Genomic DNA, 57,671 nt, shown 5'->3' on the forward strand with positions numbered 1-57,671 from the left:
TTTGCTGTGAGGCGGGTTCTAGGCCCACTCCCTCAATATGTCAAAGGGGTTTTTGAAAACTAAATCATTTTTTTAGTAACATATTGATAAATAAGAGAAATAGCGACAATAAAATCAGGCGGTATCGTTCGCCGCGGCGTTCTAGCCGTGAAATTCGGACATCTGACGGGCAAAACTCCACCAATAGATGTCTTTTCATGGACAGGAGAGCATCCCCTCCCTAAAGTAGCATGGTATCGGTTCTGCAAGTGTCAAAAACGCGCGCGGATGAAAAGGGAATACGGTGAGGACGACCCAAGTAAGGGCCGAAACCGTGGCTGCCCCCGCAACTGTGAACGGCGAGCGATGTCCATCATGCCATTGGCCCCAAGGCCGATAAGGCGGACAAAGCCCAGACCCGTGAGCCAGGAGACCTGCCGATACTCATGCCGCGAAAGCGGTTCTCACCATCCCCGCGCGGAGGGCGCGGAAGAAAGGACTTGATCACATGCATATAGAAGTCGGGATTATTGATCCGGTCAGGATAGCGCTTGCCAATGCCGCTGCGCTGTCACTGGTTGCCTCGCAACTGCCTGCACTTTGGCGTCATCCCCTGATGCTCCCTAAGACGGCGCTTGCCGCCGTTGCTTTCTCAATCATGATGCAGGTCTGGCATCTGCCAGTAGGGCCATCGGAATTGCACCTGATCGGTGCGACCACAATTTATCTTCTCTTCGGCTTTACGCCCGCCATGCTGGGCTTTGCGCTTGGCCTCATATTACAGGCATTTCTATTTGAGCCGGGGGATATTCCTCATCTCGGCGTCAATGCCCTGTCGCTGATGCTGCCGATGATGGTGGTCCATTATACCTTTGGGAAACGTCTTTTCTCCGGCGAAATCGGCAAGCGCTTCAATCTCGCCAGGGTATTGGGACTGGATGCCACCTATTATGCCGGGGTGTCAGCCATGGTCGGTTTCTGGCTGGCTATTTCTAACGACGGGCTTGCGTTTGCCGATTGGGGACGCTGGGTCATTGCTTATGCACCGGTATTTGCCATTGAGGCATGCATCACATTTACCATCGTACTCGGCATACGGCGGATACGGCACCTTCCCGTCACCAGCCAGATCACCGAGATCGACCGTTTGACCTTTGCCTGAGATCAGCGCAGTTTAAGAGAGTGGAAAGCGCGCGTGCGATGGCCGCGCGCTTTTTTCTTTGAAAATCCCACCGCGATGGGTTAGGCGCGCTAGGACTGCATCATGGTGAGAGCAGCCGGTTGGAATGTTCATGACGTGTTTGGGCAATAAAATTGACTTACTCGCTTGAACCAGATCACCAACGCGAGATGGCAGCGACATAAAGGGGCCAAGCGATGCGCATTTTGAAAGAAGCTTTTTTTCCCGAGCTTCCCAACTATTATCGCGGCAAGGTCAGAGAAAATTACGATCTGCCGGATGGCAGCCGTATCATTATATCGACAGATCGTTTGAGCGCTTTCGACCGTATTCTGGCGTGCATCCCATATAAAGGTCAGGTCCTGACGCAGACGGCGCGCTACTGGTTTGAACAGACCGCGGATATTTGCCCCAACCATGTCATTGCCTATCCCGATCCTGCCATTGTCATCGGCAAGCGCCTGACGATCCTCCCCGTGGAAGTGGTGGTGCGCGGCTATCTGGCCGGTACGACCGGAACATCGATCCTGACGCTCTATAAAAAGGGCCAGCGAACGATGTATGGCATGACATTGCCGGACGGCATGCGTGATAATCAGAAACTGCCGCAGGCGATCATTACGCCGACCAGCAAGGAATTTGACGGCGGTCACGATGCACCGCTTACACCAGCCGAGATTATCGAAAAGGGCCTGCTGACGCCTGATCAATGGCAGCAGCTTTCCCAATATGCGCTGGCTCTTTTTGCTCGCGGCCAGCAGAAGGCGGCCGAACGCGGCCTTATTCTCGTCGATACCAAATATGAATTCGGCACGGACGAGGCAGGTAACATCCTTCTGGCTGATGAAATTCACACGCCAGACAGTAGCCGTTACTGGATTGCTGAAACTTATGAACAGGCTTTCGCCCAGGGAACCCGACCTGCCAGCTTCGACAAGGACTTCGTACGGTCCTGGGTGGCGGAACGATGCGATCCGTATAAGGACGATATTCCGGAAATTCCACAGGACCTGGTCGAGGCAACCTCCAAAGTCTATATCCAGGCCTATGAAGCCATCACAGGATTGACGTTCCAGGCCGATGTTTCCGGTGAAACGCCCTTGGATCGCGTGAAAGCAAACCTCTTCTCCTATCTAGACCGGCGCTGACAATCATGACAGCGCCCAAAAGCACTGGCAAGCCCACCGGACGAAGCGCTGGCAAGCGGGAACCGTGCCGTCCGCGCAGGTCACGTCGTCCGGCGGCCGAAACTCGCCAGGAAATCCTCCGGGCGGCGGAGGAGCTGTTTCGCCAGCGCGGGTACCAACAGGTAGCGATGGCGGATATCGCAGCAGAGCTGGAAATGTCTCCGGCCAATGTATTCAAGCATTTTCATTCCAAAACCGCGCTGGTCGATGCGATCGCGACAGCCCATCTCGAAAAACTAATGGCCGGGCTCGCTGACCTGGAACTGCTTCCTTCACCTGAGATGAAATTGCTGCAGATGGCAGAGCAACTCCTGAGCAAACTGCTGCAGGACGTTTGCGACAATCCACACCTATTCAAAATGATCGTGCTGACCACCGATCTGGAACTCACCGCCGCCGATCTCTACAGGGAAAAGATTTGCGCCATTTTCGAAAATATCGTCCTTGAAGGCGTGGCGACGGGCGACTTTTTCGTAAGAGACCCGCGTCATACTGCATCCGTCATTGCCACCGCTTTGGAAGGGGTTATCCATCCACTTTCAATCACGCGGGAAAAGCCCGAAATTCTCCATATTCGCTGCCGGGATCTGATCGGCCTGGTGACGACCGCACTGCAAAATCCACTTGCAAAGTGACGGTTGTTAATTTACGTCACGAGATACGCCGTTTGTAGGCAAGCCGTGTCCTGGATGCCATCGCGCAAAAAACATCGGCCGATAGAGCGGTTACGGAATGTTATTGTCTTGTGATCATTTTCTTTTACTGAAACTGTCAGAACAAGACTATCTCGGAAATTAGGATCTGCGCATGGCCAGACATCTCACCCTGTCATCCATTATTCTCGTGGCGGCGCTTGCGCTGAGCGGATGCAGCGATGATGGGAAAAAGCAAGCCGGCGGCCCGGGTGGACCAGGGGGCCCAGGGGGCGAGAGACCGCCAAGCCCAGTCAGCGTTCTCGCGATTAAAAAATCCACCGCACCGCTGACGACCGTCTTGTCGGGCCGAGCAGAAGCATTCCAATCCGCAGACATTCGTCCACGGGTCGGCGGGGTGATCAAGGAAATCGCCTTCAAGGAAGGCAACTTCGTCAAGGCTGGCGATCTGCTCTACAAGATCGACGAGGATACCTATAGGGCCTCATTGGACGAAGCCAAGGCGACCTTGGAAAAGTCCGAGGCGAGCGTACCGGCTGCCGAGGCAAATCTTCAGCGCTATGAGCGTCTGGCCAATACCGGTGCGTCGCAAAAGGAATATGAAGACGCCCAAACGACGCTGCTCCAGGCAAAGGCATCCGTGTCTGAATCGCGCGCCTCTCTTCAGACCGCACAGATCAACCTGGATCTGACATCGGTAAAGGCACCCTTCGATGGCGTCACATCGGCAACCAATTATTCGATCGGCAACGTCGTCACGGCCAGCCAGACAGAATCGTTGATGACCCTGCGGCAGATCGATCCGATCTATATCTCCCTGAACGAATCCAGCCTGCATCTCCAGCGTCTGCGCGCCGCCATCGCCGCCAGCAATCTAAAGCGCAACGGCAACAAGGCCGATGCCGATGCTGAAACGACCGATATCCGGCTGACGATGGAAGACGGTACTGAATATCCGCATGTCGGCAAGATCGACATGTCCGAAATGGCGGTCAGCACCTCAACCGGAACAGTGACCATTCGTGCATTGTTCGATAATCCTGACAACCTCATCCTGCCCGGCATGTATGTCCGCGCTACGATCACGGTTGGCGAAGAAGACGGTTATCTCATTCCGCAGCGCGCTGCGAGCCGCAATGCCAATGGCGACCTGACCGCCAAATTTGTAAACGCAGAAAATAAAGTTGAAACCCGGACATTCCGCAGCAGCAAGCTGTCTGGCAACAACTGGCTGGTCAACGACGGCGTCAAGGAAGGGGACCAGTTGATCCTCGATGGCTTCCAGTCGATCACCGACAACGCCATCGTCAAGCCGGTTCCCTCGGAAATCGATTCGAAGGGCTTCGTTATTGCGCCCGCCGCCGCGAAGACTGCTACGGAAGCACCGAAATCATGATGTCAAAGGACATCTCCTGCAACATCGTGATCAGGAATTAACTCATGGCAAAATTCTTCATACGGCGACCGATTTTCGCCTGGGTGATCGCGATCGTGATCATGCTGGGCGGCGGGCTTGCCATCACCAGCCTTTCGATCTCGCAATATCCGGAAATCGCACCACCTTCTGTCCGCATCAGCGCCACCTATACCGGTGCCAGCGCCGATACCGTGAAGAAAACCGTTACTCAGATCATTGAGGACGGCATGACCGGCCTTGATGGCCTGACATACATGACGTCCTCGTCCACGTCCGGATCTTCATCCATTACGCTGACCTTCGACAACAGCATCGATCCGGATATGGCCCAAGTCCAGGTCCAGAACAAACTGCAATTGGTGGAATCACAATTACCGTCCGTGGTGCAAAATCTCGGCATCGAAGTGACGAAATCGACCTCCAGTATCCTGTTGGTCGGCGCTCTCGTATCCACGGATGGCAAGCGCACATCGGCAGACCTCGGCGACATCTTTTCAGCTCAGATCGAAGACCAGGTGAAGCGCCTGGAAGGCGTCGGCAATATCAATGCCTTCGGCTCCGCCTTTGCTATGCGCATCTGGCTCGATCCATTCAAGCTGCGCAAGTTCCAGCTGACGCCAGCCGACGTGACATCGGCCATCGAAGCGCAAAATACCCAGATTTCGGTCGGCTCGGTCGGCGGTCTTCCTGCCGTGGAAGGACAGCAAATCAACGTCACGATGACAGCTCAGAGCCAGCTGACCACTGTGTCGGACTTTGAGCGGATCATTTTGAAGGTCGATACCAGCGGCGCCAATGTTCGTTTGAGCGATGTCGCCCGCGTTGAAATCGGCCAGGAAAGTTACACGTCCACCTCCCGCTCAAACCGGCAGGCTGCCTCCGGCTTCGCGGTCAACCTTGCGACGGGCGCGAACGCACTCGATACCGCTTCGCGTGTCAAGGCGAAACTGGCGCAGATTGCACCCGCCTTGCCGAAAAATGTCAGCGTCATCTACCCATATGACACAACGCCGTTTGTGTCCTTGTCGATCGAAAAGGTCGTTCATACGCTGATCGAAGCCATTGTGCTGGTGTTCTTCGTATTGTTGATCTTCCTGCAGAATCTGCGGGCGACATTCATTCCGATGATTGCCGTGCCCGTCGTGCTGCTTGGAACCTTCGGCATCTTGGCGCTGACGGGATATTCAATCAACACGCTGACCATGTTTGCCATGGTGCTTGCCATCGGTCTTCTCGTTGATGACGCTATCGTCGTCGTTGAAAATGTCGAGCGCATCATGTCCGAGGAGGGCCTTCCTCCCCTGGAGGCGACCCAGAAATCCATGGGTGAAATCACTGGCGCCATCGTCGGCATCGCCCTGGTGTTGACGGCCGTGTTTGTTCCCATGGCATTTTTCGGTGGCTCGACCGGTATTATCTATCGTCAGTTTTCGGTCACCATCATCTCGGCAATGCTGCTTTCTGCGGTTGTCGCTATCGTTCTGACACCTGCGCTTTGCGCGACGATACTGAAACCGATCGACAAGAGTCATAAGAAGACCACCGGTCCAGCCGCATGGTTCAATCGCAATTTCGACCGCACGACCAATGGCTACGTCTGGTCCATTGGTCACCTGCTAAGGCGCCCGCTTCGGCTTCTTTTGATATTCGCTGTCCTGGTCGGCGGTTGCGCCTGGCTGTTCCTGCGCCTGCCCTCTTCCTTCCTGCCACAGGAAGACCAGGGCGTGCTGATGACGATCGTCCAGCTGCCGAATGGCTCGACCTCGGCACAGACGGGCGAAGTGATGAAAAAAGTCGAGGATTATCTTCTCGACAAGGAATCCAGCGTTGTCGACTCGGTTTTCGCCGTCAATGGTTTCAGCTTCAACGGAAGTGGCCAGAACTATGGCCTGGTTTTCGCTAAGCTGAAGGATTTCGATCTGCGCAAAGAGCCGAATATGGCCGCTGGTGCCATCGTTCAACGAGCGATGGGTTATTTCATGACCATTCGTGAAGCGCAGGTCTTTCCAATCCTGCCACCGGCCATTCAGGGCATGGGTAACTCCAGTGGTTTTTCCTTGTATCTCGTCGATAACGGGAACCACGGCTCTGAAGCACTGTCTATTGCCGCCAAACAGCTGCTGGCGCAGGCCAATAGCAGCGGCATTATCACGGCCATGCGTCCGAACGACCGCGATGAGGAAAGTCAGGTCAAGCTTATCCTCGACCAGGAAAAGCTCAGCGCCATGGGCGTGACAATTTCTGACGCAAACTCCATGCTGACGACGATTTTCGCTGGCACCAATGTCAATGACTTCACGCTGAACAACAAGATCAAGAAGGTCTACGTACAGGCCGATGCGCCCTATCGTATGCAGGCCGAGGACATAAAGTATTGGGATGCCCGCAATTCGAGCAATGAGATGGTCCCCTTCTCATCGTTCACGGATGCAAAATGGGTTAACGGGCTTCCCTCTATTTCCGCTTTCAACGCCGTCACAGCCTTCTCCCTTGACGGTTCGGCGGCACCCGGCGTCAGCTCCGGCGATGCCATGAACGAAGTGGAGCGGCTGGTGTCGAAAATGGACGGTGGCTACACCGTCGCCTGGCAGGGCATTTCCTATCAGGAAAGATTATCGGGATCGCAGGCGCCTCTGCTCTACGCCTTGTCGGTTTTGATCGTCTTCCTGTGCCTCTCGGCATTGTATGAAAGCTGGTCAATCCCCTTCTCGGTCATCATGGCCGTGCCAATCGGCATTCTCGGCGCCGTCGCCGCGGCAACCTTGATGGGGCAGGACAACGACGTCTACTTCAAGGTCGGGCTGCTCACCACGATAGGCCTGGCGGCAAAGAACGCCATTCTGATCGTCGAGTTTGCCAAGGAGCGGCAGGAACACGGATTGAGCCTGATGGATGCGACCCTGGAGGCGGCAAGACTTCGTCTTCGGCCGATCATCATGACATCGCTCGCCTTCATTCTCGGTGTTGTTCCGCTGGCAATCGCCACTGGCGCGGGCTCTGCCGCGCAGAATGCAATCGGCATCGGCGTACTCGGTGGTATGCTTTCTGCAACACTGCTGGGAATTTTCTTTGTTCCATCCTTTTTTGTTATTGTCAGACGCGCTTCAAACCGTGCAAAAGCCAAAGAAGAGCTGTTACAAGCTGAGCAGAAACGATAGGTTAAAAAACAGTTGCCGCGCTCCAAAAAAAGCGCGGCATTTTCGAGATTGTGGCGGTCGCGGCCCATTGCTTGCTCGGCGCGCCTTCGGATTGAAACAGGGATAGAATAGATGGTCTCCGTACGCTTAGCTGCGCCCTTTGCAATGCTGCTTCTGTCAGGTTGCGTGATGGGTCCCGAGCACAGCCCGCCACAAACAGCACTTCCTGCCAAGTTTACAGAAGGCGGGACCAAATCTGCGCAGGACACAACCACTGTTCAGTGGTGGACTGCGTTCAACGATGCGCGCCTCAACACGCTGATCAACCAGGGTGTCAACCAGAATCTCGATGTTCTGCAGGCACTGGAGCGGATCGAACAGGCGCGCGCGACAGTCGTCACCTCATCTGCCGGCGGCCTACCAAGCCTGACGGGCACGGCAAGCGAAAGCGGCAGCCAGACCAATGGCGGCTATAATTCTCAGCCCCGCGCTTGGGAATCCAAAGGCGAGCTTTCCGCGTCCTGGCTTCTCGATCTCTGGGGTCAATACCGCCGCGCCAAGCAGAGCGCTACGGCGTCGCTTGATGCTGCCTATGCCAGCGTCGATACGTCTCGCCTGACCTATCTCTCCGATCTGGCGACAGCCTATATCGATGCCCGCTACTATCAGGCTCGAATCGCAATCGCCAACGAAGCCGTCAAGTCTCGTCGCGAAACTCTGGCGCTGACCAAGCTCCAGCTTGAGGCCGGTGCTGCTTCGCGCCTCGACGTCGTGCAGTCCGAAGGTCTGGTCAACTCGCAGCTGGCGGATATTCCCGGCTTTGAAGCCAACTTCTATAGCAATGCCTATCATATCTCGACGCTCCTTGGCCTTCCGGCCTCGACGCTCATCAACGATCTGAAGAAGCATGCTCCTCAGCCGGTTGCCCGTCGTGTGGTTCTGTCGGGAATTCCGGCCGACCTGATCCGCAACCGTCCTGACATTCGCAAGGCAGAACGCGATCTGGCCGCTGCCGTCTATGACATTGGCAATGCGCAGGCGCAGTTGTTGCCTTCGATCACGCTCAGTGGTTCGATTTCGCCGTCCTATGTTCATTCGAACACCCATGGCACAGCCAATACCTGGTCCTTCGGTCCATCGCTCAGTCTGCCTATTTTCGATGGCGGTACATTGCGCGCCAATGTCAAGAACGCCCAGTCGGTCGCTCGTGAAAAATACCTGGCCTGGAAGCAGACTGTGCTGAACGGCGTCGAAGACGTTGAAAGCGCGCTTGCTGCCTATAACCGCGATGCTCGCGCCGTTGCAGCCAATCGCGCCTATGTAAAGTCCTATAAGGAAGCGCTCGAACTTTCGACCGCATCCTATAAGGACGGTGCTTCGTCCCTGCTCGACGTCTTGGATGCGCAGCGTGAGTTGACCACCGCTCAGGCCAGCCTTGCCGAGTCGATCCAGCAAATGGCCAATGACTATGTGACACTGAATGTGGCCATTGGCGGCGGCTATAATTTCAATGGCAAGGCCCAGGCTATTGAAGCCACCGTCAAGCCTGCGGATATCCCGCCCGCACTTGCCAAAGCCAAGTAAGCATCAGACTTTTCATGCAAACGCCCGGCGATCCTGATCGCCGGGCGTTTTTTATTGATGGTCACTTTGTTTGCATTGCGTATTGCCGACAGCACCGAATGCAAGCGTCTTTAAAATTGCCGCATAATAGCAAAAAGCCCGGCTCGCAAAGGAGACCGGGCTTTTCATTAATCAAACATCAGGCAGAAACGACAGGTCGAAGTGCCGGAGCGTTGGACATCAGTCCTTGGCACGCTCAACATAGGAATTGTCTTCAGTGGCAATCACCACGCGGGTTCCGGCATTGATATGCGGCGGTACCAGGGTGCGGATGCCGTTGGAAAGCATCGCAGGCTTATAAGACGAGGATGCCGTCTGGCCTTTGACGACCGGTTCGGTCTCCATGATTTCCAGCGTCACATGGCGCGGCAGGTCAAGCGCCAGCGCAACACCTTCATACATGGAAATAACGCAGGTCATGCCTTCCTGGAGATAGGCCTTCTGGTCACCCATGGTATCGACATCAACGACGATCTGGTCGTAGTTTTCCGGATTCATGAAGTGGAAGCCTTCACCATCCTCGTAGAGGAACTGGTGGTTGACGTCTTCGACGAAAGCGCGCTCCACCTGCTCGGTCGTGCGCCAGCGTTCGGACACTTTCACACCGTCAACGATGCGGCGCATGTCGATCTGGGTCACCGGCGTGCCTTTGCCGGGATGGAAGTTTTGCGCGGTAAGCACGACATAGAGCTTGCCGTCGACTTCGAGAACATTGCCCTTGCGGACCGAAGAGGCGATGACCTTGACCATTCGGAATTCCTTGTATCTCTCAAACACACATCGTAAAGGACGACCCGGCGCCCCTTTGACATGCTGTGACGTTGCATGGGGCGCACCTAACCCAAATTTGCCGAAATAGCCAGCCCGTGTTGCAGCCGAATTGCCGGCCAAGGACGAAAGATTAAGAGTGCAATGACTGGAATGAGCGAAAAGCGCCTCTCCGCCTCCCCTTGGTGGACACCGCGGGTCCATGCAGACCGCCGCCCCTTCCTGCTTGGCCGCAATGCCATCCAGGCCGCCCTGCGGCTCTATTTCAGCCGTAACGACATCCTGGAGATCGACACCGCAACCTTGCAGATCTCGCCCGGCAACGAGGCGCACTTGCATGCCTTCGCAACGAGCGCCATTGGCAATGACGGGCAGGCGTATCCTCTTTACCTGCATACATCACCGGAATTTGCCTGCAAGAAACTGCTGGCCGCCGGCGAGCCACGGATCGCCTGCTTTGCCCATGTCTATCGCAACCGGGAGCGTGGTCCCCTGCACCACCCGGAATTCACCATGCTGGAATGGTATCGCGCCGGGGAACCCTATGAGCGGCTGATGGACGATTGTGCTGCCATCCTGGCCCTTGCCGCCGAAACGACAGGAACCCGGCAATTTTCCTTCCGCGGCGGCGTTTGCGATCCCTTTGCGCCGTTTGAGCGGCTCAGCGTTGCCGATGCTTTTGCGCGCCATGCGGGCATCGATCTTCTGGGCAGCGTGTTTGCCGGCGGCGAAACCGACCGCGACCATCTGGCCGCACAGCTACGGCAGGTAGGCATGCGCGTTGCCGAAGACGATGGCTGGGCCGATCTGTTCAGCCGGGTGATCGTTGAAAAAGTCGAACCGCATCTGGGCTTTGGCCGGCCCACCATTCTCGACCGCTATCCGGTGGCGGAAGCCGCCCTTGCCCGGCCCGCGGCTGACGATCCGCGCGTCGCCGAGCGGTTCGAACTTTATGCCTGCGGCGTCGAACTGGCCAATGCCTTCGGCGAGTTGACCGATCCGCAGGAGCAACGCCGTCGCTTCATGCTGGAAATGGCGGAGAAGCAGCGGGTGTACGGCGAAACCTATCCGCTGGACGAGGATTTTCTGGAGGCGCTGGCCATCATGCCGGAAGCGTCAGGTATCGCGCTCGGTTTCGACCGGCTGGTGCTGCTGGCGACTGGTGCGCAGCGGATCGAGCAGGTGTTGTGGACACCGGTGGCGGAGCCGCAACCGTGACCGCTCCCGTCAGAACCGTGAAAACTGTCGGAGAACTGGTCGAGACCGGACTTGTTGCTGCCGAAACCGGTGCGCAACTGGAAGCGGTCGCTGCCCGCTACGCCATCGCCATCACCCCCGCCATGCTGGCGCTGATCGACCCAAACGACCCCAAAGACCCGATTGCCGCGCAATTCGTCCCACAAGCCGGTGAATTGGAGCATCAGCCGGTGGAGCGGGCCGATCCGATCGGTGACCATGCCCATAGCCCGGTCGAAGGCATTGTCCATCGCTATCCCGACAGGGTTCTGTTGAAGGTGGTGCATAGCTGCCCGGTCTATTGCCGTTTCTGCTTTCGCCGCGAAATGGTCGGACCGGAAGGCGATGGCCTGCTCTCAGGCCCGGCGCTGGACGCCGCCATTGCCTATATCCGTGACCACAAGGATATCTGGGAGGTCATCTTTACCGGCGGCGATCCGCTTGTTCTGTCGCCACGCCGGCTGCGGTCGATCTTGCAGCAATTGGGCACCATCGATCATGTCCGGATCATCCGGTTTCACAGCCGTGTTCCCGTCGCCGATCCGGCCCGTATCGACAAGGATCTGATCGACGCCTTGCAGGCGAGCGGCAAGACCACCTATATCGCCATACACGCCAACCACCCACGCGAACTGACGCCGCAAGCCCGGGCGGCGAGCGAAAAGCTCCTGCAAGCTGGCTTTGCGCTTTTAAGTCAAACAGTGCTGCTGAAGGGCGTTAATGACGATGTTGCTGTGCTGGCGGATCTGATGCGCGCTTTCGTCGACATGCGTATCCGGCCGTATTACCTGCATCACCCGGATCTGGCGCCCGGCACCGGCCATTTCCGCCTCAGCATAGAGGAAGGCCAGGCGATCGTCTCGGCCTTGCATGGGCATCTGTCGGGTCTCTGTCAGCCGACTTACGTGCTGGATATTCCCGGCGGCCACGGCAAGGCGCCGATCGATGCGAGCCGGATCAGCAAGGAAGGCGATCATTATCGGGTCACGGACTTCCATGGACATCACCATATTTATCGTGATCAGTAGAAATCATTTTCACAATCAAAAGTATACAATTTTCAAAGATACAACCTTTAGAAAATTCAGATAAACCCAAAAAAAGCCGAGAATATTAAACCTTAAAGATTTGAAATTTCAACGATCCTGTTAGAATCTTAGACACGATCAAAAGAATTGAGATATTCATATTAGCCTAATCTTACGATTTCTGGTCTATTGCAATTCTCCTGATCAGACAGATTTCCTAAGAGGGGTTGAGATGAACGAGACCATTCGGACTATTCTGGGCAGAGTTGGCGGCTTACAGGTTGCCGTTGCAGAGATCGCGGCTGATGCCGATCTTTATGCGCTGGGACTGTCTTCTTTTGCATCGGTGCAACTGATGCTCGGCATAGAAGAAGCCTTTGACATTGAATTTCCCGACCATCTGCTCAACCGCAAATCCTTTGCCAGCATCGAGGCCATCGAACGCACGGTGCGCCAGATCCTGGAGGGTCGGAAGGTCGCCTGATGACCGCTCCGGCTACTCACGCCCTCAACGTCAGGACTCCCGCCGGTAATCTCTCCGAAAGGGCAGCCCGCGTTGCCGCTATTGCCGCAAAATATGCCGAGGATGTCGACCGCGAAGGCCGGTTTCCGCGCGAGACCGTGGACGCATTGAAGGCAGAGCAGCTGCTCGGCATCCAGATCCCCGCAGGACTTGGCGGTGAAAATGCCGGATTTGCCGCAATTGCCGAGATCTGCACCACGCTTGGCCAGGCCTGCGCCTCCAGCGCGATGATTTTCGCCATGCATCACATCAAATGTTCCAGCCTCGTGGAACATGCCCAGGACAATGCCTGGCAGCGCAGCTTCATGGCACGGGTTGCCGATGAGCAATTGCTGCTTGGCTCCGCGACGACCGAAGGCGGCATTGGCGGCAATCTGCGCAATTCCATCTGCGCCATTGAGGTCGATGGCGGCACCTGCCGGCTGGAAAAGGACGCCACCGTCATTTCCTATGGATCAGAGGCCGATGCGATCCTGATCACTTCGCGCGCCCATAAGGATGCCGCACCGTCCGACCAGGTCATGACCGTATTTCTCAAGGGCCAATATAGCCTGGACAAGACCGTGGACTGGGACACACTCGGTATGCGCGGCACTCGGTCCGATGGCTTCCTGTTCAAGGGCGAAGCGCCCGCCATCCAGATCCTGCCAAAACCCTTTGCCGACATTGCCGCCCAGTCGATGCTGGCCGCCTCCCATATTCTGTGGAGCGGCGTCTGGTACGGCATCGCCGTTGATGCCGTGGCGAGAGCACAGAGCTTCGTGCGCGCCGCCGCCCGCAAGAGCCAGAACAGCTCGCAACAAGGCCAGATGCCGCCCGGTGCCTTGCATCTGGCGCAAGCCGCCAATCTGTTGCAGCTGGTGCGCTCCAATGTGGTGGCGGCGCTCAAAGCCTATGAAGAGGCCAAAAATGACGGCGACAAGCTGTCGTCCTTCGGTTTTTCGGTGGCGATGAACAATGTCAAGATTGCCTCGTCCGAGACGATCATCGACATCATCAATCAGGCCATGCTGATCTGCGGCATCATGGGCTACAAAAACGGCACACCCTACAGCCTTGGCCGCCATCTGCGCGACGCGCATTCCGCCCGGCTGATGATTTCCAATGACCGCATTCTCGCCAACACATCAACGATGTTGCTGGTCCACAAACTCGACACACGTCTGCTGGGGTAAGCAAATGGATACGCAAGCCAATTTTCTGGACCGGCTGTTCGATGCCGGCCTGCTGATCGATACTGGCGTGGACGGGCTTTATGGCCGCAGCGGCCAGTTCGAAGATGTGATCGCCGCTTTCGAGCGGCTGATCGACCGGTTCGGTGGCGCAGATGGTGCTGAAGCTCTGCGCTTTCCGCCGGGCATGAACCGCGCTTTTTTCGAGACCAGCGGCTATATGAAGAGCTTTCCGCAGCTGGCCGGCACCGTGCACAGCTTCTGCGGCAACGAGCTTGACCATGTCAGCCTGCTGAAATGCATGGATGCTGATGAGGACTGGACGAAGGACCAGAAGGCAACCGATATCGTGTTGACGCCTGCCGCCTGCTATCCGCTCTATCCAACCATTGCCAAGCGTGGCCCGATTGCAGCCTCCGGCGCACTGTTTGACTTGCAATCCTATTGTTTCCGCCATGAACCCTCGACCGATCCGGCCCGCCAGCAGCTGTTTCGCATGCGCGAATATGTCTGCATGGGTTCAGAAAGCCATGTCACCGATTTCCGCCAGACCTGGATGGATCGCGGCCTGAAAATGATGGAAGAGGTGGCATTGCCGGTTGAAATCGACATTGCCAACGATCCGTTCTTCGGACGCGCTGGCAAGATGCTGGCCAATAACCAGCGCGACCAGAACCTGAAATTCGAATTGCTGATCCCGATCACCTCGGTCGCCAAGCCCACCGCCTGCATGAGCTTCAACTATCATCAGGATGCCTTTGGCAGCAAATGGGGCCTGAACCTGGAAGATGGTTCGGTTGCCCATACCGCTTGCGTTGGCTTCGGTCTGGAGCGGATCGCCCTGGCGCTGTTCCATCACCACGGGCTGGACGTCAAGGCTTGGCCGCAATCGGTGCGCAGCGCACTCTGGGGCTGATGATGACCACGGTCCTGCCGCTCGATCCGGCCCTCTACCAGCCGCATGCACTGCATTCGGCTGAGCGCATGTGGCCGGAAACCAATTGCTATGTCGATCTGTGGATCGAGGTCCTTTCCGTGCTGGGCCTGCCGCCGGAGGCCATGCTGGGTTTTACCCTGACCCAGGATTTCGAGGGCGACCAGTTCACCTTCTTCAAGGCGCCGCTGGAAGATCTCGAAGCGCTTTACGGCATTCGCGTCACAGAACTGGCAATTTTCGACCGAGCTGAGGCGCATGTGGCCCAGCAGATCAGCCGTGGCCGGTTGTGCCTTGTCGAAATGGACAGCTATTTCATGCCCGATACGGCAGGTGTCGGCTATCGCCAGCACCATGGCAAGACCACGGTCGGTATCAACCGGCTGGATCTGGCGGGCAGATCAATGGACTATTTCCACAATGGCGGGTTTTTCCGGCTGGAAGCTGAGGATTTCGACGGAATTTGGCAATTAGCGGCTCCGGAGGCCGCACTTCCATTCCTGCCCTATACGGAATTTGCCAAATTCCCCGAAACTCGGCCTGACGAGACGCATCTGCGCCAGGTCGCTGAGCGGCTTTTCGCCTTTCACTTTGCCCGCCGCCCGCAAGACAATCCCTTTGCGGCGTTTGCAGTGGTCTTTCCAGCCCAGGTGGAGGCCATCGCGGAGCGGCCCTTCGGCTATTTTCATACCTATGCCTTCAACACGTTGCGGCAATTCGGGGCGAATTTCGAGCTTCTAGCCAGTCACTTGCATTGGCTTGCAGCAGACGATCGCTATACGAGCGAAATTGCCGAAGCATTGCGGATTTCCGAGCTGGCAAAAACCGTCCAGTTCCAACTGGCCCGCGCCGTCACCCGCAAGAAATTCGAACCACTGAAAGCAGCGCTTGACCCCGCGATTGACGCATGGGACAGGCTGATGACGGGGCTTGCCAGCAAGATCGGCTGAGACCAGATCGGGTCATTCAGGCACCGTCTTGCCGTTATGAGGGACGCATAGCCAATGATCACCTATCTCGATGCCGACATCCGCCCACTGGAAGCCGGTTGGACCTTGCTGGTCTGCGAGCCAGGCACCTATGACAGCCCGAAGGCATTGCACCGCGCCAGCGCCCGCCTTCAGGCACCAGTACCCGGCACCGTTGCCCAGGCGCTGACCAAGGCGGGCCTATTCGATCCTGATCATCCAAGCCCGCTGCATGGCAAGGACATCTGGTATCTCCGCCCCCTGACCGGCGAACAGCCCGGCCCGGCGGTGCTGCGCTTCGAAGGCTTGGCGACCATTGCCGAGGTCTATTTGAACGACAGGCTGATCCTGTCATCGCAGAGCATGTTCGAGGCCCATGATGTCGATGTAATCCTGACCGGCTCGGACGACCTGTCGATCTGCTTTCGCGCGCTCAAGCCTCATCTGGAAAGACGAGGTCCAAGAGCCCGCTGGCGACCGCAGATGATGAGCGACCAGGGCCTGCGGCTGGTGCGCGCAACCGCCCTTGGCCATATGCCCGGCTGGTGCCCTGACATTCATGCGGTTGGGCCGTACCGGCCAATCAGCCTGATCCGCCCGGGCGCAAGCACGATAACCGACCTCGCGCTGCACGCCGATCTCGATGAAAACGGCACCGGGCTGCTCGACATCGCATTCCAGCTGACTGGCAGTGTGACAGCCATATCCGTGACATGTGCGGGTGAGACTCTCGATCTCAAAGCCGATGCCGACGGCCATGTCGCGGGCCAGCTTCGTCTTCCCACTGTTGCGCCCTGGTGGCCGCGCACCCATGGTGAGCCGGTGCTGCACGACATTCACCTGACGCTGGATGGAAAGCCGCATTCGCTTGGTCTCACCGGCTTTCGCCGCATCCGGATCGACCGGGGCGCGGATGGCAAGGATTTCGCGATCTTCGTCAATGGCGTGAAAATCTTCTGCCGGGGTGCCGTCTGGACCAATGCCAACCTGACCCGCCTGCCCAGCACCGCCGAGGATTATGCGTCCTGGCTGAGCATGGCCGCAGATGCCAGCATGAACATGGTCCGCATCGGCGGCACCATGACCTATGAAAGCGCCGATTTCTTCAGGCTTTGCGATCGGCTAGGACTGATGGTCTGGCAGGATATCATGCTGGCCAATTTCGACTATCCCGCTGCCGACGAGACCTTTGCCGACCATATCCACCTGGAAGTGGAACAGCTGTTAAGCGCCGTACAGTCCTCTCCCTCGCTGGCAATCCTGTGCGGCGGCAGCGAAGTCTATCAGCAGGGCGCCATGCTGGGCCTGCCGGAAACCAGCTGGAAAGGCCCTGTCTTCACCAGCCTTCTGCCGCAGCTCTGCGCGCGCTTTGCACCACATCTGCCTTATGTGGAAAATTCACCGATGGGTGGCACAATGCCCTTCAGCCCGGATACCGGCGTCACCCATTATTACGGCGTCGGTGCCTATTGCCGCCCGCTTGAGGACGCCCGTCGCGCCCAAGTCCGCTTTGCCGCCGAATGCCTGGCCTTTGCCCATGTCCCCCAGCAACAGGTGCTGGACAGGCATTTGCCCGTGTCACCGGTTCATGATCCCCGCTGGAAAGCGCGTGTGCCGCGAGACCGGGGCGCCTCCTGGGATTTCGAGGATATTCGCGACCATTATCTCGCCCTGCTCTACGGTGTCGATCCGGCCGGGTTGCGCCGGGAAAATCCGGCGCGTTACCTGCATCTGTCGCGGGCGGTCAGTGGAGAGGTGCTGGAGGAAACCTATGCGGAATGGCGCCGGCCCGGTTCATCCTGCAATGGCGCGCTGGTCTGGATCTTTCAGGACCTGAACATCGGTCCCGGCTGGGGGCTGGTGGATGCGACCGGAGCGCCGAAACCCGTCTGGTACGCGGCGCGGCGCGCCTTCAGCCCCATCCGCATCACCATGACCGACGAAGGCACCAATGGGCTAGATGTGCATCTTTGCAATGACACGATGCGGCAACAGACTCTGACCCTGGATCTCACTTGCCTGCGCGACGGTAAATCCCCGGTCGTAGCCGCAAGGCGTGCCGTCATCTTGCCCCCGCAAAGCGGCATGACATTGCATGCCACCGATCTGTTCGGAGCGTTTTTCGACACGACCTATGCCTTCCGCTTCGGGCCGCCCGCCCATGACGTCGCGGTGGCGACCCTGAGCACCCCGGAAAACGGCGAGATCGTCAGTCAGTCCTTTCACTTCCCGCAAGGACGCGCCCCGGCCATGCATGACGCAGAGATCAGCACCACGCTCTCGCAGGAAAAGGATGGCTGGTGGCTGATGCTGGAAACCGACCGGCTGGCCCAATCCGTCCATATCGCCCTTGAAGACGGCCGCAGCACCGACGATTTCTTTCATCTGGCGCCCGGTTTTGCCCGCCGGGTCAGGCTTCTAACATCGGACAAACCCAGCGGCGAAATCCTGAGCGGCTCTGCCTTACGACGCTTCCGGTTCTGACACGGGTTCTTTGCCTGCGGATACACCGGCTTTGATCTGCTGGGCAGGCAATTTCGACGCCTGAACCGTCATCGCCAGCGCTTTGATTTCCTCGAAATAGCGCTGCTGGGCAGCGGCGGGAGAGAAATTATGATCCGTTTCCGCCAGAATGTCGGTGCGGACATTGGGATAACGTTCCAATTTGCGGCCCTGGGGACCGAAATGCTGATAGAAATGGTCAAGACCAACGTCCTGCTCGCTATAGAGCAGCACAAGCGGCGTCTTTCGCTTTGCCAGAGCGGCAAAGGCGACGCGCACGGCCCGATGCTCCAGCCGGACATCGCGGCTGAAGACCTGGGCGAGGCCAAGGCGGCTCAACACACGACGTACGCCAACCAGTGCGAAGTTGCGGGTCGCGTTTTTCACATCCACCTTGCCCCGCCAGAGACGCCGCAAGGTTTGCATCTGAAACAGCCGATGCTTGTAGGTATCGAGCGAACGCGGCACCACAGCTAGCCCGTCTTCCACCCGCCGTCTCTTATCCCAATAGAAGACGAAGGGATTGACGAGGCAGGCTCCGGCAATGCGATGATCCTTGGTCATGCAGGAAAACCCGAGATAACCGCCACTGCACCGTCCGGCCACCACACTGGGCAGCAGTGAACGCTCTTCGAGAACGGCAAGCGCCGCTTCCACATCGTCATATTGGGTTTCGGCGTATAGCACCTGATCCGGCAGGCCCGGCACCGGCGGGCTATCGCCGACATTGGCAACATCGAAGCGCAGGGAGGCAATACCGTCGCCTGCAAGCTTGCGCGCCATGGCGACACCCGAGCGTCCCCATCCCGCACTGCGGTCATAGGCAGTGTTGAGCAACAGAACGCTTGCGCCACAGCGGGGACCAGTCGGCTCGCACAAAATACCATAAAGCCGTTTGCCCCGGCCAAACCGAAGGGCCGTCTCGCGAAAATCCACGCCATCGAGGTGCGCCTGATCTTCGTCCTGTGCGGATACCGCTGACGGATCGATAGCCAACAGACGCTTCTGCTCGCCAAGCGCTGCCGCCCGGCGAACGATCCAGCTTATGACATTTTCAGCCGCCACCATGGGCATGCGGGCCATGGCGGGATTGCCGACCATCGCATCATAGCCCGGATAGTCGATGCTCTCGACGCGGGCGCCTTTCGCTTCAATCTGCTTTGCCATTTGCCCGTCACCGGGCCGATCCGCCCGGTTGACGAACAGATGCGGGATGGAGCGATGCGGCTGCACGGCGGAAAAATCGGCTTTCTTCAAGGCCGAAGCCTTTGCATCCGGCATCACATGCCCGGCAATGGCCGTCATACCGCTGAGCCGCAAATGTTCGGCCAGGCCCAATCCGTCATCGATGACCCGCGCCCAGAACTGCAATTCCCTGAGATAAGCACGACCCGAGGCCACGGGAGCCATGGCGACAAATCCCGCCAGGCCATCGAGGTCTGCGGCCATGCCCACGCCAAGTGATGCACCCAGCCCATGCCCCAGCAAAATCACCGGCAAGCCGCCGGTCTTTTCGGCAAGGACGTCAAGCGCGGCGCGGATCGTATCTTGCCAGAGCGACAGGCCAAGCGTTCGGTCCGGCGGGTCCAGCGCATCGCCCGTGCCGGGATAATCGAAGCGCAGACTGGCAATGCCCTCACACGCCAGTTCTTCCGCAATGATGCGGAAAAGCTTGTGCGTGCACATTTCCTCAAAGCCCCAGGGCTGGAGAAACAGCACCGCGCATTTGCGCACCACACCTTGCTTGGCGCCCTCCGCCGGCTGATAGAGCCCGAAGGTGCCAGCAAAGCTGACCGGCTGAGCCACAGCATGCTGGTGCGGCTGAAGCCGCTGGCCAGATGCCGGGCCAACCCGCTCGGTTATCGCTTCCATCAACCTGCCCTTTCCTTGCCCCACGGCACTCTCTCAAAGACGGCTACTGCATAATCCCTTAAATCTCCATGGATTTAAGGTGAAAATTATTGAGCTTATATAAAGGACGCCAGCAGACCTTGTTCCAACCGGAAGCACAAGGGAGGCTGTAGCCCCCTCAGCTCCGTTTGGGTGTCGCGGTCAGCAACATCAAAACCACATTCAAAGGCCCCGCCAGCCGTTTTGGCAAACGGGCGATCAGCCCTGCCATGACCGATACATCCGCCTCCGGCACGGCCCGCAACAGCCGCAGCGCCAGGCAATAGACGCTGACGGCGCCGACAATGGCAAGGACAAGGCCACCGATACCCGGCACCACATCCTGCACCGCCAAAGCCGCCGCCGCACAACAGCCAGCAGCTACGGTAACCTTGAAAAGACTAAACCCCAGCGGCGCCAATGACCCTTCGAACCGCATCCAGCGCAGCATCGCCAGGCTCATGGCGGTAAACACCACGATCCGCACGAAAGCCGCACCTTCTCCCCCGTAGGAAGGCACAAGCAAAACATCCCCAACCAGCATGATAAACGCACCGCCCAGCCCGACAAACAGTCTTTGGCGGATTTTATCGAGGGCAAACAGATATTGTGTCGCCACCTGACAGGCAACGGCAACCGGCACAGACAGCGCTAGCAGCGTCAGCATCGGCGCGCTCGGGGCAAAGGCATCACCAAACACCAGCGTGACCAGCCGATGCGACACCGCCGCCAGACCCAGGCTCATCGGCAGCGTGAAATAGGCAAGACTGCGCACCACGCTTTCAAACATCGCCACAGGCAACCGTCCGCCCGGCGCGCGGTGCAGATGTTCGGCATAATAAGGCACAAGACTGCCGGAAAGCTGGATCGGCACCTGCAAGGCAAGATTGGTCAGCGAGAACGCCACGGAATAGTAGCCGACGGTCTCGATCCCCTGGTAGCGTTGCAGGAAGAACAGCTCGATCCGGTTCAGGAAGATCGAATCCACCATGAATTCCAGCGAGAGCACGAAGGAGGAGCCAAGCAGATAACGAAGGCCGATACCGCAGCTTTTCACCTTGTGGCGCAACAGGGCGGCAGCAAAGAGAAACTGGGAAATATAGGCCAGAACATAACCGAACAGCGCGCCCGGTACGCCAAACAGCAGTGTGCCCGCGATGACGCCGACCAGTTGCAGCAGCCCCGCCGTCAAGGTCATGCGGAAGAAAATATCCACCCGCTGTTCGCCAATCAGGTAGTTCTTGGCAAACATCCCAATGGCCTGCGTGGCAAACAACAACGCCGTCACCACCAGCACTTCAGGCGCGGTTTCTGCCCAATGCCTGCTTTCAGCCACCCAGAAAAACAGGAAATAGAAGGCTAGCAACAGCAATGTCGAGCCAACCACCGGCCAAAGCAGATAGGCGGCGAACCCTTTGCGGTCGGCTTCGCCATAGCCCTGCCCTTTCAGCTGCGGCAGCAGACGCAGCAATAACACGCCGGTGCCAAGTTCGGCCACCAGTGCCGCCGTGGAGGCAAGCCAGACGGAAAAGGCGATAATGCCATTGGCTTCCGGGCCAAGAACCCGTGCCGTGAAGATCGAGCATATGAATCCCGTCGCCAGCAGGGTCAGCCCCGCCGCCGCATTGAACGCGGAATTTGCGACTATTCCATTGCTCATTGCCTCACCATGTCCGTGGTGTTCTCCGTGTCCACAAGGCTGCCATCCATTTCATCACCCCGCAAACAAGACATCGACCGTCTCGTCCCAGCTTAAAACACCATCGGTCACAATCGTCTGTCGATCAAAATCCCCTGCGGCTGAAAACGCTGCGCGGATCGAGTCCGGATCGGCGGGGTCATAGCCCATGACATGGTCCCGCCCCATGGCGGCAAAATGCGGCGCGACAATCGGCAAGCGGCAATAGCTATACTGGATCATCTTCAGGCTCGATTGGCTGAGATAATCGGCACTTGCCCCATCCCGGTAAGGCGCGATGCCGAGATCGGCGAATTTGATGAACGGCACGATCCGCTCGAATGCCTGTTCACCATGGGCGACGATATTGGGCAGCACCCGGCGCGGCAATGACTTGGCCCCGAACAGATGGAAGGTCCAGTCCGGGTTGGCCGCGGCCATGACATCAATGGCATCGGCATCGAACAGCATGTCGCCAATACTGACGGCGTGTTTGCGGCCTTGGTAGGCACCGCTCTGATAGGGGTTTTGACCACTCGCATCGAAGGCTGCCTTGTCAATGCCATGGGGCAGGTAAAGCAGCGGCGCATCGCTTGGAAAATCCGCTAACAGCGCCTGGGCCAGCACATGGACGCTATCGTAAAGGCCGATGGTCTTTTCAAGCGTCCGGTAGACGGCAGGCGGCACGCCGATGGTCGAAAGCCGGTCGGCGACATGATAGATGATCCGGGCCTTCGGCGCATGCTGACGAAGCACCGGGGCCAGCAGCGGCGAAGGCCCGCTTTCCACCAGGATATGAGTGTAAGAAGACAGTCCGTCGCGGACCGCTTTGGGCAAAAACGCACTGACGCGCGAAAACAGCGGATCAGCCAGGCGGTTAAGCCAGGAAAATTTCAGGTTCATGGGGTGGAAAAGCTGAAACCAGATGAATTGCCGCAGTCCCTCGCTCAAACCCTCCCAGCGGTTGAGGCGATGGGTGCGGGCAAAGGCGTAACGCCCGTCCTTCAGCAGCCGGCTGATCGGGCTGAGCCGCCAGACCAGAAAATCCACCCTGTCGCCCCGCGACAGCAGGCTGTCCGCCATGAAATGCAGATCGACCTTGCGCGGCGCATCGGCGAAATGCTGCCCGGTCACAACAAGAACATGGCGGGGCGGTTTAACATCAGTCATCACCTGGGCATTGCTCATGCCGCAGCCTCTTGCCCGCAGCGGTGGATGGCAGGCAGGGCGCGCCGGTAAAGGGCAATGTAGCGTTCCGCCACGCCTTCCCAGGAATAGCGGTTGACATCAGCGGCAAGCGCGTGGCGCAGATCGGCACCCTGGGCTTCCAACCGGGCAAACGCCGTTTCAATCGACGTCGCTGCGCGCGCGGCATCGGCAAAATCGGCAAGCTCAATGCCGGAATGCTGGGCTGCCAGCGCCTGGTAGGCATCGTTTTCATGCAGGACAGGCACCAGACCGGCGCTCATTGCCTCCACGGCCACCAGGCCGAAGCCTTCATAATCGGATGCCGAGGCAAAGATCGAGGCCTTGGACATCAACTGGCCCAGAAGACGATTGTCGGGTTGCAGATGCAGGCCGACATGATCAGCCAGACCATTGGCGTCGATGAGCGCGCTGACATCCTGCGCCGACAGATCCGATGGCGAGCCAGCAATATCGAGCCGCCACTGCGGATCGCGCTTCACCAGCACGGCCATGGCCTGCAACAGATGATCAAGCCGCTTGTTCACCGAAAAACGGCCAATCGTCACGATCCGTTTGACCGGCTGGCGCGAGGCCAGACCGGAAAACTTGCTGGTGTCGACGCCATTTTCAATCAACACCGAGTGCCTGGGCTGGATGACCTTGAACAGAGCAAGGTCCGAGGCGCTACAGCACACCACCGAACGATACGCGCTCGCCGATAACCGGGTCAGGCTGCTGAACCAGATCTGCTTGATGGCGGCGAATTTGCGGGTGTGAAAAAAACCGCCATGGGTGGTCGCCACCATCGTCGCGCCATGCAGGAAACGACCGATCGCCAGAGCATCGAAAAAGAAATCCACCCCATGGACATGGACAAGATCGGCATCGCGGATATGGCGAAAGGCGGAAAAGGCCAGCGGGTAACGGCTGCTGCCGCGATAGGGGATGCGCACCACCTCCACGCCTTCAATCACTTCAAAGGCTGGCAGGACCTTGTGCGGATCGGAAAACAGCCGGTCGAGGGTGACGACCCGTACCCTGAACCCGCGCTGTAACAGCTCCCTGCTCAGGCTGGAGACCACATCTTCCAATCCGCCCCGGCCCGGCGGATATTGCCGCACCACCTGGACGATCAAAGGTGCGGATGAGGGCTTGGCCTCCCTTGCCGCTCGCCTTGCGCCGATGATCATGCCAATACCCCCGGGTTTCAACGGAAAGAACCTCAATTTCCTGATCGTTTGGTTAGAATGCCTTGAAACATTGGTAAAGCAACTTGTGCATAAATGTCCTATCCTTGCACAAACGCGGTAAAGAATCGTGATTAACGGGCCAAATTGTTAGGTATCATTAACCATGGCCTGCCATTTTAGCGGTTAGCCAGCGGATTTTCCGCCTCGGAGCAACGGTATGACAATGCCCTCAGAAGGACAACCGGCTGGAGTTTTCCGGTCCTGGACATGAAAATGGACATCGACATTTTTCAAATTCCCGGGATCTTGCGACGGCGCTGGTATTACCTGGCGTTTTTTGCCGCACTGTTTGCCGGTCTGGCGCTTCTCTATGCGCTCAGCCTGAAGCCTGTCTATGTATCCTCCACGCAGATCCTGCTCGATCCGCGCGGCCTGTCGGCCACCAGCAACGACAGCCGTCAGCCGACAGCCGCCGTGCAAAGCGACCCGGCCAGCCTCGACAGCCAGATCTATGTGGTGCTTTCCAGCGCCGTGCTGGGGGAAGTGGTCAACCGGCTCGACCTGACGAAAGACCCCTATCTCTATGCGGGCAAGCCAGACAGCGCCGCATCCCTCGCTGAGGTCATGGCCGCCACCATCGGCGGGCTGGTCCGGCATGTGAAAGTCGAGCGCGAAGGCCAGTCCTTCATCATGTCGATTACGGTCGAGCACCGCATCGCCAAAACGGCTGCCGACATTGCCAATATGATTGCCACCGTCTACCTGAAACAGGTGGACGAAGCCCGCTCCGATGCCGCGCGCCGGGCCAGCGCCGCCTTCCAGGCGCAGGCCAGTGAATTGCGCGACCGGGTGTTGAAGGCCGAAAGGGCGGTCGAGGAATTCCGCTCAGCCAACGGTCTGGCCAGCACCGGCGTCACCGGGCTGGTGATCGACCAGCAATTGGCCGGGCTGAACCAGCAATTGATCGCGGCACGCGGCGCGGAAGAACAGCAGCAGGCGATTTACCAGCAAACCCGCAATCTCACCGTTGCCGCCGTTGAAAACGGCAATATTCCAGAAGCGGTGCAATCCACCACGGTCGGGCTGCTGCGCGACCGCTATGTCCAGCTACAGGACCGCCAGGCCGAAGCCTCCGCCAATCTCGGCGGCAATCACCCGCAGTTGAAGGCGATCAATTCGCAGGTGGCGAGCATGCGCCAGGCCATCCAGCAGGAGCTGGACCGTGTGCGCCAGTCGATGAAGCTCAACTATGACCGGGCGGTTGCCAACCGCAAGGCGCTGGAAACCCAGCTGCAAAGCCTGACGAAAACCAGTTTCGACAGCGGCGCCCGCCAGATCACCCTGCGCCAGCTGGAAAGCGAAGCCGAAGCCATCCGCACCATTTACAAGGCCTTCCTCAACCGCGCCGAGGAACTGAGCCAGGAACAGACGATCTCCATCAACAATTCCCGCGTTATCACCGAGGCAGTGGCGACAGCAAAATCGGTCACCACTCTCAAGGTGATGATCCTTGCCGCCGCCATCCTGTTTGGTCTCGCCTTCGGCAGCACGCTGGCGGTGGTGCTGGAACTGCTGTCGCGCAAGGATATCGACGCCCCCCGGCAAGACCGCATCGTGCCTGTCGCCGCGACCCCTACCAACAGTGAACCACAATTAGCGCCGCCGGTTGCGTCATCACGTCATATCGCTCTGATTGCTGACGCAACGGAGCCGAAAAGGCCTAGATCCCGCAATCCGTTCAGTTTTATCACCGCCTTTGGCCGCCGGCTGGTTTCGCCTCTTGTCCCAGCATCCAACCCGGCAAACACACAACAACCGGCTGCGGGCGGTGCGTGGTCCCATGCGGTTGCCAACACAGCCGGTTTTCTGATCGAATGCGGGGAAGGCTATGCTGATCTGACCGTTCTCTTCGTTGCAGCCGGCAGGCCGGTGGCCAGCGCCTTTATTGGCGATGTGGCGCAGAAGCTGGTTGATCGGGATCGCGGCGTGCTGCTGGCCAATGGAACCATGCTGGACCACCGCTTAGCGATCCGCTCGCACAGAAAAACCAATGCCCGGCCAAGCCTTGCCCAGGCATTGCAGCAGCCCGATCTTGAAGACGCACCTCTTTCGCATATCCTGCGCTACGAGCGTATTGCCCTGCCCCATAACCAGCCAGCCCGGCCAGCAGCGGGAGCATCAGCCGCCTCCGTCCGCCCTACCTATTCGCGATTTGTCGAGCAAAGCCTTCAGGCGGAAACCGATTTCACCTTGATCAATGCCTGCGGCGCCGGGTTCAATGCCAGCGGAGCTGGCAGCGAACAGCATCTTACTGCCCTTGCCGCCGAGGCCGATGTCATTCTCGTTTTGACCACGGCGCAAGACGAGACCGCCGCCCTGGATGAACTGCTGATACGGATGGGCGAAGACGCAGAACGGGTCGTGGGTCGCATTGTGCTTGAGACCGCCGGATGACGGTGGCGGCGCAAACCGGGCCGACCGGCACCGGCGACCGGTCCCTGACGCAGGATGAGACGCAGCAGCCAGCGTTTCTTCCCGAATGGCTGATCTCGGCGCTTGCCTCCTTCGCTGTCATCGGCGGGCTGGTGCTCAATCTGTTTCTCTGCTTCGTTAACACCCGGATCATGCCAGTCAGCGACACCCATGTCATGCTGGGGGAAATGACCACGCTGGGCGCTGCCTTCCTACTGGCCGTCGACCGGCGCCCCGGCCTCTACCTCACCCTGCTACTATTCGTCAGCTACATGCTGATGATCTTTGCCTTGCGCGGCGCGCTGGATCTAAAAGCACTCCGCGACATCTTCATCCCGGTCGGATTCTATTTCATGGGCCGCAGGGTTGCCCATGTCGGGCTGGCGGACCGGCTGGTGATCGCCTGTGGCCTGATCGTGCTGACCGTCGCGCTTTACGAATATCTGGCGCTTGAAAGCTATCTCGATTATTTCAATGTGCTCGGCTATTACATCGCCCGCGGCACCGTGACACTTCAGGAAAGCTTCGGCCAGACACGGGGTCTGTTCATTTCCGGGCTGCGACCGGAGCCGCGCACCCTCCTGCCCTTTCTTGGCCAGCACCGGGTGTCCTCGGTGTTTCTGGAACCGGTCTCAGCCGGCAATTTCGGCGTCATCCTCTATGCCTGGGCGCTGTTTCGACCCGCCATGCCGTGGCGGCTGATCGTCATGGCGCTGGCCATGATCAGCATTGTTCTGGCCGATGCCCGCTTCGGCTTCTTCACCTGCGTCGCCATTACCCTGCTTTTGCCGCTCTACCGCTTCATTCCGAAAACCGTCTGGCTGGTCGCCCCGTTCCTGCTGCTCGCCGTGATTGCCGCCTATGGGCTGATCGTCGGCGCCGAAGGCGGTGCCAACGATCTGTCAGGCCGGTTGAAAGTGACGGCAGGCATTCTCAACAGCCTGGACTTCCAGGTGGTTCTCGGCGCAAAGACCACCGATGCCTTTACCGCCGATTCCGGCATTTCCTACACGCTGACCAATTTCGGCCTGTTCGGCTTTGTCGGGCTCTGGGCGGCTTTCGTGCTCTCACCGATGAAAGACCCCAGGGCCTGGGCGTTTAGGGGCATGATGGTGGTCTATCTTCTGCTGCTGATGCTGATCAGCAACTCCTTCTATTCGATCAAGACCGCCGCCCTGATGTGGTTCCTGATCGGCACCGCCGATGCGGTAGACTGGACCAAAGTTCTGGCCTACCGTGACCGCAAGGATGGGCAATCCGCAGACGCTGCGGAGAAATCGCGCAGATAAGGGGTCAGGCCGGCCAATTGCGGCCTGTCACCGGACTTGCCCGGCTGGATGTTGAGCATTTCGGTTTCCGGCCACCAGTCACCGGCCACCCAATAAGCCCAGCCGACCCAGCGATCCGGGTTCTTCTCCACCACAGCCACCATGTCCTTGATGCCCTTGACGCAGGGCTCTCCACCCGGCGCGCCGAATTCGCCGAGATAGCCACGCTTGTCATTCTTGCGCAGCCAATCGGTAAACGCCTCAATGGCGGCCACCGCGTCACCTGCCCGGCTGCATTCATCCTTGGTGCCGGAAAAATCCGCGTCGAAATACTGGTGAACCTCATAGGCATAATTGTTGCCGGGGTCCTTCACCCCCAGCATGACCTCGCCATTGGCGCCGCCATAGCCATCGCTTTGCCAGCTATGCGCACCTGTCCAGGACACGCCCGGCACGAGAATAAGGTTTTTCGCCCCAACATGGCGAATGGCAGCAATGGCGGCATTGGCTGCCGGAAGCCATTGGCGCGCGGGCATGTCATAAGGCTCATTCATCAAGCCGAAAACGATGGTTGGATCATTGGCATAATGAGCGGCCAGCCGCATCCACAAATCCGCGAAGGCCTCGACAGACACGTCCGGGCCATTGATCTGTTTTTGATGATAGACCGCGAAATTATGCGGATCGAGCACGACCCGCAGATGCGCCGCCTTCAGCTGCGCAACGGCTGTATCCAGGCGTTTCAGCTCGTCAGCGTCGAAGGCACTGTTGAGCTTGGGTTGCAGACGTTCCCATTTAAAGGGAAGGCGCACGGAGTTGAAGCCTTTCTCGGCAAAGTAATCGATGGTCCTGGCACTGGGATAGGTATAGGCCCTGTCCGGTGCGCCGCCAATCTCGCCGAATTCCGCGCCAGAAAGGTTGACCCCTCGCATGCAGGCCTGACCGGCCCAAGCCTGCCCGCTGATGACCGGTGCCACCGAAAGCGTGAGAGCCACAGACATGGTTATGGTTCTTTTCAACACGATTTCATACCTGTCCGTCGTCATCGCTGCCATTTTCTTATCCTCGTTTTTCGTTCTGTCACGCAGGCAGCTGTTGTGCTGGCAAACAGCGACTGGACCTATTTGCGCTGTCATTCGGCGCCCTAACCCGACGTTGCGACACAATTCGGCGCATGAAGACGCAATCGGACCACCTTTTGCCCCACAAACCCGGCAGTCTCATTCTCACGGCCTTCGACACTTTTCCTTAAAAGAAAAATAGTTTACTAGACTGAGGCAAGAACCCCCGGATTGATCGGGATTGACAATGGATTATGCATCATAAATCAGAAGGCTAACAACCCGCTTCTTCAGGCGGAGGACGCTTTAACGGAAAGAGGCCGTACAAACCGGCCACATCAGAGGAAGACGAGATGACGAGTTATGTTCTGACGGTATCCTGCCCATCCAAGCGCGGCATTGTCGCGGCCCTTTCCGGATATCTGGCGGAAATGGGATGCAATATCGTCGACAGCTCGCAATTCGACGATCTGGGTACCGACCGTTTTTTCATGCGCGTCAGCTTTATTTCCGAACAGGGCGCAAGCCGCGAAAAGATCGAGGCGGGCTTGGCACCCATTATCGATAGTTTCCAGATGGAGATCGGGCTTTACGATGCGACAGAGCGGGTCAAGGTGCTGCTGATGGTGTCACGCTTCGGCCATTGCCTGAACGACCTTTTGTACCGCTGGAAAATCGGCGCCCTGCCCATCGATATCGTCGGCGTGGTCTCCAACCATTTCGACTACCAGAAGGTCGTGGTTAATCACGACATTCCCTTCCATCACATCAAGGTGACGAAGGACAACAAGCCGCAGGCCGAAGCCCAGCTGATGGACCTTGTGCAACAGACCGGTACCGAACTGATCGTGCTGGCCCGTTATATGCAGGTCCTCTCTGACGCGATGTGCCAGAAAATGTCGGGCAAGATCATCAACATCCACCATTCCTTCCTGCCGAGCTTCAAGGGTGCCAATCCCTACAAGCAGGCCTTCGAGCGCGGCGTGAAGCTGATCGGGGCCACCGCGCATTATGTCACCGCCGATCTCGACGAAGGCCCGATCATCGAGCAGGATGTCGCGCGTGTCACCCATGCCCAGAACGCCGAGGATTACGTGTCGATCGGCCGCGATGTGGAAAGCCAGGTTCTCGCCCGCGCCATCCACGCCCATATCCATCACCGCACCTTCATCAACGGCAACAAGAGCGTGGTTTTTCCAGCCAGCCCAGGCTCCTATGCGTCGGAACGGATGGGATAACCAGGCATTTACGGATTGAGCCGGACCGCATCTGAGGCGAAATCGGCTCTTTCCACACCTCAAACGTTTATTGCCCATGTTATTTTATGGATGGGCGATGGACGCGCGGATTCTCTCTGCTAGAGTTTGTCATGAAACATGGTTATCGGCTTTCCAATGCGAGAAACCAAAAGAAGACAGACATGAGCTTGCATGATGCAGGTCGGACCGGAGTTCAGACCGGACAGGCCCAGCTCTCAGCCGATTGATTCTGCAGGAGGCAGTCCATGCCAAACACCCTTCTCTTTCAGCGCACCGGGCTTGCGCGGCCTCACGTGACGCTTGAGGCGGCAGTGACCCTGCTGAAAGAGCAGTATGGCCTTGAAGGCACCGTCAAGGAGCTGGGTTCCCAACAGGACCGCAATTTCCGCGTGGATACCGGTGATCGCCGCTTCGTGCTGAAAATCTGCCGCCAGGAGTATGCGAGCGTCGAACTGGAAGCCCAGAATGCGGCCTTGCGGCATCTGGCGCAAATCCCCGATGCCCCGAAGGCCCCGGAACCAGTACCCTCCCTCAGCGGAGAGGAGATCGTGGCCGTCACGCTTGATGAGGAAAGCTATTACGCCCGCCTGCTGACCTATATCGAGGGCGAATCCCTTAGCCAGCGAAGCTATCTTGCGCCTGCGACCATGCGCGCCATTGGCAGCTTTTGCGCCAGCATGGCATTGGCGCTGGCCGATTTCGACCATCCGGGCCTGGAGCGTGACCTGCAATGGGATCTGCGGCGTGCCGGACCGGTCACCTTGCATTTGCTGGCCTCTGTCAGCGAACCTAAACGCCGTGACGATGTCGCCAAGGCGATGATCGTCACCATGCGTCATATCAATCCGTTACTGGGTGACCTGCGCCTTCAGGCCGTGCATCACGACTTGACCGGCGACAACATCATGGGCGCGCCCGATGCCGCCGGTCGGCTTCTGCCGCAAGCCGTGATCGATTTCGGTGATCTGGTGACCGGCTGGCTGGTGGGCGACCTTGCCGTGACCTGCGCGGCACTCTTGCACCAGGCCGATGGCGATCCCTTCGGTGTGCTGCCGGTCATCCAGGCTTTTCACGCGCTTTACCCGTTGAATGAAGCCGAGATCAAAGCCCTTTGGCCCCTGATCGTCGCACGCGCTGCCGTGCTGGTGGCCAGCAGCGAGCAGCAATTGTCGATCGATCCGGACAATGATTATGTCTCCGGCAATCTGGAACATGAACGGGAAATTTTCACCCTCGCCACCTCCCTGCCCTTCTCGGTCATGGAAGCGGCGATCCTTGCCGCGCTTGGACATGAACCACCGGAGGAGCGTCCGGTGCTTGGCCGACTGTTGCCCGGCATCGATCCGCTCAGCGTGCATCTGACCGACCTGTCCACCCTCAGCCCCGCGCTGATTGAGGACGATTGGGCGGATGCCCAGATCGACTGGAAGCTGCTGGCCAAGGCCGCCGCCGATACCGGCGTTGCCGCAACCCGCTACGGTGAATGCCGCCTGTCCTATACCAGGCTTTTGTCGCCGCGCATGCCAGCGACCTTTGCGCTGCATGTCGATGCCTGCCTGCCAGCCGGAACCGAGGCCGTTGTACCCTTCGATTGCGTGCTGAAGCGCACCAGCCAGCACTTCATCTTGATGGCGCCGGATCTGGCCCTGCATATCCATGGGCTGGAATGCCAGTTTGAAGACGGCACGCCATTGCAGGCGGGAACACCACTTGGCCGGATTGCCGGTGCCGAAGGGTCCGTGGGCGGGCTGCGATTGCAGCTGTGCCGCGACACCGACCTCGTGCCGCCACTGTTTGCCAGACCCGATCACGCCTATGCGTGGCGGCGCGTCTGCCTGTCGCCCGCCGCCTTGTTCGGCGTCGATCTGGATGCGCCGTTGGCAAGTGGCGAAGCCCTGCTTGCGACCCGCAGCGAGCATTTTGCCAGCCCGCAAAAGCACTATTATGCCCATCCGCCGCAGATCGAGCGTGGTTTTGGCGAACATCTGTTCGATATGGCGGGCCGCGCCTATCTTGATATGGTCAACAATGTCGCCACCGTCGGCCATGGCCACCCCCGCCTTGCCCATGCCGCCTGGACGCAGTGGTCGCGTCTCAACACCAATTCCCGCTTTCATTACCGCGCCGTCGCCGAATTTTCTGAGCGGTTGGCGAACCTTGCGCCGGAAGGACTGGACACGGTCTTCCTGGTCAATAGCGGCTCGGAAGCCGTGGACCTCGCCATCCGGCTTGCCTGGGCAGCCAGCGGCAAACGCAACCTGGTCAGCCTGAAGGAAGCCTATCACGGCTGGACAATGGCAAGCGACGCAGTCTCCACCTCGATTGCCGATAATCCGCGCGCGCTGGAAACCCGCCCGGACTGGGTATGGCCCGTCACCGCCCCCAACAGCTATCGCGGCCCGTATAAGGGACAAGACAGCGCTGCCGCCTATATCGCTGAGGTGGAAAAGACATTGGAGGACATCGATGCTGGAGGCGCAGGCCTCGCCGGTTTCATCGCAGAAAGCCTGTTTGGCAATGCGGGAGGCATCGCCTTGCCACCCGGCTATCTCCAGGGTGTCTATCCCTTGATCCGCGCGCGCGGCGGGCTGTGCATCGCCGATGAAGTTCAGGTCGGCTATGGCCGCCTCGGCCATCATTTCTGGGGTTTTGAGCAGCAGGGCGTCATCCCTGATATCATCACCATCGCCAAGGGCATGGGCAATGGCCAGCCGCTCGGCGCCGTCATCACCACCAAGGCGATTGCCGATGCCTTCGAGCACGATGGCTATTTCTTCTCATCCTCCGGCGGCAGCCCGGTCAGTTCGGTGATCGGCATGACCGTACTGGACATCATGCGCGACGAAAACTTGCAGGACAATGCCCGCGATGTCGGCGACTTCCTGCGCGAAAAACTGGAGGATCTGGTTGCCGTCCATCCCATGGCTGGTGCCGTGCACGGCATGGGGCTTTATCTCGGTCTCGAACTGGTCCGCGACCGCCAGACGCTGGAACCAGCGGCCCAGGAGACCGCCGCGATCTGTGAACGGCTGCTCGACCTCGGCATCATCATGCAGCCGACCGGCGACCATCTCAACGTCCTGAAGATCAAGCCACCGCTCTGCCTGACCTATGAAAGCGCCAGCTTCTTCGTGGCCATGCTGGACAAGGTCCTGACCGAAGGCTGGTAACAGGCTTCGCCTGATGACGCTTAGAAAGCGGTAAACGTCATTGTCGTCAGCGAACGGACCACGCCGGGTACGGCCGAAATCTGCTCGTTGACGAATTTGCCGACGTCCTGCCCATCCTCGATATAGACCTTCATCAGCAGATCATATTCGCCCGAGGTGGAATAAAGTTCTGAGACGATCTCCGCCTTATAGATCGCATCGGCCACCTCATAGGTCTTGCCGGGAACACATTGCAACTGAACGAAAATGGGTTTCATGGAAATAGATCCTGAGATTGCGCGTCGAAAAGTCTGAAAGACCGTGCAGGCAATGCCTACACTTTTTCTATTCGATACCGCAAATGCAAGTGGGGTGTCATCCTGCAATCGCGAACTCGCCTGCGCAAAGATGCGCAGGCGAATGGCAATCTCCCAGGCAGCAGCACTTATGGATGAGGCCTGAAAGCAACGATACCCCGGCTGCGTGCCCGAACCTCCGGTGAGGCAAGACATGTGGAAAGGGCCTCATAGCCGGGCGCACCGGGATAAGGCGCGACTACGCTTGGGGGGCTGTGGTTCGCCGGGCAAAAAATGATGGCTTCGTCCCCCGTCACCGCATCCAGGTCGAGGATCGACGCCGATCGGGTCATGAGGAACAGCGGACGTGATTGGGAGCAGAGATGGCGCAGGTAACCGGTCAATGCCTCCTGCGTGGCGCGATCCAGGCCATCCTCCACCATGTCGATAACCAGGCAGGCCGGGCCGTGGGCTTCCAGCCCGACCAGAAGGGCCGTCAAGGCATCAGAAGGAACAGCCCCTTCCTCCAGAAGCCAAGCCAAGGCCCGCTCAATCCTTTCCTTTAAACAGAGATCGGCATCAAGGCGCGCCTTTGCTGCACTGCCCGTGTCTTCAAGCCGGTCCAGACCAAGGAATGCTGCATCAGGAAAAGCGGCGGCGATGGCATGGGCAAGCCTGGTCTTGCCGCAGCCGAGTGGACCGACAATATAATTGATTGGACGAATATCCAGCAGCTCGAAGCGTTCTCCACCCCATGGCCAAGGAAGATCCAGGGCAAGCCGAACATCGCCACTGCGACGGGACAGGCTTACCAGATCGGAAAACGACGGGACAGTCCCGACGGCTATATCCTGGCGCAGCGCCCGGATTTTCTCCAGGGCTTCCGCCGTCTGCCGGATGGTCCGTTCAAGCGCGGACTGATGCCGCGCGAAAGCCGGTTCGAGGCATTGCGGGTCCCCTTCCAGCACGCGCTTGACCTCTGCAAGACTGAGGCCAAGGTCTCGCAGGGCAATGATGTCCGTGGCGCGAGCCATTTCGGCGGGACCGTAAGTCCTCCACCCGGCAGTGGTGCGGACCGGTGTTATCAACCCTTTTTGCTCGTAGAGCCTCAAGGCCTTCATCGATACGCCGAGCCGGCGCGCGGCCTCGGAAGCATTCAGATATTGAGCGGAATACGTCACGAATCACCTCGTTCGTTGTTGACCGCCATACGTATGGAAGCGGCCCCAAGGGACAGGTCAAGAGCAAATTCGCTCTACACTTCTTAAGCCTCCCGCCCTATTTTAGCATCATGATCAAGCCCGAGGCCCTGCTGCATCCGACTCCTGCCGGTCTCTATTGTCCGATCGGCGATTTTTATGTCGATCCGGTGCGGCCGGTGGCCCGGGCGCTGATTACGCATGGCCATTCCGACCATGCCCGCGCTGGCCATGATAAAGTGCTGGCCACCCGGCAGACGCTCGACATCATGGCATTACGCTACGGTGCGGACTTTGCCGGATCGTCCCAGGCGATTGATTTTGGCGAAACCGTCACGATGGACGGCGTTGCCGTCGGTTTTCACCCAGCTGGACACGTTCTGGGGTCGGCGCAGATTTCGATTGAGCGGCTGGGAACCCGCATCGTCGTTTCCGGCGATTACAAACGTCGGCCCGATGCCACTTGTGCGGCTTTCGTGCCGGTGCCGTGCGATGTGTTCATCACTGAGGCAACCTTTGCGCTGCCGGTCTTTCACCATCCCGATCCGGCACTGGAAATCGGCAAGCTTTTGCGGTCGCTCGAACAGTTTCCGCAACGCAGCCATCTGGTCGGGGCCTATGCGCTGGGCAAGGCGCAGCGGGTGATCTCGCTGATCCGTCAAGCGGGCTATGACAAGCCGATCTATATTCATGGTGCGCTCGCCAAGCTCTGCGACTATTACCAGAGCCAGGGCATCGAGCTGGGAGAATTGCGCCCCGCAACGGTGGAAAACGGCGGTTCCAGCCATTTCGAAGGCGCTATCGTCATTGGCCCGCCTTCGGCTTTTGCCGATCGCTGGGCGCGACGCTTTCACGACCCACTGCCGATTTTCGCCTCTGGCTGGATGATGGTGCGGCAAAGGGCCAAGCAGCGCGGGGTCGAATTGCCGCTGGTCATTTCCGATCATTGCGACTGGCCGGAACTGATCGAGACGATCCGCGAATTGCAACCCGGTGCCGTCTGGGTCACACATGGGCGCGAAGAGGCGCTGGTGCGCTGGTGCGAGTTGAACGGTATCGCCGCCAAGCCGCTGCATCTGGTCGGCTATGAAGACGAGGGCGATTGATGCGCGCCTTTGCCACCCTTCTCGACCGCCTCGTCCTGACCCCGAGCCGCAATGCCAAGCTCAAGCTGTTGGCCGATTATTTTTCAAGCGTGCCGGACCCGGACCGGGGCTATGCGCTGGGCGTTCTGGCGGGAACGCTTGATCTGAAAACAGTCAAGCCAGCCCTCCTGAAAGACCTAGTGCTGGAGCGGATGGACCCGGTTCTCTTCGGCTATTCCTATGATTATGTCGGTGACCTCGCCGAAACCATTTCGCTGGTCTGGGATCAGGACCGTGACGAAAAAGCCGAGATTGCCGAACCGAGCCTCGGCGAGGTCGTCGCCCTCATGCAATCGCTTGGCCGCACCCAGGTGCGGGGTGCCGTGCGCGATCTGCTCGACCAACTCGACACGTCAGGTCGCTTTGCCTTTCTCAAACTTGCAACCGGCGGCTTGCGGATCGGGGTTTCGGCAAGGCTTGCCAAACAGGCGCTTTCCGACATGTCGGGCAAGGATGTCGGGGAGATCGAGACGCTCTGGCATGGGCTGGTGCCGCCCTATGTGAGCCTGTTTGCCTGGCTTGAGGGCGGCGGAGACAAGCCCGTGCTGGCGACACCGGCTATCTTTCATTCGGTCATGCTGTCCAATCCGGTCGGCAATGGCGATCTGGATGGTCTCGATCCCGCCGATTATGCCGCCGAGTGGAAATGGGACGGTATCCGGGTGCAGCTTTCGCGCCATGGAGACACCTGCCGCCTCTACTCCCGCTCCGGCGACGACATTTCCGGGGCTTTTCCCGATATTGTCGCGGCGGCGAATTTCGATGGAGTGATCGATGGCGAATTGCTGGTCGGCGGCACCGCCCGCTCCAACCAGCCGACCCGCAGCTTTTCCGATCTTCAGCAACGGTTGAACCGCAAGAGCGTCACGACGAAAATGCTCAGCGATTACCCGGCCTTTATCCGTGCCTATGATCTGTTGTTTACCGGCGATCAGGATGTACGAAATCTTGGCTATGAGGCACGCCGGGGGTTGCTTGCAGAAATTGTCGAAAAAGCCCCGGCCACGCGCTTCGATCTCTCGCCGCTGATTGCTTTTTCCAGCTGGGACGAGCTGGACGCGCTGCGGCACGCCCCGCCCGATCCGGTCATCGAAGGGGTGATGATCAAGCGCCGCGACAGTATCTACCAGGCGGGACGCGCCAAGGGGCCATGGTTCAAGTGGAAAAAGCAACCGCTGAACGTCGATGCGGTGCTGATGTATGCGCAGCGCGGCCATGGCAAGCGCTCCAGCTATTATTCCGATTTTACCTTCGGGGTCTGGATGCATATGCCAGAAGGTGGCGACCAACTGGTGCCGGTGGGCAAGGCCTATTTCGGCTTTACCGACCAAGAGCTGGAAATTCTCGATAAATATGTGCGCAACAACACCATCGACCGGTTCGGACCAGTCCGCTCGATCCGCGCCGAGCCGGATCATGGGTTCGTGGTAGAGGTGGCCTTTGAAGGGCTGAACCGGTCCACCCGGCATAAATCCGGCGTCGCCATGCGCTTTCCCAGGATTTCGCGGTTGCGGGATGACAAACTCCCGCGTGATGCCGACCGGCTGGAAACGCTGCTGCATATGCTGCCAGCATGACCATCAGGTCATAAAAAAGCGGCGCCAGAACCATCATGGTTTCCAGCGCCGCACCCGCAAGACGACATCATGTCGCCAGACTGCGGTTAGAGTATATTAGTGGCGTTTGACCCAATCGTCGATCTCTCGGTCGGCCTCATCCTGGCCTTTTCCATAGAGTTCCTGCAATTTGCCGCTCAATTGTTTGCGATTACCAGCAATAATATCCAGGTCGTCGCCGGTCAGCTTGCCCCATTGCGCCTGGGCCTTGCCTTTGAATTGTTCCCAATTGCCTTCAACACGGTTCCAGTTCATCGCGGTCTCCTCTTCCGATTGGCGATTTCAAGAAGCCCGTGCCGCTGTCAAACATCAGCGGTCCGAGCATGGTAGCATGAGATTAACGTCATGCAACCTTGAAGGTTCCGATTATGCCGATCTGGTGCGACGGTAGACGACCGTTGACATCATGCCACGCGAGAGGGGTGACCCGAAAATAGTTGAAAAATGGAACCCTTGGGCTTGAGCAACGTTTGTTGATAGAGTTCGCGCCGCAGACGGGATAACGGTTTGCGCAGCCTTAAAATCCAGAAGGAGTTCGTCCATGGTCGATATCAATGAAGCCATCAATGATGTGGAAGCAGAAGCACGGTCCAAGGAACTCGAAGCACAGATCGAGCAGCTCAAGCAGGATGTCGCGTCGCTGACGAGCACGCTCGCCTCCCTCGGCAGCGCAACATTGCATCAGGTCGGCGACAAGGCATCGGATGCAATCAGCTCCGCACGCAGCAGCGTTTCCGCGCTGGAACAGGATCTGGAAGATAAAATTCGGGCAAAGCCGTTGCAGTCTGTGGCGATTGCCGCCGGTCTCGGTTTTATCTTCGCCCTGCTGTCACGGCGCTAATCAATGTTCGGTTTGCTCACACGTCTGACACTGGTGGCCGCAGAAGGCGTGAAGCCCAGGATCGACAAAGCCCGGCGCAACGCTATCGCTGGTGTCATTGCCGGGTTTTGTTTCCTGATTGCCATCGTTGCGGCGATTGTTTCCGGCTGGATCTTCCTGGCGGCGGAGATCGGTGCTGGCCCCGCCGGGCTGGTGATTGCAGGCGTCGCGGTGTTGATCGGCCTGATCACTCTGGCGATCGTCTCCATCATCAATCGCCGCGAGGCACGCAGGCGGGCATTTCTTCAAACCGCGACGCTGGCAGCGACCGATCCACTGACCATGGGCCTGATGGGGCGTTTGCCCGGGATGCTGAAGGTCAACCCCATCGTCGGGGTCGCGGCGGTCGGCATGCTCGCCTACTTGTTTGCGCGGAGCCAGGGGATCGGCCGTAAGTAACGGCGACGCCCACAGCAGTTGTTAAGTGCAGTCATAACCTCAACCGACGACGGAGCCCTGTTTCGGCGGTGTTCTTTGTCGCCTTGTTTTTAACCGAAAGGACCAAATTCATGGCCAAAGTTGCAGAAGTATTGAAGCCCAGAGCCCGGGACGAAAAAATCAGCATCGGTCTCGAAGACGCCTACCGCGAACAGGCCTCCAAGGATCTCTCCAAGATTCTCGCGGCCACCTATGCCCTGACAATCAAGACCCAGGTCTATCACTGGAATGTTGTTGGTCCGCTGTTCAAGCCGATCCACGAACTGACGGAAGAACATTACAACACGCTGTTTGCCGCCGTCGACATTATTGCCGAGCGTATTCGCGCCCTCGGACATCTTGCCCCGGTCAATCTGCAAAGCAGCAGCAATTTCGCACCAAAGACTGGCGAGACCCAGCATCACGCCGCCATCGACATGGTCAAGGATTTGATCGCCGACCACGAGGCTGCCGTGCGCCAGATGCGTGAGGTCGGCGAGGCTGCCGACGAAGCGGGCGATCTGGTTACATCAGACATGCTGACAGCCCGCCTGACCTTCCACGAAAAGGCATTGTGGATGCTGCGGGCGATTATCGCTTCCTAAGAGCATTTTTAGCAAAATGCGGGAGCCGGTTTCCCGAAAAGATACGCTATAACAACAAAAGCGTCATGTGCCTTGCAAAACACATGACGCTTTTTCTATATTTCCTATCACCTAGCGTGCCATAAACACCGGTTTCAGGCTTTATCTGACTTGGACTTCGCCGCCTGCTCAGCAGCATCGAGCCTTTCCAAGAGATCCAGAAAGTGATCCGGGGTCCCCTCCTCGACAATCTCATCGTAATAGGTTTTCAAACGCGCCGCGATCATGGCATTGGCTTGGCTCTGCTTTGCCGGAGCCTTGACGGATTTCGAGGACTTTTTTTCGGACATGATGTCAATGCCTGCGGCCTGGAGAGGGAGTTTGTTATATGATACGCATTCTATCAAGAAATAGATCGCAGCAAGAGCGATCCTGGTTTTTTGATCCAAGACAGTTACAAACAAGATAATAGCACTATGCAGGACATGGTTTTCTTGATCTTTATCAAATAGAGATCCGAACATTCGAACATATAAATCAACCGCATCCGATGCATTCACCCTGAACACCGGAATGAATATCGCTGCTTGTTTAAACCACTGTGGAGATCTATAGCAATTCTAGAAATCCAGGGGGTGTTGGTCGTATCAAAACCTTTTATCCCTCCTGATTGAAAAGCGTTCAATGATGTGAGCGGAAAAGGATTGTCGCAAAATTTGCGTCTTGAACTTCGCCGGTCCGCTAGCATAAGCTCATGAGCACCATCTGATTTCAACGCATGCCTCATTCCCTCCCCGGACTCGTCGACAGTGATTTGCCTTGCCCGTTTTAAGACGAAAATCATTGAAGATCGCTCTTCTTACTCTTCTCAAATAACTCAAGTCTCTGATAGATTTGGTATATTGCAATTTCTTCGAGGCGAGACCACTTACAGTTTCTTTGCACCGCAATAGAGGTGCAGGTCATGAAGTGGATAGAATGGATCGATATCGACCGGCAACCCGCACGGATCGGGCAAATAGCCGGATGAAATTTGGAACTTTTTTTGGATCCCCACGTTTGCTAGCGAGTTTATGCTGCATTCGTGCAAACTGGAGAAGCTGAATGTCCCTTACCACCCGCGTCGCTGCTCATATTCCTTATTTGAGGCGATATGCCCGAGCTGTCACGGGCTCGCAGACATCGGGCGACGCCTATGTCGCCGCTGTTCTGGAGGCTCTGATCGCCGATCTTTCGGTCTATCCCGAAGCCAGCAGTGATCGGGTTTCGCTTTATAAACTGTTTGTCACGATTTTCGGCTCGACCCATGTCGAAATCCGGCCGATGACCTCGCCTTTCGCCTGGGAAAAACGGGCCGCCTCCAATCTATTGGCCGTTCCTCCGCGTGAGCGCCATGCTTTCCTGCTGATATCAGTCGAAGGCTTTACCTATGAGGAAGCCGCAGAAGTGCTCGGCGTCAGCGACAGCGAATTCCGGGGTCTGTTTAACCAGGCCGCCGTGGAAATCTCCCGCCAGGTGGCAACCGACATCATGATCATCGAAGACGAACCGCTGATCGCGCTCGATATTGAGCAGATGGTGGAGGATCTCGGTCATCGCGTGACTGGCATTGCCCGCACCCACAAGGAAGCCGTGGAGCTTTATGGCCGAACCAACCCGAAAATGGTGCTTGCCGACATCCAGCTTGCCGATGGAAGCTCCGGCATCGACGCGATCAACGATATCCTGAAGGTGGATACCGTGCCGGTGATCTTCATTACCGCCTTCCCGGAGCGTTTGCTGACTGGCGAGCGGCCAGAACCTGCGTTTCTCGTCACCAAGCCGTTCAATCCCGATATGGTCAAGGCACTGATCAGCCAGGCACTGTTCTTCAACGAACATGCCAAACAGGATGCCTGAGGGCGGGGCCATGCGATTTTGGACCGGTCTGGTTCGGCATCGCAATCAATGAGGGGATAGCGTCAAAGCACGAGGCGCCGGATAAAACGGGTCGTCATTGCGATGTTGGTGAAACTATGCAGGCGCATGGATGCCGCGCGCCCTTGAAAAAGGGCTACCGCCGCTGGAGAGAAGCACTTGGTAAATCGGTTGACATGGTTCGAACCGCAGCGTGCTGACAGGCCCTTGCGTGAGTTCTTCATCACAGCCCTGCTGGATATTGGCGCAAGTCTGACCCTTCAGGATATGGACGGGCGCTATATCTGCATTACATCCCTGCCTCAGCGCTGGCCGCTCGCCCATGGCGAAGAACCCAGTGACGACTCGATTTTCGGACCCGAAATCGGCGCCCAGTTGCGGGAGCTGAAAGCCGGGCTGGTGGAGGCGGACCAGGGAGCGGAACTGAGTGTGGAGCCGGGCGACGACACGGTGTTTGAATTTCGCTGCCGAATGATCCGCATCAGCCCGGAAGACGTCTGCATGATGACGATCCTGGTAGACCGGACCGAGGAAAAACGCCGCGAACGGCTGTTGCGTGCGCTATTGCGTGAAGTCAGCCACCGTTCGAAAAACCTGCTGGCGATTATTCAAAGCATCGCTTTCCAGACGGCCCGGTATTCCGGGACGCTCGACCAGTTTCTGGGCAAGTTTCGTGGCAGGCTGCATGCACTGTCGATGTCGCAGGACCTGATTACCGATTCCAGTTGGCGTGGCGCTTATTTCCAGGATCTCGTCCGCCAGCAATTGGAAAAATACGTGCCGGAAACGGCAAATCTTGTTCAGGTATCCGGTGACAATGTTCTGCTGTCACCCAATGCATCTCTGCATATCGGGCTCGCCCTGCATGAACTGATCGTCAACGCGGTCAGCCACGGCGACTTCATCAGCCAACGCAAGAAAATCGAGGTCTCCTGTCATCAGCAATGGACACGCAATGGCGAGGAAATCAGGGTGACCTGGAACGAGCCGATTGAAACGCTGGCCGGCGAGGATCTGGAACGCGCCAGGGGACGGTTCGGCAGCACGGTGCTCGAACGTGTTGTGCCCGCCTCCGTCAACGGCCATGTCGTCCACCGTTTCGACAAGGACAGCGTCTATTACGAACTGACCTTTCCAGTCGAACTGCATGAATAACTGTATTTCACGCTGCGATCCCTGACCAGGGAACCTATTCCTCTTGCCAGTCTTTTGTGAATGCGGGCTTTCGTGAGTGCCGGCTTTTGTGAGTGCGTTTACACGCCGCAACACTGCACCCCGCCGCAATATGGCGCATCGGAAACGATGCACGTCCGCTTGCGATACAATTCAAACCTGCTGCATAATCCTGTCGCGACACCATACCGGGTTGCGAGCGATTGTGCAGGAGCGAGCCATGGAGCCCTGATGCGCCTCTTTAATTGTTCCAATTGCAGAAACATGGTGTTCTTCGATAACACCCAATGCCTGTCCTGCCATTCCCTGCTGGGTTTTCGCCCATCCGATAACGGGTTTATTGCCATTGATTCCAGTAATGCTGCGCTGATTGATGGCGTGCCGCAGCAGGGCTTTATCCGGCTCTGCGCCAATGCGCGCTATGATGCCTGCAATTGGCTGGTCGAGGACGGCGAGGAATTTTGTCTCGCCTGCCGCCACAATCTGGTTATTCCGGATCTCTCCAGTGGCGACAATCTCGAAAACTGGCGCAAGATCGAGAATGCCAAGCATGTGTTGTTTTATTCGCTCCAGCGTTTCGGCCTTTCATTGGTCACCCGCACCGAAGCAACCCCGGACGGACTGGCGTTCGAGTTCCTGGAAGACGATTCAGCCCGCACCGGCGGGCAGCCCGTCATGACCGGCCATGATTCAGGCCTGATCACCCTGAATATCGCCGAGGGCTCAGATGCGGAGCGTGAAGCAAGGCGCGTCGCGCTGGGCGAACCGTTTCGGACCCTGATTGGACATTTCCGCCACGAAGTTGGCCATTACTACTGGAATGTCCTGGTGCGCGACGGCAACCAACTGGCGCAATGCCGGGCAATTTTCGGCAATGACGAAGAAGATTACGGCGAAGCCCTGCAACGGCATTATGCCAATGGACCGGTTCCGGGCTGGGAGGGCAGCTTCATCAGCGCCTATGCCGCCAGCCACCCCTGGGAAGATTTCGCCGAAACCTGGGCGCACTACATCCATATTGTCGATGCCCTGGAAACAGCCTACGCCTTCGGCCTGCGCACCCGTCCGATCATCGACGAACAAAGCCTGACCGTGAAAGTCGATTTCGACCCCTATAGAGTGGATGGTGTCAGAGCCCTGATCGATGCATGGGTTCCGCTGACAGTCGCCGTCAACAGTATCAACCGCAGCATGGGTCAACCGGATCTCTACCCCTTTGTGCTGTCGGCGCCCGTCTTGGTGAAACTGCAATATATCCATGATCTCATTCATGGGGCCACGCATAAAGCCGACATCTGACATCGACCTGCATCGGGAAACCTATCGGTTTCCCCGATGCACTCGCAACTGGTCACTGTGATATTTTTGCGACAGTACGCCCACGTTGCCCTTCTCCCGCCAGCGCCATCAGGAACAAGCGAATAGCCGGGCCGTTACCCTCTTGAAGGGTAAGGAGATTGGCCATGATGAGCTTTGCGGCAATAATGGTGATTGTTGCTTGTCATCCCGAACGAACGGATTGCATAGACCGGCCAGTCGCAGTGATCGACTATGCCGATGCAAACCTGTGCCGGGCAGATCTGCCGGAAAAATTGCGTCGTCTGGAAGGCTATGCCCTGAAGATGTATGGGGATTGTATTCCCATCGCGCCCGGCTTGCTGGCAGGAAAAACCGGCATTCGCTCCATCATGGGAGTGAGCGAACTGCAAGCGCTAAAAAGCCAGGGCGGTTCCCAAAAACAGGTGCAGGCTGTGGCCCTGGACAATAACCGCTTCTGAAATTTTTCAGATACCCATAAAACCCTGGACACGCCAAGGGCATTGTGAGGTGTGTCACACGCTCGCTTTGCTTTCCATTGCAGTCCGCAAACGCAACAAGGCCCGGCAATTGCCGGGCCTTGTTGTTATTATCAGTTCGCAAAGGTCAGGCGCGCCTGAACAGACGGCTTACCAACGAAATCAGGAAGAGCACGATGAAGACAAAGAACAGGATCTTTGCAATACCGGCCGAAGCCCCGGCAATGCCACCAAAACCCAATGCGGCGGCGATAAGAGCGACGACGAGAAAGACGAGAGAATAATACAGCATGGATTTGAACTCCGTTATCAACTGATTTAGAAACGAAAAGCCTGGGCTAAAGTTCCATCCGCCTCGTCAAGGCGTCATTTTTTGTCGCAAACCCGCTAGCGACAAGCTGGAAGCTCTGGAAAATTCTTCCCGCCTCAAGCGCAGCACACCGTCTGGCTCCAGAGATCGCTGTCTTCAACCGCCGGCAATTGAGGACCGTTATCATTTCACCTTAATTTGATGAAATGCTATCACTCGACATCTTGTTCGCTATATGCGAAATTTCAATTTAACACTTTATATTTTCAGCATAATTTCCTCCTCACCTCGTGTCTGACGCCAGAGACTAACCCGGAGAAAAAATATGCAGGGAGAAGCGGAACCTTCTCAGATATGGTCCGTTAAGCCTGACATTAAAATCAACCGTCAGAGACATCATGAACAACCAGCATAATCATCGTGACGCAGGAGAGGATGGAACCGGGGGAATCCCGGCTGAGGCACACGGCACGATCAGCAGCAAGCTCCGGCAATTCTATGATTCCGTCCAGGAGGAGGGAATTCCGGACCGTTTCATGGACTTGCTTGAGCGTCTGGATGCCGCCGAACAAAATGCGGGGAAACAGTGCGACAGGAAGGACACTGCTCGATGACCCTTGAAAAGCAATCGGATGATCGCGGCTTCAAGAGAGATATGCTGGCTGCCCTGCCCAATCTACGTGCGTTTGCCGTGTCGCTGGCCGGACGGCATCACGTTGCGGACGATCTTGTCCAGGATACGATCATGAAAGCCTGGGCAAAGCAGGATCATTTCGAACCGGGCACCAATATGAAAGCCTGGTTGTTCACCATTCTGCGCAACGAATTCTATTCGCAAATGCGCAAACGCGGTCGTGAGGTCTCCGACCCCGACGGCATTTTCACCTCACAGCTGGCTGTTCATCCTCAGCAATACGGTTCGCTGGACCTTCAGGACTTCAAAAAGGCGCTCGATCAACTGCCGAGCGACCAGCGCGAAGCCATTATTCTGGTGGGTGCCTCCGGTTTCGCCTATGAGGAAGCAGCGGAAATTTGCGGTTGCGCTGTTGGCACCATCAAGAGCCGGATCAATCGGGCGCGAAACCGCCTGCAGGAAATTCTTGGTGTGAGCGGTGAAGGCGATTTCGGTCCCGACGCCCATGACGCTGCGGTAACGAAACGCGCATTTGCGGTATAATGACATCTTCCGGTCAGCGTGCGGGTCGCGCCGACCGGAAGATTTGCTTGTCATCTGTTTGGCCCCTGATCGGCGCCATTCCCCTCGATTTTTGTCTCTAAACCAGCACCCATCGGATCTCGATTGGCTGCTGCTTCGAATACCGCAGCCAGCAACCGTTGCTCGTCAAACGGCTTTGTCAGGAGCGCAAAGCCAGGTTCTGGCTGGCTAAACCCCGGCACCTCATCGAAGGAGGTCAGAAACACCACCCCCGCATTGTGACTTCGAATAAGATCGAACCGCGTACGGTTCTGCTCCGGCATGATGGTCGCATCGATCAGCACCACATCATAGCGGGCTTCGCTCAATCTCAATGGCATATCGCGAGGGAGGCAAACGGTGATTTTGCCGCCTGCAACTTCCGTCAGCACGACCTCGATCTCGATAGCGATCAAGGCCTGTTTTTCAGCAACGAGTACATGCAGCGGTTTTTCAGTCATTGATTAACCTTTTTGCTTAAAAGCCCTTATCGGTGCTGCATCGCTCCGGGTCATTTAAAAAAGACATGTCACCTGTCCTCAATCAGGAACATTTGTTCCTCCTGATACTTTACTGAAAATAAAAGCAAATAAGGAGACGGAATGCCAGAGGAACCGGCAAGGCATGGAGAACGGCTCAAGAACGGAATTCACACGGCCTGTCTGGTCTGCCCAATCCGCCTCAATGACCATTTCCGCGAATTCACACCCGGCGAGCTCGAATTCGTCCGCGCATTCCGAAAGGGTGAATTTCATGCTGACGCGGGGACGACAATCCTTGTTGAAGGCAGCCATAGTGCTCATCTTTACACAACCCTGACCGGCTGGGGATTTCGTTATAAAATCCTCGAGGATGGTCGCAGGCAGATTCTGAATTACGTGGTTCCGGGTGATATGATCGGTTTGCAGGGCGCGGTTTTCGATGAAATGGCCCATTCCGTTGAAGCACTGACACCCATGCGGCTTTGCGTCTTTGAGCGAGAGCGGCTTTTTTCCCTTTTTGAAAAGCATCCAGGCCTTGGCTACGACCTGACCTGGATCGCGTCACGCGAAGAAAGCATGCTGGATGATCATCTGATCAGCATTGGCCGGCGCACCGCACTGGAGCGCGCTGCCTATCTGCTGGCTTTCCTGGATGATCGCGGCCGGGTGGCTGGGCTTGTCGACGCGGAGAAACCCTATTTACCGATCACTCAGGTCCACGTTGCCGACACGCTCGGCCTTTCGATCGTTCACACCAACAAGACTTTGAAAAAGCTGACCGCCCGTGGCCTGATCCGCTGGCTGGACCGTGGGTGCGAAATCCTTGACAGCGCCGGTCTTCAGGCTGCTGCAAACTGGACGCCCGATGGCATGATGCGCCGTCCTTTTATCTGACGGTGATTTTTGTCCGAGATCAAACGGTACAATACAATTCTTCCCTCCTACAAAGAAACCGAAGTCCGTCAGCTGGAGATCCGGCGGACTTCGGCTTCGCCCGCCTTGGGGGGCAAGGAACGGGCATCTTCTCCCGCGCCGAATGGCGCAGGATAAGGCGAGTCTATTTTAATGCATGTATTTTATGCGACGATGACAATGCCGCTGACCAAGGCGATGATGAAGATTACCAACACGATAAAGATCAGGATTTTCGCAATACCGGCAGAAGCCCCGGCCACACCTCGGAAGCCAAGAAGGCTGGCGACGGCGGCAATCAGCAGAAAAATCAAAATCCAGTGCAGCATGACAGGCTCCTTGAAATAATTATCGGCAGGAGAACGGCAAGCGACTGAAAATGTTCCTTCATTGGCAAGGGGCGATACCCGGCATGGGCAATTTTCCATGGTCTTCGCAGGCAACAATCCGCCAAGCTTCATGCCCGCTACTCGGGAAAACCAAGAGCCACTTTTCCCTGGCAAGCGCGAGAGACGGCCCGCTTCATTCTGAAACAGGCAGTCTCTCTGATCTTCTGTTGGAGCTTGCCTGATCGGGAAAACCGGGGGCCACTTTTCCCTGGCAAGCTCGGGGGCAAGCTCAGGGAAAATGCATCCTTGGCAAGATTATACTTGAAAACATCACTCAACTTTAATATCGACAAACAATTAAAGGCACTGCACCGCCATGCGCGGAACATGCCGGCACCGGCAATGGATTTTGATCGGAAGGTTGTTTGATGGCGTATCGTCGCTCCTCTTCGCTCGCTCGCGTGAGCATGACCGTGGTTATTGGCTCGGGCCTGCTGATAACCGGCACGCTGATGAGCTCAGCCACCGCCTTCGCCCAGCAAGGGACGGCACAAGCTCAAACCACAAGCGAACCGACCCTAGCCACACCTGTCCAAACATTGCCGCAAGAAACGCCTGCGGCACCTGCCAATTTGACAGCTCCACCAGCCGATACTGCTGTGTCACCTTCTCCCACGGAAGGCGTCGCAATGGACGCTCCCGCCGCAGTGCAGCGCTCCGATATTCCCCACGATCTTTCCCCTGTTGGCATGTTCATGGCTGCCGACTGGGTCGTTAAGTCAGTGATGATTGCACTTGGCCTTGCCTCGGTCGCAACCTGGACCATCCTGCTTGTCAAAACCCTTCAGCTTTCCGGCTCAAAGGCGAGACTGCGGCGCGGTCTGGCCGTGCTGCAGGAAGCGCGATCCCTCTCGCAAGCGGCGGGCGCATTGCAGAAGCGGCGCGGCACAGTGCCAGATATGCTGCTGATCGCTGCACGCGAGTTGAAACTATCAGAGCCTGCGCTTGATTATGCCGGCAATGACGGCGTCAAGGAACGGGTAAGCTCGGCCCTGTCGCGGATCGAATCGCGCGCCGGGCGCCGCATGACCGCCGGAACCGGCATTCTTGCCACCATCGGCTCGATCGGTCCCTTTGTCGGTCTGTTCGGCACCGTCTGGGGCATTATGAATTCCTTCATTGGCATTTCACAGTCGCAGACCACCAATCTTGCCGTCGTCGCGCCCGGTATTGCCGAAGCGCTGCTGGCCACCGCGATCGGTCTGGTTGCCGCCATTCCCGCCGTGGTGATCTATAACGTGTTTGCCCGCGCGGTGACCGGCTATCGCCAGCAATTGCTGGATGCGGCAACAGCGGTGGAACGGCTGGTCAGCCGGGATCTCGATTTCCGCAAGGTGCCGGCCGATGTGCGCGCCGCCCGCCTCAAGGTGGTGACGGAGTAATCCGATGGCTGGAGGTATCCGCGAAAATTCCGGCGACGATCTAGTTGAAAATCACGAGATCAATGTCACCCCTTTCATCGATGTCATGCTGGTTTTGCTGATCATCTTCATGGTGGCGGCTCCGTTGGCGACTGTCGATGTCAATGTCGATCTCCCCGCCTCCAGCGCCACACCGGCCAAACGGCCGGACGAGCCGGTCTATCTCACCCTGAAACAGGATCTCAGCCTGGCGCTTGGCAATGACACGGTCAGCCGCGACAGGCTGCCGACCGTGCTGGAACAGGTCTCCAAGGGCAATAAAGACACGCGGATTTTCCTGCGCGCCGATAAGAATGTCGGCTACGGCGAATTCATGACGGTGATGAACCTGCTGCGCGACGCAGGTTATCTGAAGATCGCCCTGGTTGGGGTGGAAACATTGCCGCAGGCGACCAGCATTACGCCACCCGCAGAGGATACCAACGGCCAATGAGCAGGCAAGCGGACCCGACAGGGCGGCGCAGTTCCGCCCTCGATTGGTTGCTCTGGTGTACAGCCGGAACCCTGGTGTTTGCCGCCCATGCCGGTGCCGTGGCGCTGATGCTGCAACAGCCGGAAGAGCCGTTGGCCGACGGTGCTCCGCCCGCTGCGATCATGATTGAGCTGGCTCCCGAACCGGTTGCTACCAAGGTCGAGGAAAACCAGATCACGCCCGATCAGCAGGATGCCGAAGAGGTAAAATCCGAGGCGGTGGAGAAGCCGCCACAGCCGGTCGAGCCGCCACCCGTGCCACAGCCGCCCGAGGCGCAGCCACCGGAACCGACACCGCCTGAAAAAATCGAAGAAACACCACCACCGCCACCCGAGGTCGCGGAAGTGCAGCCCGAGCCACCACCGGAACCCGAGCCCAAACCGGTGGAAGAACCGACGGTCGAGGAACAGGTAACGAAGGAACTGGAAAATGTGGAAGTCCCACTGCCGGTAACTCGTCCAGTGCAAAAGCCGGTGGAGACTGCAGACACGACACCGGTTAAAAAGAAGCAACCGAAAGCCACCCCGCAGCCGCAGGCCCAGAAAGCCCAGCGCGAGGCCCAGGCAGAGGTGACGCAATCGGACCGGACGGCGGCTTCCAACACCAGTTCCGGCCTGTTTTCATCGAGTGTCAGCCCGCAAAATTGGCAGGCACGGCTGGCTTCCTATCTTGAGCGACGCAAGCGCTATCCAAGCGAAGCCCGCGCCAACAAGGAGGAAGGCACGGTTTACGCCCGCTTCCAGATCGATGACAGCGGCAATGTTCTCTCGGTGTCGATTTCCCGGTCTTCAGGGTTTGCAAATCTGGATCAGGCAACGGTCGATGCCATAAAACGTGCCTCACCGGTGCCAGCACCTCCACTAGGTGTCAGCAAGACGATTACGGTACCGTTCCGCTTCAATCTCAAATAACAACTGGAAAAAGGCATCTCCCGTCAGCCAAGCACGGGAGATGCGGAGTGTGTCGCGCAACGCAGACGCTCCGCTTCAGCCATCATCAATGGACCAACACCCTTGATGTCGTCGTCGTTCAACGCCTCAGACAGGTAATAGGCGGGCGTTCCATCCCGGTAGACGCCACCAAATCCGCCCAGACCAGCCACACAACAAATCTGCTTCATCACCATCCGGCCAGAGGCGTTGGGACCAAGTGCATGGCGGTGAAGACTTTCCAATGCCTCCGCCCCAATCTCCGCCTTTGCCCCCGCAATTCCGAGCCGGGCTGCCTTCAGAGAGGCATAGGCGAACATCGCCGTGGCGGAGCTTTCAGGATAATTGCCGGGAAGATCGGGCTGATCGATGACCTGCAACCAGCGGCCATCCGCCGTGCGCAAGTGTGAAAGCCGGGCGAGAAGTCCGCCAAGCTTTTCGGCCAGCATCGACTTATCCGCTCCCTCTGGCACCAGGCCGTAGAGATCGACCATGGCCATCGCCAGCCAACCGATCGCACGTGCCCAATGGGCGGGCGACAGGCCGGTTTGCGGATCGGCCCAGGCTTGCAGGCGTTCCTCATCATAGCCGTGGCGATAAAGCCCGCTCACACCATCCGAGGTCAGCTCGAGCGTAACCAGCAATTCTTCCAGCGCATCGCGGACCATCGTCTCCTCGCCAGCCAACTTTCCGTATTCGGCCTTGAAGGCGAGACCCATATAGAGCCCGTCCAGCCAGACCTGATGGGGATAGCGCAGCTTGTGCCAATAAGGTCCGGCACCAAGGCGCGGATGGCTTTGCAACTGCCGGGCAAGCCGGTCCGCAGCAATCCGGTAACGATTGTCATCCGTCGTTTTCAGCAGGAAAATCAGCGCCCGGCCCGGCAGGATATTGTCGATATTATACTCGGTCAGCACGTAATCACGCATCTGGCCCTGGTCATCCAACTGGTCATCGACCAGCCGCTTCAGATGCGCCGACCATCTGGTATCACCGGTCGCCTCGTAAAGGGCAATCAGCCCGGCATAGAGACAACCGTCCTCATAGCACCAGCTGCCGCCCTTATACGGCTGATAATCACGGGCATAGGCGTCGAAATACTCGACCAGATCGACAGTCATACGGCAGGCCTCCCAAACGATACGGGCGCCGATCCTCCAACCCTCGCCACGAACGGCCAAGTTCATCCGGCTTGCCATCATTGTCAATCGCCATGTCGCCCGCCGATAACCGTTAAGGCGTCAAATCAGGATGTTACCTGCGCAGGATGACCCAGATCGCATGGATGATGCCGGGGATATAGCCGCACAATGTCAGCAAAATATTCAGCCAGAATTGCAGGCCAATACCGACCTGAAGGAAAACCCCGACCGGGGGCAGAAGAATGGCAAACAGAATGCGAACGACGTCCATGACCTATCCTTTGTGCAACACATGTCCATGCAGAAATGGATATCGAGGCAAAAGGGTCCATAGCGAAGATCATGAAATTTTGGTCATCAACTGGAGGAAGTCCCGGCCCGTAACACCATCCCATAGAGATCCCGAGGCTCATCAGGGTCGGCCAGCAGGTCCAACTCGGTGAAAAGCCCGGTCTCAGCCAACTTGCTGCGCACATAGCGCAGAGCCGAAAAATCCTCGATGGCAAAGCCGACCGAATCGAACAGGGTGATCTGGCGCGAATCGCTCCGTCCCTTGGCCGCGCCGGTCATGACCTGCCACAGTTCGGTGACGGGATGATCGGACGGCATTTGCTGGATCTCCCCCTCGATCCGGGTTTGGGGAGGATATTCGACGAAAATTTCGGCACGGTTGAGGATATCGCGGTGCAATTCAGTCTTGCCGGGGCAATCGCCGCCAACCGCGTTGATATGAACACCGGGGCCGACCATGTTATCGGTGAGAATGGTGGCGCATTGCTTGTCGGCGGTGACGGTGGTGATGATATCGGCGCCCTCGACCGCCTCCTGCGAGGAATGGCACAGCGTTATCGCCAATCCGCTTCCCCCAAGGTTGCGCAGGCATTTGTCGCTGGCACTACGATCGATATCATAAAGCCGAAGATGCGTCACGCCGCAGATCGCCTTGAAGGCCAGCGCCTGAAACTCGGCTTGCGCGCCATTGCCAATCACCGCCATGCAGCGGGCATCGGGCCGGGCCAGGTATTTGGCCGCGACAGCCGAGGTCGCCGCCGTACGCAATGCCGTTAGAATGGTCATTTCCGACAGCAGCATCGGATAGCCATTGCCGACATCCGACAACACGCCGAAGGCTGTCACCGTCTGGCGGCCTTGGCGCATGTTCTTCGGATGGCCATTGACATATTTGAAGCCATAGAGCGTGCCGTCACTGGTCGGCATCAACTCGATCACCCCGTCGCTGGAATGGGAGGCGATGCGTGGCGTCTTGTCAAACACCTCCCAGCGGCGAAAGTCCTCCTCGATCACTTCGGCAAGTTCGGTCAGGAAGGTCTCGACCCCGATCCGCAGCACCAGTTTCATCATATGATCGACGCTGACGAAGGGGACGATATTCAGATTGGCAATAGCACTCATCAAACGCTCCCGGCGTAATCGCGTGTGGGGCGGTCCATGACCTGCCGTCCCATCAGGCTTGCCGTCAGATCGGCCATCAGGATGGCGGTACGGCCCCGCTCGTCCAGGAAAGGGTTGAGTTCGACCAGATCGAGGCTGGAGACTAGGCCGCTGTCATGCAGCATTTCCATCACCAGATGCGCCTCGCGGAAGGTGGCGCCACCCGGCACCGTGGTGCCAACGGCGGGCGCAATCATCGGATCGAGAAAATCCACATCGAAACTGACATGCAGCAAGCCATTCGCGGCCCGAACCTTGTCCAGAAAAGCCCGCAGCAGCACGGCAACGCCATGCTCATCGATCATCCGCATGTCATGCACGGTGATGCCGGTCCGGCGCAAAGCCGCCCGTTCGGCTGGATCGACACTGCGGATACCGATCATTGCCACACGAGCCGGATCGACCGCTTCGACCAGATCCGGAAAATAGCCGGTAAACCCCGGTTGGCCGGTGAAATACGCGACCGGCGTACCATGCAGATTGCCGCTTTCCGTGGTCTCCAGCGTATGGAAATCGGTATGGGCATCCAGCCAGAGCACGAAAAGCGGGCGGCCTTGTTCCGCCGCCCGGCGCGCCAGTCCCGGCACCGTGCCAGCCGAAAGCGCGTGGTCACCACCCAGAAATATCGGCATACCGTCCGCACTTTCGCGGTAGGCGACCTCGGACAAAGTCTCGATCCAGGCGACGGTTTCCGGCAGGTGATGCACAGCCGGATTGGGATGATTGAGGGTCTTGAAGGCGGCAGGCGCGACATTGCCGAGATCGGTAACGCGATGGCCAAGATCTTCCAGCATCGGGCCGAGCCCGGCGATGCGCAGCGCACTCGGTCCCATTTCACAGCCCAGACGGCCCGCGCCGATCTGCAAGGGAACTCCGATCAATCTGCACTCCATGCGTCTCTCCTGTTGTTGTCACTATTCAACCATTTGAAACTGGCGATTTGAACGATATAGATTGGCAATAATGTCCATATGGCTTATCGTTATGGCAGTTTTATTGCTCAAAGTGAGAAGGCCGTGGACGATCTCGATGAAAAGCTGGTCACGCTTCTGCGCCATAACGGCCGGCGCAGCATTTCCGATCTGGCGCTGGAAACCGGCGCGTCGCGTGCGACAGTCCGGGCGCGGTTGGAACGGCTGGAGCGTGATGGTACCATTCTCGGCTATACCGTGATCCTGCGGGCCGATACGGTCGATCTCGGTGTGCGTGGCATCATGATGATCGAAATCCAGGGCCATGTCACCGACAAGGTGATCCGGGCTCTGAGCGGTTTTCCCGAGATTTCCGCCGTGCATTCGACCAATGGGCGCTGGGACCTGATCGTTGAACTGGGCGCGGCAACCCTGACGGATTTCGACAGTGTCTTGCGACGTGTGCGACTGGTTCCCGGCATTACCAATAGCGAAACCAGCCTCATTCTCTCGACGCCGCGCTCAACCCGGGCAAGGCTGTCGAAGCCGTGAGCTGAAACCGTCTCTGTAAAAAACACGAGACGAAAAAGGCCGTGCAGGACGCCCCGCACGGCCTCATCTACCTCAAAACCTCATCCAGGGCATTTCACCCTTTGCAGCCGCAGGTCCGCCAGTGCGGTTAATACAATCAGAGGTTATTGTGGGTATATCACGCCTTTCTTAAGAATGACATTGGCATAAAGGCGGGGTTCGCCAGTTTGCACAACTGTATGGGCCGCCTTGACGCGGGGATAGAAATCCGGTCCCAGCAGCGGGACGACCGGCTGTTTTGGCTCATGGGCGGCGCAGCAGGCGATGATTTCGGCATGGACCGGGTCAAGTGCATCGCGATCCTTGCCGACGGTGGAGCGGAAAATCGCTTCCGGCACGAAATCATCGATGGGCAGAACGGAGAGAATGGCATCCAGCACCGGAATAAGGCCGAGCCCATCCAGCCGCACCAACCGCTTTGCATGTTCGAGACCCGGATAATTGCCATCGACAATGGCGATTTCATCGCCATGACCCATGGCCCGCAGGGTGGCCAACAATTCGGGACTAAGGATGGGGTTGAGGCCCTTCAGCATTTACAGTAACTCCTTGAACAAAACATTCTGATCCAAAAGATAACGGGAAAACAGCGGCAGGCTGGCACCGCCAACCGACCGTGCCTGGTGGCCCACGGCGCCTTCGACGATCTCGGGCATCAATACGCCCTGGAGGTCGAGATCACGCGCTGCCTCCTGTATGGCCACGACCAGACGCTGGCGCACCCATTGCGGAAAACCGCCATCGATGACGGCGGCGGAAAAGTCGATGATCGATGCCGCCGCCACAATCGCCTGGGCCAGCGCTGCGGCGGTATCGCGGATCCAGATTTCCAGCGGCTCGCCATAGTCCACCCAGTCGCTCGGCGAATACCACAGGGACTGGCTATCCTGTCCATAGTCGCGCAGCAGGTTTTCCAATACGAAAATCGACGCGATCTTCAAAAGCTGGACGGTTTTGCCATCGCGCCTTTGCACCGGCAACGGCCCAACCGCGCCAGCTGTGCCGGTGCGCCCGGAAAACAGCGAGGAATTCAGCACGATGCCGCCGCCCACGAAGGAGCCGAGGAAAAAATAGACGAAATCCGGATAGTGCGGCCCGACCCCGAACACCAGTTCGGCAGCACAGGCGCTGGTCGCATCGTTCTGGATGAAGACCGGATAACCAATCCGGGCCGCGACATCGGCTTTCAGATCGGTATCGCGCCAGACATCCATTTCCTCTGATGGCGCTCCGGTCTCTTCCGCCCAGCTCCACAGTTCGAACGGGGCTGCGATACCCACACCGGCAATTCGGGCCCGCTCCGCGACGGAAAGCCTGCCCTCAATATCGGAAATGCCGCCGACGATGAAATCCAGCAAGAGGCCGGGCATCGGATAAGGATAGGTCCGACGCACCTCATGGCGGATCGTGCCGACGAAATCCATCAGCACCAGATTGGCGCTTCGTCTTCCGATCTTGACCCCAAACGAATAGACCGCATCCGGATTGAGCCGCATCGGCACCGAAGGCTGGCCGACGCGTCCGCGCACCGGCTCTCCGCGCACCAGCAGCTTTTCGCGCTCCAGCACCCGCATGATCACCGTCACCGTCTGGGCCGAGAGACCGCTGCGCCGGGCAATTTCCGCCTTGGACAGGCTGCCATGCCGGCGCACCAGCGACATGACCAGCCGCTCGTTATAGGCGCGCACGCCGACCTGATTGGCGCCGCCACTCGTCTCGAGGGCAGCGGGCGGCATCGCCAGACCCGCATTCATTCCCTCTGTCATCGATCATCCTCCCATCCCGCCCAACCCGGCCAGAGAGCCGCGTGCGACAAGAATTTCCAGGCCCCGAGCTCCGCCGGATCGGCATTTCGCCATCCTGGCCCGGCAACCAATTCTGCTGAGCATCCTGCTCCGTATCAACCCGGCACAGGCTCCTCCCGCCCTGCCAAGACCGCGCCAAGCATGCCACAGTGGATTAATAATTCAACTCGATTTATTTATTGACAGGGATTTGGAATAGTGTTTTCTTGAGGCAGGAAGCATGGGGGGCCAACACGGGAGAGGTGATGGACCATGCGAACCGGACGGCCCCTTGAGAGGGTGCGTTTATCTTTGTCCTTGGGAGGATCCATATGAAGACCAATTTGATCGGCGCCACGCTTGGCGCCCTGGCTCTTGGCGTTGTCTTTTCGACAGGCGCGCAGGCCGCTGACGTGTCAGCCTGCCTGATCACCAAAACCGATACCAATCCCTTCTTCGTCAAGATGAAGGAAGGCGCATCCGCCAAGGCCAAGGAACTGGGCGTTACGCTGAAGTCCTATGCCGGCAAGATCGACGGCGACAGCGAAAGCCAGGTTGCTGCGATCGAAACCTGCATTGCCGATGGCGCAAAGGGTATCCTGCTGACCGCCTCCGACACCAAGGGCATCGTGCCTGCCGTCAAGGAAGCCCGTGACGCCGGCCTTCTGGTTATTGCCCTCGACACGCCGCTCGACCCGGTCAATGCTGCGGATGCGACCTTCGCAACCGACAACCTGCTGGCTGGCAAGCTGATTGGTCAGTGGGCTGCTGCAACGCTCGGCGACAAGGCCAAGGACGCCAAGGTTGCCTTCCTTGACCTGACGCCTGCCCAGCCATCGGTTGACGTCATGCGCGACCAGGGCTTCATGATCGGCTTCGGCATCGACCCGAAGGACCCGAACAAGATCGGCGACGAAACCGATCCGCGCATCGTTGGCCACGACATCACCAACGGTAATGAAGAGGGCGGCCGTACGGCCATGGAAAACCTTCTCCAGAAAAACCCGAATATCAACGTCGTCCACACGATCAATGAGCCTGCTGCTGCCGGTGCCTACGAAGCCCTCAAGGCCGTTGGCAAGCAGAAGGACGTGCTGATCGTATCGGTTGACGGCGGCTGCCCTGGCGTGAAAAACGTCAAGGAAGGCGTGATCGGCGCAACCTCGCAGCAATATCCGCTGATGATGGCTGCACTC

General features: G+C 58.0%; 53 protein-coding genes and 1 riboswitch (1 of these 54 running past the window's edge). Of the genes, 34 read left to right on the plus strand and 19 right to left on the minus strand.

The window, feature by feature from the left end; all coding sequences use genetic code 11:
- Positions 1-221 precede the first annotated feature (221 nt).
- Positions 222-435: riboswitch (cobalamin riboswitch) on the plus strand.
- 52 nt (positions 436-487) lie between these two features.
- From G6L01_RS13995 to G6L01_RS14020, 6 genes are all read left to right on the plus strand, one after another.
- Positions 488-1,141 (plus strand): energy-coupling factor ABC transporter permease, encoded by a 654-nt coding sequence (locus G6L01_RS13995; protein WP_070167029.1) that lies wholly within the window; start codon positions 488-490, stop codon positions 1,139-1,141.
- A 215-nt stretch (positions 1,142-1,356) separates the two neighbouring features.
- On the plus strand, positions 1,357-2,307 hold the full coding sequence (locus G6L01_RS14000; protein WP_070167030.1) for a phosphoribosylaminoimidazolesuccinocarboxamide synthase: 951 nt from the start codon (positions 1,357-1,359) through the stop codon (positions 2,305-2,307).
- A 5-nt stretch (positions 2,308-2,312) separates the two neighbouring features.
- Positions 2,313-2,981: a TetR/AcrR family transcriptional regulator gene (locus tag G6L01_RS14005; RefSeq protein WP_081344204.1), complete on the plus strand. Its 669-nt coding sequence runs from the start codon at positions 2,313-2,315 to the stop codon at positions 2,979-2,981.
- A gap of 172 nt (positions 2,982-3,153) precedes the next feature.
- Entirely contained in the window at positions 3,154-4,395 is a 1,242-nt protein-coding gene (locus G6L01_RS14010; RefSeq protein ID WP_156584700.1) for an efflux RND transporter periplasmic adaptor subunit, read from the plus strand.
- 44 nt (positions 4,396-4,439) lie between these two features.
- Positions 4,440-7,574 (plus strand): efflux RND transporter permease subunit, encoded by a 3,135-nt coding sequence (locus G6L01_RS14015; RefSeq protein ID WP_070167032.1) that lies wholly within the window; start codon positions 4,440-4,442, stop codon positions 7,572-7,574.
- Between the two features lie 111 nt (positions 7,575-7,685).
- Entirely contained in the window at positions 7,686-9,137 is a 1,452-nt protein-coding gene (locus tag G6L01_RS14020) for an efflux transporter outer membrane subunit (protein ID WP_070167033.1), read from the plus strand.
- A gap of 219 nt (positions 9,138-9,356) precedes the next feature.
- On the opposite strand, the gene efp is transcribed toward G6L01_RS14020, so the two are convergent.
- Positions 9,357-9,926, minus strand: coding sequence for an elongation factor P (efp, locus tag G6L01_RS14025; RefSeq protein WP_070167034.1), 570 nt, complete (start codon positions 9,924-9,926; stop codon positions 9,357-9,359).
- A 162-nt stretch (positions 9,927-10,088) separates the two neighbouring features.
- Here efp and epmA point away from each other — a divergent pair, with 162 nt between their 5' ends.
- The 7 genes from epmA to G6L01_RS14060 all read left to right on the plus strand — a co-directional run bounded on the left by epmA (position 10,089) and on the right by G6L01_RS14060 (position 18,289).
- Entirely contained in the window at positions 10,089-11,162 is a 1,074-nt protein-coding gene (gene epmA, locus G6L01_RS14030; protein ID WP_174089324.1) for an EF-P lysine aminoacylase EpmA, read from the plus strand.
- Positions 11,159-12,208, plus strand: coding sequence for a lysine-2,3-aminomutase-like protein (locus tag G6L01_RS14035; RefSeq protein WP_070167105.1), 1,050 nt, complete (start codon positions 11,159-11,161; stop codon positions 12,206-12,208). Before epmA ends, G6L01_RS14035 begins: the two co-directional genes overlap by 4 nt.
- Before the next feature lie 232 nt (positions 12,209-12,440).
- Positions 12,441-12,692, plus strand: coding sequence for an acyl carrier protein (locus G6L01_RS14040; protein WP_070167036.1), 252 nt, complete (start codon positions 12,441-12,443; stop codon positions 12,690-12,692).
- Positions 12,692-13,906: an acyl-CoA dehydrogenase family protein gene (locus G6L01_RS14045; protein ID WP_070167037.1), complete on the plus strand. Its 1,215-nt coding sequence runs from the start codon at positions 12,692-12,694 to the stop codon at positions 13,904-13,906. Before G6L01_RS14040 ends, G6L01_RS14045 begins: the two co-directional genes overlap by 1 nt.
- 4 nt (positions 13,907-13,910) lie before the next feature.
- On the plus strand, positions 13,911-14,819 hold the full coding sequence (locus G6L01_RS14050) for an amino acid--[acyl-carrier-protein] ligase (protein ID WP_070167038.1): 909 nt from the start codon (positions 13,911-13,913) through the stop codon (positions 14,817-14,819).
- Positions 14,820-14,821: 2 nt separating this feature from the next.
- Positions 14,822-15,787 (plus strand): DUF1839 family protein, encoded by a 966-nt coding sequence (locus G6L01_RS14055; RefSeq protein ID WP_174089330.1) that lies wholly within the window; start codon positions 14,822-14,824, stop codon positions 15,785-15,787.
- 54 nt (positions 15,788-15,841) lie between these two features.
- Complete coding sequence (locus G6L01_RS14060) at positions 15,842-18,289, plus strand: glycosyl hydrolase 2 galactose-binding domain-containing protein (protein WP_070167039.1); 2,448 nt, start codon at positions 15,842-15,844, stop codon at positions 18,287-18,289.
- On the opposite strand, the gene G6L01_RS14065 is transcribed toward G6L01_RS14060, so the two are convergent.
- The 4 genes from G6L01_RS14065 to G6L01_RS14080 all read right to left on the minus strand — a co-directional run bounded on the left by G6L01_RS14065 (position 18,269) and on the right by G6L01_RS14080 (position 24,253).
- A complete protein-coding gene (locus G6L01_RS14065) occupies positions 18,269-20,179 on the minus strand; it encodes an alpha/beta fold hydrolase (RefSeq protein WP_070167040.1) in 1,911 nt (636 codons plus the stop codon). The two genes, G6L01_RS14060 and G6L01_RS14065, sit on opposite strands and share 21 nt — an antisense overlap.
- Positions 20,180-20,336: 157 nt before the next feature.
- Positions 20,337-21,857, minus strand: coding sequence for a lipopolysaccharide biosynthesis protein (locus G6L01_RS14070; protein WP_070167041.1), 1,521 nt, complete (start codon positions 21,855-21,857; stop codon positions 20,337-20,339).
- 54 nt (positions 21,858-21,911) lie between these two features.
- Positions 21,912-23,063, minus strand: coding sequence for a GumK N-terminal domain-containing glycosyltransferase (locus tag G6L01_RS14075; RefSeq protein ID WP_070167042.1), 1,152 nt, complete (start codon positions 23,061-23,063; stop codon positions 21,912-21,914).
- Positions 23,060-24,253, minus strand: a complete 1,194-nt coding sequence (locus tag G6L01_RS14080) for a glycosyltransferase family 4 protein (protein WP_174089322.1) — start codon at positions 24,251-24,253, stop codon at positions 23,060-23,062. The genes G6L01_RS14075 and G6L01_RS14080 overlap by 4 nt, the downstream gene beginning before the upstream one ends.
- Positions 24,254-24,526: 273 nt before the next feature.
- Between G6L01_RS14080 and G6L01_RS14085 the strand changes: the two genes are divergently transcribed.
- Both G6L01_RS14085 and G6L01_RS14090 read left to right on the plus strand, forming a co-directional pair.
- Positions 24,527-26,707 (plus strand): GumC family protein, encoded by a 2,181-nt coding sequence (locus G6L01_RS14085; protein ID WP_174089320.1) that lies wholly within the window; start codon positions 24,527-24,529, stop codon positions 26,705-26,707.
- Complete coding sequence (locus tag G6L01_RS14090; RefSeq protein ID WP_070167045.1) at positions 26,704-28,014, plus strand: hypothetical protein; 1,311 nt, start codon at positions 26,704-26,706, stop codon at positions 28,012-28,014. The genes G6L01_RS14085 and G6L01_RS14090 overlap by 4 nt, the downstream gene beginning before the upstream one ends.
- On the opposite strand, the gene G6L01_RS14095 is transcribed toward G6L01_RS14090, so the two are convergent.
- A complete protein-coding gene (locus G6L01_RS14095) occupies positions 27,957-28,994 on the minus strand; it encodes a glycoside hydrolase family 5 protein (RefSeq protein ID WP_234892036.1) in 1,038 nt (345 codons plus the stop codon). The genes G6L01_RS14090 and G6L01_RS14095 overlap by 58 nt on opposite strands.
- 413 nt (positions 28,995-29,407) lie before the next feature.
- On the opposite strand from G6L01_RS14095, the gene purU reads away from it, so the two are divergent.
- Together purU and G6L01_RS14105 are read left to right on the plus strand one after the other, a co-directional pair.
- Positions 29,408-30,292 carry a formyltetrahydrofolate deformylase gene (gene purU / locus G6L01_RS14100; protein ID WP_070167047.1) on the plus strand — a complete coding sequence of 295 codons (885 nt, stop codon included), beginning with the start codon at positions 29,408-29,410 and terminating at the stop codon, positions 30,290-30,292.
- 266 nt (positions 30,293-30,558) lie between these two features.
- Complete coding sequence (locus G6L01_RS14105) at positions 30,559-33,483, plus strand: aminotransferase (protein ID WP_070167048.1); 2,925 nt, start codon at positions 30,559-30,561, stop codon at positions 33,481-33,483.
- 20 nt (positions 33,484-33,503) lie between these two features.
- Here the strand turns inward: G6L01_RS14105 and G6L01_RS14110 are convergent, their stop codons facing one another.
- The gene (locus G6L01_RS14110; RefSeq protein ID WP_012654268.1) at positions 33,504-33,740 is read right to left on the minus strand and encodes an Lrp/AsnC ligand binding domain-containing protein; all 237 of its coding nucleotides are present in this window, start codon (positions 33,738-33,740) and stop codon (positions 33,504-33,506) included.
- 167 nt (positions 33,741-33,907) lie between these two features.
- Positions 33,908-34,939: a MerR family transcriptional regulator gene (locus G6L01_RS14115; protein WP_081344205.1), complete on the minus strand. Its 1,032-nt coding sequence runs from the start codon at positions 34,937-34,939 to the stop codon at positions 33,908-33,910.
- A gap of 113 nt (positions 34,940-35,052) precedes the next feature.
- On the opposite strand from G6L01_RS14115, the gene G6L01_RS14120 reads away from it, so the two are divergent.
- Complete coding sequence (locus G6L01_RS14120; RefSeq protein WP_070167108.1) at positions 35,053-36,063, plus strand: ligase-associated DNA damage response exonuclease; 1,011 nt, start codon at positions 35,053-35,055, stop codon at positions 36,061-36,063.
- A complete protein-coding gene (locus G6L01_RS14125) occupies positions 36,063-37,679 on the plus strand; it encodes a cisplatin damage response ATP-dependent DNA ligase (protein WP_070167049.1) in 1,617 nt (538 codons plus the stop codon). The genes G6L01_RS14120 and G6L01_RS14125 overlap by 1 nt, the downstream gene beginning before the upstream one ends.
- A gap of 96 nt (positions 37,680-37,775) precedes the next feature.
- Here the strand turns inward: G6L01_RS14125 and G6L01_RS14130 are convergent, their stop codons facing one another.
- Entirely contained in the window at positions 37,776-37,973 is a 198-nt protein-coding gene (locus tag G6L01_RS14130; protein WP_070167050.1) for a CsbD family protein, read from the minus strand.
- A 286-nt stretch (positions 37,974-38,259) separates the two neighbouring features.
- Here G6L01_RS14130 and G6L01_RS14135 point away from each other — a divergent pair, with 286 nt between their 5' ends.
- From G6L01_RS14135 to G6L01_RS14145, 3 genes are all read left to right on the plus strand, one after another.
- On the plus strand, positions 38,260-38,559 hold the full coding sequence (locus G6L01_RS14135; protein WP_070167051.1) for an ElaB/YgaM/YqjD family protein: 300 nt from the start codon (positions 38,260-38,262) through the stop codon (positions 38,557-38,559).
- A gap of 3 nt (positions 38,560-38,562) precedes the next feature.
- Positions 38,563-38,997: a hypothetical protein gene (locus tag G6L01_RS14140; RefSeq protein WP_070167052.1), complete on the plus strand. Its 435-nt coding sequence runs from the start codon at positions 38,563-38,565 to the stop codon at positions 38,995-38,997.
- 110 nt (positions 38,998-39,107) lie between these two features.
- A complete protein-coding gene (locus G6L01_RS14145) occupies positions 39,108-39,620 on the plus strand; it encodes a Dps family protein (RefSeq protein WP_070167109.1) in 513 nt (170 codons plus the stop codon).
- Between the two features lie 134 nt (positions 39,621-39,754).
- Here G6L01_RS14145 and G6L01_RS14150 read toward each other — a convergent pair whose 3' ends face one another.
- Positions 39,755-40,159 carry a NepR family anti-sigma factor gene (locus tag G6L01_RS14150; RefSeq protein ID WP_139190174.1) on the minus strand — a complete coding sequence of 135 codons (405 nt, stop codon included), beginning with the start codon at positions 40,157-40,159 and terminating at the stop codon, positions 39,755-39,757.
- A gap of 544 nt (positions 40,160-40,703) precedes the next feature.
- Between G6L01_RS14150 and G6L01_RS14155 the strand changes: the two genes are divergently transcribed.
- The 4 genes from G6L01_RS14155 (at position 40,704) to G6L01_RS14170 (ending at position 44,467) form a co-directional block, all read left to right on the plus strand.
- Complete coding sequence (locus G6L01_RS14155; protein WP_060716861.1) at positions 40,704-41,498, plus strand: response regulator; 795 nt, start codon at positions 40,704-40,706, stop codon at positions 41,496-41,498.
- Between the two features lie 177 nt (positions 41,499-41,675).
- The gene (locus tag G6L01_RS14160; protein ID WP_070167053.1) at positions 41,676-42,671 is read left to right on the plus strand and encodes a sensor histidine kinase; all 996 of its coding nucleotides are present in this window, start codon (positions 41,676-41,678) and stop codon (positions 42,669-42,671) included.
- Positions 42,672-42,920: 249 nt separating this feature from the next.
- Positions 42,921-43,988, plus strand: coding sequence for a zinc-binding metallopeptidase family protein (locus G6L01_RS14165; RefSeq protein ID WP_070167054.1), 1,068 nt, complete (start codon positions 42,921-42,923; stop codon positions 43,986-43,988).
- A 164-nt stretch (positions 43,989-44,152) separates the two neighbouring features.
- A complete protein-coding gene (locus G6L01_RS14170; RefSeq protein WP_081344207.1) occupies positions 44,153-44,467 on the plus strand; it encodes a hypothetical protein in 315 nt (104 codons plus the stop codon).
- A 145-nt stretch (positions 44,468-44,612) separates the two neighbouring features.
- On the opposite strand, the gene G6L01_RS14175 is transcribed toward G6L01_RS14170, so the two are convergent.
- Entirely contained in the window at positions 44,613-44,777 is a 165-nt protein-coding gene (locus tag G6L01_RS14175; RefSeq protein ID WP_012654256.1) for a DUF1328 domain-containing protein, read from the minus strand.
- 416 nt (positions 44,778-45,193) lie between these two features.
- Here G6L01_RS14175 and G6L01_RS14180 point away from each other — a divergent pair, with 416 nt between their 5' ends.
- Both G6L01_RS14180 and G6L01_RS14185 read left to right on the plus strand, forming a co-directional pair.
- The gene (locus G6L01_RS14180) at positions 45,194-45,409 is read left to right on the plus strand and encodes a NepR family anti-sigma factor (protein ID WP_070167055.1); all 216 of its coding nucleotides are present in this window, start codon (positions 45,194-45,196) and stop codon (positions 45,407-45,409) included.
- Entirely contained in the window at positions 45,406-45,972 is a 567-nt protein-coding gene (locus tag G6L01_RS14185; protein ID WP_012654255.1) for an RNA polymerase sigma factor, read from the plus strand. Before G6L01_RS14180 ends, G6L01_RS14185 begins: the two co-directional genes overlap by 4 nt.
- A 50-nt stretch (positions 45,973-46,022) precedes the next feature.
- On the opposite strand, the gene G6L01_RS14190 is transcribed toward G6L01_RS14185, so the two are convergent.
- Positions 46,023-46,451, minus strand: a complete 429-nt coding sequence (locus G6L01_RS14190; RefSeq protein ID WP_070167056.1) for a response regulator — start codon at positions 46,449-46,451, stop codon at positions 46,023-46,025.
- Positions 46,452-46,592: 141 nt separating this feature from the next.
- On the opposite strand from G6L01_RS14190, the gene G6L01_RS14195 reads away from it, so the two are divergent.
- Positions 46,593-47,366: a Crp/Fnr family transcriptional regulator gene (locus G6L01_RS14195; protein WP_070167057.1), complete on the plus strand. Its 774-nt coding sequence runs from the start codon at positions 46,593-46,595 to the stop codon at positions 47,364-47,366.
- 182 nt (positions 47,367-47,548) lie between these two features.
- Here the strand turns inward: G6L01_RS14195 and G6L01_RS14200 are convergent, their stop codons facing one another.
- Positions 47,549-47,713, minus strand: a complete 165-nt coding sequence (locus G6L01_RS14200) for a DUF1328 domain-containing protein (protein WP_041698999.1) — start codon at positions 47,711-47,713, stop codon at positions 47,549-47,551.
- Positions 47,714-48,141: 428 nt separating this feature from the next.
- On the opposite strand from G6L01_RS14200, the gene exbB reads away from it, so the two are divergent.
- The 3 genes from exbB to G6L01_RS14215 are packed head-to-tail and all read left to right on the plus strand — an operon-like array spanning position 48,142 to position 50,577.
- Positions 48,142-49,155 carry a tonB-system energizer ExbB gene (exbB, locus tag G6L01_RS14205; protein WP_070167058.1) on the plus strand — a complete coding sequence of 338 codons (1,014 nt, stop codon included), beginning with the start codon at positions 48,142-48,144 and terminating at the stop codon, positions 49,153-49,155.
- A gap of 4 nt (positions 49,156-49,159) precedes the next feature.
- The gene (gene exbD / locus G6L01_RS14210; protein ID WP_070167059.1) at positions 49,160-49,627 is read left to right on the plus strand and encodes a TonB system transport protein ExbD; all 468 of its coding nucleotides are present in this window, start codon (positions 49,160-49,162) and stop codon (positions 49,625-49,627) included.
- A complete protein-coding gene (locus G6L01_RS14215) occupies positions 49,624-50,577 on the plus strand; it encodes an energy transducer TonB (RefSeq protein ID WP_070167060.1) in 954 nt (317 codons plus the stop codon). The genes exbD and G6L01_RS14215 overlap by 4 nt, the downstream gene beginning before the upstream one ends.
- A 23-nt stretch (positions 50,578-50,600) precedes the next feature.
- On the opposite strand, the gene G6L01_RS14220 is transcribed toward G6L01_RS14215, so the two are convergent.
- The 4 genes from G6L01_RS14220 to rocF form a co-directional block, all read right to left on the minus strand.
- Complete coding sequence (locus G6L01_RS14220) at positions 50,601-51,716, minus strand: glycoside hydrolase family 88/105 protein (protein ID WP_070167061.1); 1,116 nt, start codon at positions 51,714-51,716, stop codon at positions 50,601-50,603.
- Between the two features lie 133 nt (positions 51,717-51,849).
- Positions 51,850-52,008 (minus strand): YqaE/Pmp3 family membrane protein, encoded by a 159-nt coding sequence (locus G6L01_RS14225; RefSeq protein WP_012654247.1) that lies wholly within the window; start codon positions 52,006-52,008, stop codon positions 51,850-51,852.
- A gap of 86 nt (positions 52,009-52,094) precedes the next feature.
- Positions 52,095-53,150, minus strand: a complete 1,056-nt coding sequence (locus G6L01_RS14230) for an ornithine cyclodeaminase (protein ID WP_070167062.1) — start codon at positions 53,148-53,150, stop codon at positions 52,095-52,097.
- Complete coding sequence (gene rocF / locus G6L01_RS14235) at positions 53,150-54,082, minus strand: arginase (RefSeq protein ID WP_070167063.1); 933 nt, start codon at positions 54,080-54,082, stop codon at positions 53,150-53,152. The genes G6L01_RS14230 and rocF overlap by 1 nt, the downstream gene beginning before the upstream one ends.
- Positions 54,083-54,205: 123 nt before the next feature.
- Between rocF and G6L01_RS14240 the strand changes: the two genes are divergently transcribed.
- Positions 54,206-54,652 carry an Lrp/AsnC family transcriptional regulator gene (locus tag G6L01_RS14240; RefSeq protein WP_060716887.1) on the plus strand — a complete coding sequence of 149 codons (447 nt, stop codon included), beginning with the start codon at positions 54,206-54,208 and terminating at the stop codon, positions 54,650-54,652.
- Between the two features lie 143 nt (positions 54,653-54,795).
- On the opposite strand, the gene G6L01_RS14245 is transcribed toward G6L01_RS14240, so the two are convergent.
- Both G6L01_RS14245 and G6L01_RS14250 read right to left on the minus strand, forming a co-directional pair.
- Positions 54,796-55,227: an RbsD/FucU family protein gene (locus G6L01_RS14245; protein ID WP_070167064.1), complete on the minus strand. Its 432-nt coding sequence runs from the start codon at positions 55,225-55,227 to the stop codon at positions 54,796-54,798.
- Complete coding sequence (locus G6L01_RS14250; protein WP_071206039.1) at positions 55,228-56,457, minus strand: ROK family transcriptional regulator; 1,230 nt, start codon at positions 56,455-56,457, stop codon at positions 55,228-55,230.
- A gap of 350 nt (positions 56,458-56,807) precedes the next feature.
- Here G6L01_RS14250 and G6L01_RS14255 point away from each other — a divergent pair, with 350 nt between their 5' ends.
- On the plus strand, positions 56,808-57,671 hold the 5' portion of the coding sequence (locus tag G6L01_RS14255; protein WP_070167066.1) for a sugar ABC transporter substrate-binding protein. The gene runs 162 nt beyond the window's last position; 864 of the gene's 1,026 nt are visible here — the first part of the coding sequence; its start codon is at positions 56,808-56,810; the stop codon falls past the right edge of the window.

Source organism: Agrobacterium vitis, assembly GCF_013337045.2.
GTDB classification, from domain to species: domain Bacteria; phylum Pseudomonadota; class Alphaproteobacteria; order Rhizobiales; family Rhizobiaceae; genus Allorhizobium; species Allorhizobium vitis_B.

Coding starts and splice junctions, on each gene's coding strand:
- G6L01_RS14250 (WP_071206039.1), bottom strand. CDS start 56,457: ATGACAGAGGGAATGAATGCGGGTCTGGCGATGCCGCCCGCTGCCCTC.
- epmA (WP_174089324.1), top strand. CDS start 10,089: ATGACTGGAATGAGCGAAAAGCGCCTCTCCGCCTCCCCTTGGTGGACA.
- rocF (WP_070167063.1), bottom strand. CDS start 54,082: ATGGAGTGCAGATTGATCGGAGTTCCCTTGCAGATCGGCGCGGGCCGT.
- G6L01_RS14185 (WP_012654255.1), top strand. CDS start 45,406: ATGACCCTTGAAAAGCAATCGGATGATCGCGGCTTCAAGAGAGATATG.
- G6L01_RS14145 (WP_070167109.1), top strand. CDS start 39,108: ATGGCCAAAGTTGCAGAAGTATTGAAGCCCAGAGCCCGGGACGAAAAA.
- G6L01_RS14175 (WP_012654256.1), bottom strand. CDS start 44,777: ATGCTGTATTATTCTCTCGTCTTTCTCGTCGTCGCTCTTATCGCCGCC.
- G6L01_RS14015 (WP_070167032.1), top strand. CDS start 4,440: ATGGCAAAATTCTTCATACGGCGACCGATTTTCGCCTGGGTGATCGCG.
- G6L01_RS14085 (WP_174089320.1), top strand. CDS start 24,527: ATGGACATCGACATTTTTCAAATTCCCGGGATCTTGCGACGGCGCTGG.
- G6L01_RS14200 (WP_041698999.1), bottom strand. CDS start 47,713: ATGCTGCACTGGATTTTGATTTTTCTGCTGATTGCCGCCGTCGCCAGC.
- exbB (WP_070167058.1), top strand. CDS start 48,142: ATGGCGTATCGTCGCTCCTCTTCGCTCGCTCGCGTGAGCATGACCGTG.
- G6L01_RS14040 (WP_070167036.1), top strand. CDS start 12,441: ATGAACGAGACCATTCGGACTATTCTGGGCAGAGTTGGCGGCTTACAG.
- G6L01_RS14000 (WP_070167030.1), top strand. CDS start 1,357: ATGCGCATTTTGAAAGAAGCTTTTTTTCCCGAGCTTCCCAACTATTAT.
- G6L01_RS14055 (WP_174089330.1), top strand. CDS start 14,822: ATGACCACGGTCCTGCCGCTCGATCCGGCCCTCTACCAGCCGCATGCA.
- G6L01_RS13995 (WP_070167029.1), top strand. CDS start 488: ATGCATATAGAAGTCGGGATTATTGATCCGGTCAGGATAGCGCTTGCC.
- G6L01_RS14125 (WP_070167049.1), top strand. CDS start 36,063: ATGCGCGCCTTTGCCACCCTTCTCGACCGCCTCGTCCTGACCCCGAGC.
- G6L01_RS14070 (WP_070167041.1), bottom strand. CDS start 21,857: ATGAGCAATGGAATAGTCGCAAATTCCGCGTTCAATGCGGCGGCGGGG.
- G6L01_RS14065 (WP_070167040.1), bottom strand. CDS start 20,179: ATGGAAGCGATAACCGAGCGGGTTGGCCCGGCATCTGGCCAGCGGCTT.
- G6L01_RS14135 (WP_070167051.1), top strand. CDS start 38,260: ATGGTCGATATCAATGAAGCCATCAATGATGTGGAAGCAGAAGCACGG.
- G6L01_RS14095 (WP_234892036.1), bottom strand. CDS start 28,994: ATGTCTGTGGCTCTCACGCTTTCGGTGGCACCGGTCATCAGCGGGCAG.
- G6L01_RS14165 (WP_070167054.1), top strand. CDS start 42,921: ATGCGCCTCTTTAATTGTTCCAATTGCAGAAACATGGTGTTCTTCGAT.
- G6L01_RS14155 (WP_060716861.1), top strand. CDS start 40,704: ATGTCCCTTACCACCCGCGTCGCTGCTCATATTCCTTATTTGAGGCGA.
- G6L01_RS14080 (WP_174089322.1), bottom strand. CDS start 24,253: ATGATCATCGGCGCAAGGCGAGCGGCAAGGGAGGCCAAGCCCTCATCC.
- G6L01_RS14225 (WP_012654247.1), bottom strand. CDS start 52,008: ATGGACGTCGTTCGCATTCTGTTTGCCATTCTTCTGCCCCCGGTCGGG.
- purU (WP_070167047.1), top strand. CDS start 29,408: ATGACGAGTTATGTTCTGACGGTATCCTGCCCATCCAAGCGCGGCATT.
- G6L01_RS14090 (WP_070167045.1), top strand. CDS start 26,704: ATGACGGTGGCGGCGCAAACCGGGCCGACCGGCACCGGCGACCGGTCC.
- G6L01_RS14215 (WP_070167060.1), top strand. CDS start 49,624: ATGAGCAGGCAAGCGGACCCGACAGGGCGGCGCAGTTCCGCCCTCGAT.
- G6L01_RS14130 (WP_070167050.1), bottom strand. CDS start 37,973: ATGAACTGGAACCGTGTTGAAGGCAATTGGGAACAATTCAAAGGCAAG.
- G6L01_RS14050 (WP_070167038.1), top strand. CDS start 13,911: ATGGATACGCAAGCCAATTTTCTGGACCGGCTGTTCGATGCCGGCCTG.
- G6L01_RS14180 (WP_070167055.1), top strand. CDS start 45,194: ATGAACAACCAGCATAATCATCGTGACGCAGGAGAGGATGGAACCGGG.
- G6L01_RS14075 (WP_070167042.1), bottom strand. CDS start 23,063: ATGAGCAATGCCCAGGTGATGACTGATGTTAAACCGCCCCGCCATGTT.
- exbD (WP_070167059.1), top strand. CDS start 49,160: ATGGCTGGAGGTATCCGCGAAAATTCCGGCGACGATCTAGTTGAAAAT.
- G6L01_RS14105 (WP_070167048.1), top strand. CDS start 30,559: ATGCCAAACACCCTTCTCTTTCAGCGCACCGGGCTTGCGCGGCCTCAC.
- G6L01_RS14230 (WP_070167062.1), bottom strand. CDS start 53,150: ATGAGTGCTATTGCCAATCTGAATATCGTCCCCTTCGTCAGCGTCGAT.
- G6L01_RS14220 (WP_070167061.1), bottom strand. CDS start 51,716: ATGACTGTCGATCTGGTCGAGTATTTCGACGCCTATGCCCGTGATTAT.
- G6L01_RS14195 (WP_070167057.1), top strand. CDS start 46,593: ATGCCAGAGGAACCGGCAAGGCATGGAGAACGGCTCAAGAACGGAATT.
- G6L01_RS14005 (WP_081344204.1), top strand. CDS start 2,313: ATGACAGCGCCCAAAAGCACTGGCAAGCCCACCGGACGAAGCGCTGGC.
- G6L01_RS14060 (WP_070167039.1), top strand. CDS start 15,842: ATGATCACCTATCTCGATGCCGACATCCGCCCACTGGAAGCCGGTTGG.
- efp (WP_070167034.1), bottom strand. CDS start 9,926: ATGGTCAAGGTCATCGCCTCTTCGGTCCGCAAGGGCAATGTTCTCGAA.
- G6L01_RS14020 (WP_070167033.1), top strand. CDS start 7,686: ATGGTCTCCGTACGCTTAGCTGCGCCCTTTGCAATGCTGCTTCTGTCA.
- G6L01_RS14110 (WP_012654268.1), bottom strand. CDS start 33,740: ATGAAACCCATTTTCGTTCAGTTGCAATGTGTTCCCGGCAAGACCTAT.
- G6L01_RS14190 (WP_070167056.1), bottom strand. CDS start 46,451: ATGACTGAAAAACCGCTGCATGTACTCGTTGCTGAAAAACAGGCCTTG.
- G6L01_RS14045 (WP_070167037.1), top strand. CDS start 12,692: ATGACCGCTCCGGCTACTCACGCCCTCAACGTCAGGACTCCCGCCGGT.
- G6L01_RS14245 (WP_070167064.1), bottom strand. CDS start 55,227: ATGCTGAAGGGCCTCAACCCCATCCTTAGTCCCGAATTGTTGGCCACC.
- G6L01_RS14140 (WP_070167052.1), top strand. CDS start 38,563: ATGTTCGGTTTGCTCACACGTCTGACACTGGTGGCCGCAGAAGGCGTG.
- G6L01_RS14170 (WP_081344207.1), top strand. CDS start 44,153: ATGATGAGCTTTGCGGCAATAATGGTGATTGTTGCTTGTCATCCCGAA.
- G6L01_RS14010 (WP_156584700.1), top strand. CDS start 3,154: ATGGCCAGACATCTCACCCTGTCATCCATTATTCTCGTGGCGGCGCTT.